The organism is Pseudonocardia terrae (assembly GCF_021343995.1).
GTDB lineage: Bacteria > Actinomycetota > Actinomycetes > Mycobacteriales > Pseudonocardiaceae > Pseudonocardia > Pseudonocardia terrae.
The window spans coordinates 1-54,179 of record NZ_JAJTTE010000024.1 but is presented as its reverse complement, the minus strand read 5'-3'; the positions used below and the strand labels follow the sequence as shown (position 1 = coordinate 54,179).

64 protein-coding genes and 2 pseudogenes (1 of these 66 running past the window's edge) are annotated in these 54,179 nt (G+C 75.0%); 36 read left to right on the top strand and 30 right to left on the bottom strand.

The genetic code is table 11. The annotated features are described in order from the left end of the window. Positions 1-83, top strand: the 3' portion of a protein-coding gene (locus LWC33_RS17665) for a hypothetical protein (protein WP_233305497.1). The gene continues 667 nt to the left of window position 1, outside the view; 83 of the gene's 750 nt are visible here — the last part of the coding sequence; its start codon lies off the left edge, out of view; its stop codon occupies positions 81-83. A gap of 107 nt (positions 84-190) precedes the next feature. On the opposite strand, the gene LWC33_RS17660 is transcribed toward LWC33_RS17665, so the two are convergent. Then, on the bottom strand, positions 191-733 hold the full coding sequence (locus LWC33_RS17660; RefSeq protein WP_233305496.1) for a nucleoside/nucleotide kinase family protein: 543 nt from the start codon (positions 731-733) through the stop codon (positions 191-193). 4 nt (positions 734-737) lie between these two features. Further along, positions 738-1,546: pseudogene (locus tag LWC33_RS17655) on the bottom strand (PepSY-associated TM helix domain-containing protein). 285 nt (positions 1,547-1,831) lie between these two features. Here LWC33_RS17655 and LWC33_RS17650 point away from each other — a divergent pair. The 10 genes from LWC33_RS17650 (at position 1,832) to LWC33_RS17605 (ending at position 8,923) form a co-directional block, all read left to right on the top strand. Further along, positions 1,832-2,344: a GNAT family N-acetyltransferase gene (locus LWC33_RS17650; RefSeq protein ID WP_233305495.1), complete on the top strand. Its 513-nt coding sequence runs from the start codon at positions 1,832-1,834 to the stop codon at positions 2,342-2,344. 107 nt (positions 2,345-2,451) lie between these two features. Next, a complete protein-coding gene (locus tag LWC33_RS17645; protein WP_233305494.1) occupies positions 2,452-3,444 on the top strand; it encodes an NADPH:quinone reductase in 993 nt (330 codons plus the stop codon). A 28-nt stretch (positions 3,445-3,472) separates the two neighbouring features. Further along, positions 3,473-3,964 (top strand): Na+/H+ antiporter subunit E, encoded by a 492-nt coding sequence (locus LWC33_RS17640; protein WP_233305493.1) that lies wholly within the window; start codon positions 3,473-3,475, stop codon positions 3,962-3,964. Then, positions 3,961-4,215, top strand: coding sequence for a monovalent cation/H+ antiporter complex subunit F (locus LWC33_RS17635; protein ID WP_233305492.1), 255 nt, complete (start codon positions 3,961-3,963; stop codon positions 4,213-4,215). The genes LWC33_RS17640 and LWC33_RS17635 overlap by 4 nt, the downstream gene beginning before the upstream one ends. Beyond that, positions 4,212-4,517 carry a monovalent cation/H(+) antiporter subunit G gene (locus tag LWC33_RS17630; RefSeq protein ID WP_233305491.1) on the top strand — a complete coding sequence of 102 codons (306 nt, stop codon included), beginning with the start codon at positions 4,212-4,214 and terminating at the stop codon, positions 4,515-4,517. The genes LWC33_RS17635 and LWC33_RS17630 overlap by 4 nt, the downstream gene beginning before the upstream one ends. Continuing rightward, complete coding sequence (locus LWC33_RS17625; protein WP_233305490.1) at positions 4,514-4,762, top strand: Na(+)/H(+) antiporter subunit B; 249 nt, start codon at positions 4,514-4,516, stop codon at positions 4,760-4,762. The genes LWC33_RS17630 and LWC33_RS17625 overlap by 4 nt, the downstream gene beginning before the upstream one ends. Further along, on the top strand, positions 4,759-5,493 hold the full coding sequence (locus LWC33_RS17620) for an MnhB domain-containing protein (protein WP_233305489.1): 735 nt from the start codon (positions 4,759-4,761) through the stop codon (positions 5,491-5,493). The genes LWC33_RS17625 and LWC33_RS17620 overlap by 4 nt, the downstream gene beginning before the upstream one ends. Further along, complete coding sequence (locus LWC33_RS17615) at positions 5,490-5,858, top strand: sodium:proton antiporter (RefSeq protein ID WP_233305488.1); 369 nt, start codon at positions 5,490-5,492, stop codon at positions 5,856-5,858. Before LWC33_RS17620 ends, LWC33_RS17615 begins: the two co-directional genes overlap by 4 nt. Positions 5,859-5,860: 2 nt before the next feature. Continuing rightward, positions 5,861-7,708: a complex I subunit 5 family protein gene (locus tag LWC33_RS17610; protein ID WP_233305487.1), complete on the top strand. Its 1,848-nt coding sequence runs from the start codon at positions 5,861-5,863 to the stop codon at positions 7,706-7,708. A 54-nt stretch (positions 7,709-7,762) separates the two neighbouring features. Next, positions 7,763-8,923, top strand: coding sequence for a hypothetical protein (locus LWC33_RS17605; protein ID WP_233305486.1), 1,161 nt, complete (start codon positions 7,763-7,765; stop codon positions 8,921-8,923). 70 nt (positions 8,924-8,993) lie between these two features. Here the strand turns inward: LWC33_RS17605 and LWC33_RS17600 are convergent, their stop codons facing one another. The 5 genes from LWC33_RS17600 to LWC33_RS17580 all read right to left on the bottom strand — a co-directional run bounded on the left by LWC33_RS17600 (position 8,994) and on the right by LWC33_RS17580 (position 13,006). Then, complete coding sequence (locus LWC33_RS17600) at positions 8,994-9,752, bottom strand: FAD:protein FMN transferase (RefSeq protein WP_233305485.1); 759 nt, start codon at positions 9,750-9,752, stop codon at positions 8,994-8,996. A 29-nt stretch (positions 9,753-9,781) separates the two neighbouring features. After that, on the bottom strand, positions 9,782-10,282 hold the full coding sequence (locus tag LWC33_RS17595; protein ID WP_233305484.1) for an FMN-binding protein: 501 nt from the start codon (positions 10,280-10,282) through the stop codon (positions 9,782-9,784). A gap of 4 nt (positions 10,283-10,286) precedes the next feature. After that, entirely contained in the window at positions 10,287-11,690 is a 1,404-nt protein-coding gene (locus tag LWC33_RS17590; protein WP_233305483.1) for a ferredoxin reductase family protein, read from the bottom strand. After that, positions 11,687-12,079, bottom strand: a complete 393-nt coding sequence (locus LWC33_RS36095) for a hypothetical protein (protein ID WP_233305482.1) — start codon at positions 12,077-12,079, stop codon at positions 11,687-11,689. Before LWC33_RS36095 ends, LWC33_RS17590 begins: the two co-directional genes overlap by 4 nt. Before the next feature lie 171 nt (positions 12,080-12,250). Next, entirely contained in the window at positions 12,251-13,006 is a 756-nt protein-coding gene (locus LWC33_RS17580; protein WP_233305481.1) for a sigma-70 family RNA polymerase sigma factor, read from the bottom strand. Positions 13,007-13,272: 266 nt separating this feature from the next. Between LWC33_RS17580 and LWC33_RS17575 the strand changes: the two genes are divergently transcribed. Beyond that, entirely contained in the window at positions 13,273-13,674 is a 402-nt protein-coding gene (locus tag LWC33_RS17575) for an ATP-binding protein (protein ID WP_233305480.1), read from the top strand. 69 nt (positions 13,675-13,743) lie between these two features. Here LWC33_RS17575 and LWC33_RS17570 read toward each other — a convergent pair whose 3' ends face one another. Next, the gene (locus LWC33_RS17570) at positions 13,744-13,989 is read right to left on the bottom strand and encodes a hypothetical protein (protein ID WP_233305545.1); all 246 of its coding nucleotides are present in this window, start codon (positions 13,987-13,989) and stop codon (positions 13,744-13,746) included. A gap of 144 nt (positions 13,990-14,133) precedes the next feature. Here LWC33_RS17570 and LWC33_RS36090 point away from each other — a divergent pair, with 144 nt between their 5' ends. Further along, positions 14,134-14,529, top strand: a complete 396-nt coding sequence (locus LWC33_RS36090) for an IclR family transcriptional regulator domain-containing protein (RefSeq protein ID WP_233305540.1) — start codon at positions 14,134-14,136, stop codon at positions 14,527-14,529. Between the two features lie 7 nt (positions 14,530-14,536). Here LWC33_RS36090 and LWC33_RS17560 read toward each other — a convergent pair whose 3' ends face one another. The 3 genes from LWC33_RS17560 to LWC33_RS17555 form a co-directional block, all read right to left on the bottom strand. After that, positions 14,537-15,085, bottom strand: coding sequence for a DUF1707 SHOCT-like domain-containing protein (locus LWC33_RS17560; protein WP_233305479.1), 549 nt, complete (start codon positions 15,083-15,085; stop codon positions 14,537-14,539). A 113-nt stretch (positions 15,086-15,198) separates the two neighbouring features. Beyond that, on the bottom strand, positions 15,199-15,321 hold the full coding sequence (locus LWC33_RS35210) for a hypothetical protein (RefSeq protein WP_255692125.1): 123 nt from the start codon (positions 15,319-15,321) through the stop codon (positions 15,199-15,201). A gap of 86 nt (positions 15,322-15,407) precedes the next feature. After that, entirely contained in the window at positions 15,408-15,725 is a 318-nt protein-coding gene (locus tag LWC33_RS17555) for a hypothetical protein (protein WP_233305478.1), read from the bottom strand. A gap of 96 nt (positions 15,726-15,821) precedes the next feature. On the opposite strand from LWC33_RS17555, the gene LWC33_RS17550 reads away from it, so the two are divergent. After that, entirely contained in the window at positions 15,822-16,079 is a 258-nt protein-coding gene (locus tag LWC33_RS17550; protein WP_233305477.1) for a hypothetical protein, read from the top strand. 4 nt (positions 16,080-16,083) lie between these two features. Here LWC33_RS17550 and LWC33_RS17545 read toward each other — a convergent pair whose 3' ends face one another. Then, entirely contained in the window at positions 16,084-17,211 is a 1,128-nt protein-coding gene (locus tag LWC33_RS17545) for an NAD(P)/FAD-dependent oxidoreductase (protein ID WP_233305476.1), read from the bottom strand. 93 nt (positions 17,212-17,304) lie between these two features. After that, the gene (locus LWC33_RS17540; protein ID WP_233305475.1) at positions 17,305-17,892 is read right to left on the bottom strand and encodes a hypothetical protein; all 588 of its coding nucleotides are present in this window, start codon (positions 17,890-17,892) and stop codon (positions 17,305-17,307) included. Between the two features lie 110 nt (positions 17,893-18,002). Here LWC33_RS17540 and LWC33_RS17535 point away from each other — a divergent pair, with 110 nt between their 5' ends. Beyond that, positions 18,003-19,733 (top strand): SulP family inorganic anion transporter, encoded by a 1,731-nt coding sequence (locus tag LWC33_RS17535; protein ID WP_233305474.1) that lies wholly within the window; start codon positions 18,003-18,005, stop codon positions 19,731-19,733. A gap of 3 nt (positions 19,734-19,736) precedes the next feature. Here the strand turns inward: LWC33_RS17535 and LWC33_RS17530 are convergent, their stop codons facing one another. Then, positions 19,737-20,009 carry a DUF3040 domain-containing protein gene (locus LWC33_RS17530; RefSeq protein ID WP_233305473.1) on the bottom strand — a complete coding sequence of 91 codons (273 nt, stop codon included), beginning with the start codon at positions 20,007-20,009 and terminating at the stop codon, positions 19,737-19,739. A gap of 245 nt (positions 20,010-20,254) precedes the next feature. Between LWC33_RS17530 and LWC33_RS17525 the strand changes: the two genes are divergently transcribed. From LWC33_RS17525 to LWC33_RS17515, 3 genes are all read left to right on the top strand, one after another. Further along, positions 20,255-20,797: an NUDIX hydrolase gene (locus LWC33_RS17525; RefSeq protein ID WP_233305472.1), complete on the top strand. Its 543-nt coding sequence runs from the start codon at positions 20,255-20,257 to the stop codon at positions 20,795-20,797. Between the two features lie 89 nt (positions 20,798-20,886). Further along, entirely contained in the window at positions 20,887-21,276 is a 390-nt protein-coding gene (locus LWC33_RS17520) for an STAS domain-containing protein (protein ID WP_233305471.1), read from the top strand. A 67-nt stretch (positions 21,277-21,343) separates the two neighbouring features. Next, on the top strand, positions 21,344-21,856 hold the full coding sequence (locus LWC33_RS17515) for an ATP-binding protein (protein WP_233305470.1): 513 nt from the start codon (positions 21,344-21,346) through the stop codon (positions 21,854-21,856). 73 nt (positions 21,857-21,929) lie between these two features. On the opposite strand, the pseudogene LWC33_RS36570 reads toward LWC33_RS17515, so the two are convergent. Together LWC33_RS36570 and LWC33_RS17510 are read right to left on the bottom strand one after the other, a co-directional pair. After that, a pseudogene (locus tag LWC33_RS36570) lies at positions 21,930-22,085 on the bottom strand (methyltransferase); the annotation flags it as partial. Next, positions 22,085-22,525, bottom strand: coding sequence for a methyltransferase (locus tag LWC33_RS17510; protein WP_233305469.1), 441 nt, complete (start codon positions 22,523-22,525; stop codon positions 22,085-22,087). The pseudogene LWC33_RS36570 and the gene LWC33_RS17510, both read right to left, overlap by 1 nt. Before the next feature lie 209 nt (positions 22,526-22,734). On the opposite strand from LWC33_RS17510, the gene LWC33_RS17505 reads away from it, so the two are divergent. Then, positions 22,735-23,178, top strand: a complete 444-nt coding sequence (locus LWC33_RS17505; protein ID WP_233305468.1) for a DUF6197 family protein — start codon at positions 22,735-22,737, stop codon at positions 23,176-23,178. Positions 23,179-23,202: 24 nt separating this feature from the next. Here the strand turns inward: LWC33_RS17505 and LWC33_RS17500 are convergent, their stop codons facing one another. After that, on the bottom strand, positions 23,203-24,108 hold the full coding sequence (locus LWC33_RS17500; RefSeq protein WP_233305467.1) for an alpha/beta hydrolase: 906 nt from the start codon (positions 24,106-24,108) through the stop codon (positions 23,203-23,205). Between the two features lie 139 nt (positions 24,109-24,247). Between LWC33_RS17500 and LWC33_RS17495 the strand changes: the two genes are divergently transcribed. From LWC33_RS17495 to LWC33_RS17485, 3 genes are all read left to right on the top strand, one after another. Further along, positions 24,248-24,811: a DUF6790 family protein gene (locus LWC33_RS17495; protein ID WP_233305466.1), complete on the top strand. Its 564-nt coding sequence runs from the start codon at positions 24,248-24,250 to the stop codon at positions 24,809-24,811. Positions 24,812-24,894: 83 nt separating this feature from the next. Next, positions 24,895-25,212, top strand: coding sequence for a hypothetical protein (locus LWC33_RS17490; RefSeq protein ID WP_233305465.1), 318 nt, complete (start codon positions 24,895-24,897; stop codon positions 25,210-25,212). A gap of 48 nt (positions 25,213-25,260) precedes the next feature. Continuing rightward, positions 25,261-25,590, top strand: a complete 330-nt coding sequence (locus LWC33_RS17485) for a hypothetical protein (protein WP_233305464.1) — start codon at positions 25,261-25,263, stop codon at positions 25,588-25,590. Between the two features lie 43 nt (positions 25,591-25,633). Here the strand turns inward: LWC33_RS17485 and LWC33_RS17480 are convergent, their stop codons facing one another. Together LWC33_RS17480 and LWC33_RS17475 are read right to left on the bottom strand one after the other, a co-directional pair. Further along, positions 25,634-25,996, bottom strand: a complete 363-nt coding sequence (locus tag LWC33_RS17480; RefSeq protein ID WP_233305463.1) for a response regulator transcription factor — start codon at positions 25,994-25,996, stop codon at positions 25,634-25,636. Then, positions 25,993-26,376 (bottom strand): response regulator transcription factor, encoded by a 384-nt coding sequence (locus LWC33_RS17475; RefSeq protein WP_233305462.1) that lies wholly within the window; start codon positions 26,374-26,376, stop codon positions 25,993-25,995. Before LWC33_RS17475 ends, LWC33_RS17480 begins: the two co-directional genes overlap by 4 nt. Positions 26,377-26,658: 282 nt before the next feature. Between LWC33_RS17475 and LWC33_RS17470 the strand changes: the two genes are divergently transcribed. The 4 genes from LWC33_RS17470 (at position 26,659) to LWC33_RS17455 (ending at position 30,088) form a co-directional block, all read left to right on the top strand. Further along, a complete protein-coding gene (locus LWC33_RS17470) occupies positions 26,659-27,828 on the top strand; it encodes an LLM class flavin-dependent oxidoreductase (protein ID WP_233305461.1) in 1,170 nt (389 codons plus the stop codon). Positions 27,829-27,952: 124 nt separating this feature from the next. Continuing rightward, positions 27,953-28,639, top strand: coding sequence for a GIN domain-containing protein (locus LWC33_RS17465; protein WP_233305460.1), 687 nt, complete (start codon positions 27,953-27,955; stop codon positions 28,637-28,639). Positions 28,640-28,721: 82 nt separating this feature from the next. Continuing rightward, positions 28,722-29,348 (top strand): DUF1326 domain-containing protein, encoded by a 627-nt coding sequence (locus tag LWC33_RS17460; RefSeq protein ID WP_233305459.1) that lies wholly within the window; start codon positions 28,722-28,724, stop codon positions 29,346-29,348. Then, a complete protein-coding gene (locus LWC33_RS17455; protein ID WP_233305458.1) occupies positions 29,348-30,088 on the top strand; it encodes a DUF2182 domain-containing protein in 741 nt (246 codons plus the stop codon). Before LWC33_RS17460 ends, LWC33_RS17455 begins: the two co-directional genes overlap by 1 nt. A 10-nt stretch (positions 30,089-30,098) precedes the next feature. Here the strand turns inward: LWC33_RS17455 and LWC33_RS17450 are convergent, their stop codons facing one another. After that, positions 30,099-30,926, bottom strand: a complete 828-nt coding sequence (locus LWC33_RS17450; RefSeq protein WP_233305457.1) for a CBS domain-containing protein — start codon at positions 30,924-30,926, stop codon at positions 30,099-30,101. A 235-nt stretch (positions 30,927-31,161) separates the two neighbouring features. Between LWC33_RS17450 and LWC33_RS17445 the strand changes: the two genes are divergently transcribed. Beyond that, positions 31,162-31,896 carry an SDR family NAD(P)-dependent oxidoreductase gene (locus LWC33_RS17445; RefSeq protein WP_233305456.1) on the top strand — a complete coding sequence of 245 codons (735 nt, stop codon included), beginning with the start codon at positions 31,162-31,164 and terminating at the stop codon, positions 31,894-31,896. Positions 31,897-31,967: 71 nt separating this feature from the next. On the opposite strand, the gene LWC33_RS17440 is transcribed toward LWC33_RS17445, so the two are convergent. Both LWC33_RS17440 and LWC33_RS17435 read right to left on the bottom strand, forming a co-directional pair. Continuing rightward, positions 31,968-32,273: a Rieske (2Fe-2S) protein gene (locus LWC33_RS17440; protein ID WP_233305455.1), complete on the bottom strand. Its 306-nt coding sequence runs from the start codon at positions 32,271-32,273 to the stop codon at positions 31,968-31,970. Positions 32,274-32,282: 9 nt separating this feature from the next. Continuing rightward, complete coding sequence (locus LWC33_RS17435; protein ID WP_233305454.1) at positions 32,283-33,797, bottom strand: flavin-containing monooxygenase; 1,515 nt, start codon at positions 33,795-33,797, stop codon at positions 32,283-32,285. Positions 33,798-33,961: 164 nt separating this feature from the next. Here LWC33_RS17435 and LWC33_RS17430 point away from each other — a divergent pair, with 164 nt between their 5' ends. Further along, a complete protein-coding gene (locus LWC33_RS17430) occupies positions 33,962-35,413 on the top strand; it encodes a glutamate synthase subunit beta (protein WP_233305453.1) in 1,452 nt (483 codons plus the stop codon). Here LWC33_RS17430 and LWC33_RS17425 read toward each other — a convergent pair. Further along, on the bottom strand, positions 35,355-36,491 hold the full coding sequence (locus tag LWC33_RS17425; RefSeq protein WP_233305452.1) for a hypothetical protein: 1,137 nt from the start codon (positions 36,489-36,491) through the stop codon (positions 35,355-35,357). The two genes, LWC33_RS17430 and LWC33_RS17425, sit on opposite strands and share 59 nt — an antisense overlap. A 63-nt stretch (positions 36,492-36,554) precedes the next feature. Beyond that, a complete protein-coding gene (locus LWC33_RS17420; RefSeq protein WP_233305451.1) occupies positions 36,555-38,024 on the bottom strand; it encodes an APC family permease in 1,470 nt (489 codons plus the stop codon). 161 nt (positions 38,025-38,185) lie between these two features. Between LWC33_RS17420 and LWC33_RS17415 the strand changes: the two genes are divergently transcribed. Further along, complete coding sequence (locus LWC33_RS17415) at positions 38,186-39,220, top strand: VIT1/CCC1 transporter family protein (protein WP_233305450.1); 1,035 nt, start codon at positions 38,186-38,188, stop codon at positions 39,218-39,220. Between the two features lie 48 nt (positions 39,221-39,268). Here the strand turns inward: LWC33_RS17415 and LWC33_RS17410 are convergent, their stop codons facing one another. Both LWC33_RS17410 and LWC33_RS17405 read right to left on the bottom strand, forming a co-directional pair. After that, positions 39,269-39,877 (bottom strand): hypothetical protein, encoded by a 609-nt coding sequence (locus LWC33_RS17410; protein ID WP_233305449.1) that lies wholly within the window; start codon positions 39,875-39,877, stop codon positions 39,269-39,271. Positions 39,878-40,128: 251 nt separating this feature from the next. Further along, complete coding sequence (locus LWC33_RS17405) at positions 40,129-40,491, bottom strand: ArsR/SmtB family transcription factor (RefSeq protein WP_233305448.1); 363 nt, start codon at positions 40,489-40,491, stop codon at positions 40,129-40,131. A gap of 38 nt (positions 40,492-40,529) precedes the next feature. Between LWC33_RS17405 and LWC33_RS17400 the strand changes: the two genes are divergently transcribed. The 4 genes from LWC33_RS17400 to LWC33_RS17385 all read left to right on the top strand — a co-directional run bounded on the left by LWC33_RS17400 (position 40,530) and on the right by LWC33_RS17385 (position 43,195). After that, a complete protein-coding gene (locus LWC33_RS17400) occupies positions 40,530-41,612 on the top strand; it encodes a cation diffusion facilitator family transporter (protein WP_233305447.1) in 1,083 nt (360 codons plus the stop codon). 90 nt (positions 41,613-41,702) lie between these two features. After that, on the top strand, positions 41,703-42,047 hold the full coding sequence (locus LWC33_RS17395; RefSeq protein WP_233305446.1) for an ArsR/SmtB family transcription factor: 345 nt from the start codon (positions 41,703-41,705) through the stop codon (positions 42,045-42,047). Positions 42,048-42,072: 25 nt separating this feature from the next. Beyond that, a complete protein-coding gene (locus tag LWC33_RS17390) occupies positions 42,073-42,555 on the top strand; it encodes an SRPBCC family protein (protein ID WP_233305445.1) in 483 nt (160 codons plus the stop codon). A 7-nt stretch (positions 42,556-42,562) separates the two neighbouring features. Next, positions 42,563-43,195, top strand: a complete 633-nt coding sequence (locus LWC33_RS17385; protein ID WP_233305444.1) for a maleylpyruvate isomerase family mycothiol-dependent enzyme — start codon at positions 42,563-42,565, stop codon at positions 43,193-43,195. 53 nt (positions 43,196-43,248) lie between these two features. Here LWC33_RS17385 and LWC33_RS17380 read toward each other — a convergent pair whose 3' ends face one another. After that, positions 43,249-44,157 carry a MerR family transcriptional regulator gene (locus tag LWC33_RS17380; RefSeq protein ID WP_233305443.1) on the bottom strand — a complete coding sequence of 303 codons (909 nt, stop codon included), beginning with the start codon at positions 44,155-44,157 and terminating at the stop codon, positions 43,249-43,251. A 427-nt stretch (positions 44,158-44,584) separates the two neighbouring features. Between LWC33_RS17380 and ppdK the strand changes: the two genes are divergently transcribed. Continuing rightward, positions 44,585-47,305, top strand: a complete 2,721-nt coding sequence (ppdK, locus tag LWC33_RS17375) for a pyruvate, phosphate dikinase (protein WP_233305442.1) — start codon at positions 44,585-44,587, stop codon at positions 47,303-47,305. A gap of 30 nt (positions 47,306-47,335) precedes the next feature. Here the strand turns inward: ppdK and LWC33_RS17370 are convergent, their stop codons facing one another. From LWC33_RS17370 to LWC33_RS17360, 3 genes are read right to left on the bottom strand one after another with little or no spacing between them, the layout of a single operon-like run. Continuing rightward, positions 47,336-48,139 (bottom strand): alpha/beta fold hydrolase, encoded by an 804-nt coding sequence (locus LWC33_RS17370; RefSeq protein ID WP_233305441.1) that lies wholly within the window; start codon positions 48,137-48,139, stop codon positions 47,336-47,338. Positions 48,140-48,170: 31 nt separating this feature from the next. Further along, positions 48,171-50,300 carry a glycogen debranching protein GlgX gene (gene glgX / locus LWC33_RS17365; protein WP_233305440.1) on the bottom strand — a complete coding sequence of 710 codons (2,130 nt, stop codon included), beginning with the start codon at positions 50,298-50,300 and terminating at the stop codon, positions 48,171-48,173. Then, on the bottom strand, positions 50,297-52,990 hold the full coding sequence (locus tag LWC33_RS17360; RefSeq protein WP_233305439.1) for an MGH1-like glycoside hydrolase domain-containing protein: 2,694 nt from the start codon (positions 52,988-52,990) through the stop codon (positions 50,297-50,299). Before LWC33_RS17360 ends, glgX begins: the two co-directional genes overlap by 4 nt. Before the next feature lie 147 nt (positions 52,991-53,137). Between LWC33_RS17360 and LWC33_RS17355 the strand changes: the two genes are divergently transcribed. Both LWC33_RS17355 and LWC33_RS17350 read left to right on the top strand, forming a co-directional pair. Then, entirely contained in the window at positions 53,138-53,572 is a 435-nt protein-coding gene (locus LWC33_RS17355) for a DUF7144 family membrane protein (protein ID WP_233305438.1), read from the top strand. Positions 53,573-53,648: 76 nt separating this feature from the next. Next, positions 53,649-54,080, top strand: coding sequence for an SHOCT domain-containing protein (locus tag LWC33_RS17350; protein ID WP_233305437.1), 432 nt, complete (start codon positions 53,649-53,651; stop codon positions 54,078-54,080). Positions 54,081-54,179: the final 99 nt, after the last annotated feature.

Genomic DNA, 54,179 nt, shown 5'->3' with positions numbered 1-54,179 from the left:
TGCTGTTCGCCGGTTACCCGGCGATGCTCGCGGCCTTCGCGGCCGGGGTCGCCTACCTGTTCCTGCGTCGCGCCACGGTGTAGCGCACGCGGCGGCGGTGGGGGACCGCCGAGGGGGGAGCGGGAGGTCGTCGTCCCGGATCGGCGGGTCCGGGGCGGCGGCCCCCGCGTTCTCGGGGCTGCGTCCGTTCTCAGGTCCGGACGACCACGTCGGGGTCCGGGGCGTCGGCGAAGTACCGGCGTTCCTGCGCGAGGAACCGTGCGCGGTGCGGGGCGTAGCCCGGCCAGTCGGCGCGGGCGCGCAACCGGTGCTCCCGCTGCGCGGGCGGGCAGTCCACCCGGATCGCGGTGCTGGTGAAGGGGAGCAGCGCGGCCGCGCCCGAGCCGCAACCCTCCAGCACGACGACGGGCCCGCAGGGCTGGGTCCGCGGGTCGGCCGAGCGGACGTCGCGTTCCCAGACCCACGGCCACCAGCGCGCGGGCCGGCCGTGGAAGAGCGGCTCGGCGACCCACGCGCGGGCCAGCGGGATCGCGGCGGCGAGGCCGTCCCAGCCGGGGTAGAGCTCCTCGATCGACAGGACCGGGGCGTCGAGGGCCCGGCCGAGCCCCTCCGCGAGCACGCTCTTGCCCGAGCCGGACCAGCCGTCGACGGTGACGAGCCGGCACCCGCCCGGCCCGGGAGGACGCTCCCGGACGAGCCCGGGCAGGGCGCCGGCCGTCGTCACGACTGTCACGCGGTCAGCCTGCCGCGGACCCCCGCCGCGCGGCGCGGTGCCCCTGCCAGGCGTCGACCAGCAGGAAGGCGAGCAGGCTGAGGCCGAACAGCGGGGCGAGCCAGCCGAGCTGCGCTTCACCTCGGTGACGGTCCACGCCGAGGGCGCCGTGTCGGCCGAGCAGCCGGCGCCGGCCCCGCACCCCGCGCTCCGGCAGTACCAGGTCGGCGGCCCGCCGGACCCGCCGGGCGCGCCAACGGGCGACCCACAGCACCAGCCCGCCGAGCGCGACCACCCACAGCCACGACGCCGCGAGCTCGGAGTAGAGCCGGCCCGGCTCGCCCAGCAGCAGGTTGCGGTGCAGCTGGTCGAGGGTCATCCGCAGCGGGAGGACGCCGCTGGTGCCGTAGGTGAACAGCCTGCCGCGGACCTCCGCGGTGCCGGGATCGACGAACACAGTCCAGCGCTCGGACTCGCCCAGGCCCTCCTGGGTGAAGAGCACCCGGGTGGTGTCGCCGGCTCCGGGGCGGGACGGACGGCGTCGAGCGTGCCGGCCGGGTTCGTGGCCAGGGCCGCCGCGGCCTGGTCGGCGAGCGGGAGCGCGCGGGAGGTGGCGGGGACGTGCAGCTGCTCGTCGTAGAGCCACGACTCCAGCTGCGGGGCGAGCGCGTAGAGCACCCCGGTCACCGCCGCGACCAGGATGAACGGGTCCACGAGGAGCCCGGCGTAGAAGTGCAGCCGCAGGGCGAGGCCCTTCCAGGCCGGGCGTCGGACGGGGAGAGCGGCCGGTGGGGAGGCGGTCCCCTCGGGGGTGGGTTCGGACACGAGCGACATGAGGGTCTCCGGAGAGGACGGCGCGCAGGCGCGCAGCACCGCCGTGTCCCGGGGACGACGGCGGGAAGGGCGGGGGATCCGCTGCGAGCCCACGAGGGCGCACGTGGGCCGGCCGCACGCCACGAAGGCACGCGACGACGAGCGGAGCCGCGAGGAGGAGCGGCCGGCGCATCGGGTGCGCGGGGCCGGATCGGTCCGACATCCGCTGCGGTCACGCGCCCCGGCGCGAGGCGTTCACCGCGAATTCGTTCGACCTCGGCGCTCCCGGCCCGCAGACTCGCGACCGTGACCGTCACGCTGCGCGCCCTCGACGAGCCGACGCTCGTCGCCCTGCTCGACGCCGCCGTCGCGGGAGCCGAGCCGGCCGAGGTCATGCCGCCGGTCTCCGGCGCCGCGGGCTGGTCGGACGCCGCCCGCGCCGCCTTCCTCACCTTCCACCGCCGCCGGTCGGTGGGCGCGGTCGCGCCGGTGGAGCGCACGTGGGCGATCCTCGAGAGCGACGGGCGCGGCGAGACGGTCGTCGGCGCGGGCCGGCTCGAGCCGGTCGCCGACGGCCTCGAGGTCGGGATCTGGCTCGCCCGCGGGGCCCGCGGGCGCGGGGTCGGGCGCGCCGCCGTCCGGGAGCTGGTGGCGCTGGCCGGTGGCCGGCCCGTGGTCGCCGCGACGACGGACGACAACGCCGCCGCGGTCGCGGTGCTCCGCGGGCTCGGTGCGGTGCTGGTCGAGAGCGAGGGCGCGGTGCACGCGGTCCTGCCCGGCGGGCGGGTGCCCGAGGGTGCCGCCCCGACGCGAGGCTGACGATCCTCAGCGGAGGATCTCCACCGACGATCTCCGGCCCGGGGCGTCGATCGAGGAAACGCCGTCTGCCGTGGTGCGCACGCCGCCCGCGGGGTAGGCCTGTCGGTATGAGGGCTGCCTTCTACGACCGCACCGGACCCGCGCGCGAGGTCCTGACCGTCGGCGAGGTCGACACCCCCGAGCCCGGACCGGGGCAGGTCCGCGTCCGGGTCCGGGTGTCGGCGGTCAACCCTACCGACGTCAAGACCCGCGACGGCACGACCGCCCGGCCCTTCCAGGGTGTCCGCGTCCCGCACCAGGACGGCGTCGGCGAGATCGACGCCGTCGGCGAGGGCGTCGACGCCGTGCGGGTCGGCCAGCGGGTGTGGCTCTGGCTGGCCTCGCCCGGGGGAACGGATCCGGCCCCGGTCGCCGAATGGGGCACGGCGGCGGAGTACTGCGTGGTCCCGCAGGAGCAGGCGGTCCCGCTGCCGGAGTCGGCGTCGGACGAGCTCGGCGCCTGCCTCGGCGTCCCGGCCATGACGGCGTACCACTGCCTCTACACCGGCGGCTCGCCCGCCAAGTCGAACGTCCTGGTCGCGGGCGGTGCCGGCGCGGTCGGCCATTTCGCGGTGGAGCTCGCGAGCTGGGCCGGGGCGACCGTCGTCACCACCGTGTCGAGCCCCGAGAAGGCCGAGCTGGCGACGCGCGCCGGCGCCGACCTCGTCGTGAACTACCGGGAGCCCGACGTCGAGCAGCGGATCCGGGCCCTGGTCCCCCAGGTCGACCGGGTCGTGGAGGTGGCGCTGGGCGCGAACCTCGATCTCGACCTGGCGCTGCTGGCCCCCGGAGGCACGATCGTGACCTACGCCGCCACGCCGCAGGACCCCACGATCCCGGTGCGGACGCTCATGACCGCCAACGCGGCGCTGCGGTTCGTGCTGCTCTACGGCGTGCCGCGGGAGGACCTCGCCGCCGCCGCGCGCGAGATCACGGTCGCGGTCTCGGAGGGGGCGCTGAGCCCGCTGCCGGTGCACCGCTTCGCGCTCGCGGACGTCGCCGCCGCCCACGAGGCCGTCGAGTCCGGGACGACGGGGAAGGTTCTGGTCGACATCGGATAGTCGGCACGCCCGCGACCGGGAACTCGACGTGTCGAGGCGCCGCGGTCGGGTACTGCTCGGCATGGTCCGGATCGCCGAGGTCGGAGTCTGGTGGGTCGTGCTCACGGGCGTGTGGGCGGTGACCGTGTCCCCGATGACCGTGCCCGACATGGTCGTCGGCGCGGCCTGCGCGGTGCCCTGCGCGCTCGTCGCGGTGCCCGCCCGGCGGGCGCTCCGCTCGCGGTGGCGGGTGGACCCGGCCGCGCTGCGCTGGCTGCCCGCGGTGGCGCTCGGCGCGGTGACCGACACCGTCCGCGTGCTCCTGGGCCGCCCCGCCCCGCCCCGGGTGCGGGAGGTCGTGCTCGCCGAGGTCGGGGGCGGCCGGGACCCGGCCGCCCAGGACACCTACCGCGCGCTCGCGACGATCGCGATCGCCGCCACGCCCGGCAGTGTGGTGCTCGGCGAACGGGGCCGGCGCGGGCTCGTCCTGCACGAGCTCGGCCGCAGCCGCCCGGAGGTGTCGGAGGTGGTGCGGTCGTGATCGTCTGGTATGTCGCGGGGCTGGCGCTGCTGGCCGGCGGGCTGCTCCCCGCGGCCTGGCTCGGCGCGCGGGGCGGGCCCGTGGAGCGCCTGGTCGGGCTCGAGCTGGCCGCCGCGGTGACGGCGTTGCTGCTGCTCGTGCTCGCCCAGGCGGGCGGGCAGTCCTCGCTGCTGATCGTGCCGCTGGTGCTGGTGGTGCTCTCCTTCGCCGGCACGCTGGTCTTCACCCGGCTGCTGAGGCAGGACCCGTGACCGCGGCGCAGGTGGTCTCGGCGGTGGCGACCGGGGCCGGGGTGCTGGTCGTCGTGCTCGCCGCACTGCGGGCGCTCGTCACACGGGACGTGCTGGTCCGATTGCACCTGATCACGCCGGTGACGTCCGTCGGCGGGCCGCTCATCGGCCTGGGCCTGGCGATCCCGAACGGCTGGACCGCGCCGACCGCCCAGATCCTGGTCACGGTGTTCCTGCTCGCCCTCACCGGGCCGGTGCTGGGCAGCGCCACCGGCCGCCTGGTCGCGCGGGCGGACGGGGCGGCCGCGGAGGGGGACCGGTGAGCGGGGTGGCGCTGGCGACCATGCTGGTCGCCCTGACGCTGGTCGCGGTGCTCGGCACCGCCGTGGTGCTGACCGCGGACCCCGCCCGCCAGGCGGTGACCCTGTCGGTGTTCGGGCTCGCGCTCACGGTGCTGTTCTTCTCGTTCCAGGCCCCCGACGTGGCGCTCGCGCAGCTCGCCATCGGCGCGGCCGTCGTGCCCCTGATGGTGATGCTGGCCCTGCGCCGGGTGCGGCGGCAGCGATGACCCGCCGCGTCCGCCTGATCGTCTTCGCCGCCGCGGCGGCGGCCGTCGGCGTGCTCCTGGTGGTCACCGTCGTCGGCATGCCGCCCTTCGGCAACGCCTTCCACCCCTACCGGGACGTGGCCGTGGCCGCCGCGATCGCCCACCAGACCGCCAACGTCGTGTCCGGCGTCAACTACGACCTGCGCGCCTTCGACACCCTCGGGGAGGAGACGATCCTGCTCGGGTCGGTCGTCGGCGCGGCGGTCCTGCTGCGGCCCGGCCGCGAGGAGCGCGAACGCACGGAGGTGCCCGAGGACGAGCCGCCGCTGCAGGCGGTCCGGCTGGTCGGGTACCTGCTGCTGCCGGTCACGCTGGTGCTCGGGCTCGACGTCGTCGCCCACGGGCACCTCACCCCCGGCGGCGGGTTCCAGGGCGGCGTGGTGCTCGGCACCGGGCTCCACCTGCTCTACCTGGCCGGCGGGTTCCGGGCGCTGGAGCGGCTGCGGGCCGTCCCGCCCTTCGAGGTGGGGGAGGCGGTCGGGACCGCCGCCTTCGTCGCCGTCGGCATCGCCGGGCTCGCGGTCACCGGCTCCTTCCTGGCGAACGTGCTGCCCCTCGGCACGTTCGGGTCGATGCCGTCCAGCGGCATCGTGCCGCTGCTCAACGTCGCCGTCGGCATGGAGGTGGCCTCCGGGGTGATCCTGTTGCTCGCCCATTTCCTCGACCAGGCCCTGCGGGTGGAGCGCCGGTGAGCATCCTGCACGTCTACGCGTACCTGGTCGCGGGCTGGCTGCTGCTCGGCGGCGCCTTCGGCATCGCGCGCAGCCGGAACCTGATCCACGCCGTGGTGTGCCTGTCGATCGCCCAGTCCGGCACGTACGTCCTGCTGATCGCGATCGGCTACCAGTCGGGCGCGTCCCCGCCGGTGTTCGGCGGCAGCACACCGCCGGACGTCGCGGCGCACAGCGCGGTCGTCGACCCGGTGGTGCAGGCCATGACGCTGACCGACGTCGTCGTCGCGGCCACGGTGACCGCGCTGCTGCTCGCACTGGCCGTCCAGGTGGCGAAGCGGCACGGCACCCTGGACCCCGACGAGCTGACCTCACTGCGGGGCTGACCGTGGCGCTGTCCGTCCCCGTGGCCGTGCTGGCCCCGCTCGCGATCGGCGCGCCGATCCTCGGGGCGTGCCTGCTCCTGACGGTCGGCCGCCGGGTGCCCCGGCGCCTGGTCGACGGGACCGCGGTCGCGGTCGCCGCGCTGGTCCTGGCCCTCGACGTCCTGCTCCTCGTGCGCAGCGCGGGGGACCCGGCGGGACACCTCGCCACCTGGATCGGGGGGTGGGGCCCCGGTTCCCCCGCGCTCGGCATCGCCCTGGTGGCCGACCCGTTCGCGGCCGGGGCCGCCGTGATCGCGGCGGCGCTCACGGTCGCCGCCCTGGTCTACACCTGGCACTACCTCGACTCGGCCGAGGCGCACTTCCACGCCCTGTTGCTGCTCTTCCTCGCCGGCATGACCGGGTTCGTGCTCAGCGGCGACCTGTTCGACATGTTCGTGTTCTTCGAGCTCATGGGGGCGGTCGCGTACGCGCTGACCGGCTTCCGGGTCGAGGAGCCGACCTCGGTGCAGGGGGCGCTCGCCTTCGGCGTCGTGAACTCCTTCGGCGCCTACGTGACCCTCACCGGCATCGGCGTGCTGTACGCGCAGACCGGGCAGCTCGGCCTGGCGCCGCTCGCCGTCGCCCTGCAGGGCCGACCCCCCGGGGCGGTGGTCGTCGGCGGGTTCGTGCTGGTGGTCACCGGGTTCTGCGTGAAGGCCGCGCTCGTCCCGTTCCACTTCTGGCTCGACGACGCCCACGCCGTCGCGCCCACCCCGGTGTGCGTCCTCTTCTCGGGGATCATGGTCGAGCTCGGGCTCTACGGGGTGTTCCGGGTGACGACCGTGGTGTTCGGTCCGGTGCTCCCGCACGCCGACCTGCAGCGGACCTTCCTGGTGCTCGGCACCCTCACCGCGCTGCTGGGCGCCGTGCTCTGCTTCCTGCAGCGCCACCTCAAACGGCTGCTCGCCTACTCCACCATCGCGCACGTGGGGCTGTTCACCATCGCCTTCGGCACGCTCGACCCGGCCGGGACGGCCGGCGCCGCCCTCTACGTCGCCGGGCACGCCGCGACCAAGTCCGCCCTGTTCCTCGTCGCCGGCTCGATCCTCGACCGCTACGGCAGCGTCGACGAGATCGACCTGCACGGGGCGGGCCGGCGCGCCCGCGTGCTGCCCTGGCTCATGCTGCTCGGCGGGTTCGCCCTCGCGGGGCTGCCGCCGTTCGGCTCCGGGCTGGGGAAGGCGGTCTCCGAGGAGGCCGTCGCCGAGGCCGGGGCCCCCTGGGCGCCGGCCCTGTTCGTGCTGGTCTCGGCCGTGACGGGAGCCGCGGTGCTGCGGGCGGCCTGCCGGATCTACTTCGGTCTCGGGAGCAGGCCGGACAAGGACACCGCCCCGCTGGACACGAAGGGGAGCGAGGAGGCGGAGGTCAAGGGCCTGCTGAAGCGGGTCCCCGCGACGATGCTGGGGCCGCTCGTGGTGCTGCTGGCGGGCGGACTCGTGCTCGGCGTCCTGCCGGGCGTGCCGCAGGCCTTCGCCGAGGCCGCCGACCACTTCCTCGACCGCGCGGGCTACCTGGCTTCGGCATTCGGCACGGCCGCCGCTCCGGCCGCGCCGTCGCCCGCATCGGGCTGGACGACCTCGGGCGTGGTCCTCGGCCTGGTCTCCTCGGCGCTCGCCGCGCTCCTCGCGCTCGCCGCGCTGTACCGGGACCGCCTTCCCGGCCCGTCGGCCGTCGGCCGCCGGATCGGCGACGCGGTGGTCGCGCGGCTGCGGGGCCTGCACTCCGGGCACATCGGGGACTACATCACCTGGCTGCTGGTCGGGGTCGCCCTGCTGGGTGCGCTGGTCGGGCTGCCGTTGCTGGCCGGGTGAGGTCCGGCCCACCCGGCCGGGTGGAACGAGGGGTGCGGCGGGTAGTCCCGGGGCATGCCGGACGAGCCCCACCTCGAGCCCGTCGGCCCCGCCGACAGCGGCGCGGCGACCGACACCGCGACCGACACCGCGACCGACACCGCGACCGAGACCCTCACGGTCGTCGGCCTGCTGGCCGACCCGAACCTGCCCGGTGAGCTGGCCGAACAGCTCGTCGAGGGCCTGCCGCAGGTCCTCGCCGCCCGGCTGGACGCGCCGCGGACCTGGGAGGTCGAGACCGTCGTCGAGCCCTTCGAGGCCAACGACCGCGGTGAGCGCGCCCTGGACCGTGCGCGCGAGCGGGTCCGCCGCACCCGCTGGGACGTCGCCGTGTGCCTCACCGACGTCCCGGCGAAGGCGAGCGGTGTCCCGGTGGTCGCGCAGGTGAGCGAGCGGGACCGGGTGGCCGTGGTGTCCGTGCCCGCCCTCGGCGGGGTGCGGCTGCTCCCGCGGGTCCGCGACGCCGTCGTCGACCTGGTGGGGCGGCTGCTCGGGATCGACGCGGCGGCGGCGGCCCGCCGGCCCACCCGGCGGGCCGCGCTGCTGCACGAGCCGGGCATGGCCGCCGAGGACGCCGACGAGACCGTCCTGGCCCGGGGCGGCTCGCTGCGGCTGCTGGCGGGGATGGTGCGCACCAACCGGCCGTGGCGGCTGACCGTCGGGTTGGGCACGGCTCTTGCGGGGGCCGCCGCGGGCTCGGCCTTCGGGCTCCTCTACTCGAACATCTGGCAGCTCGCCAACGCCCTCACGGCCTGGCGGCTCGCCCTCGCGTTCGTCGGTTCCCTCGCGATCTTCGTGGTCTGGCTGATCGTGGGGCACCGGCTCTGGGAGCGCGGTTCGCCCGAGGTCGGGATCGACCGGCTGCTCAACCTCGGTACGGTCCTCACGCTCGCGACCGGGACGGGCCTGTTCTCGGTGGCCCTGCTGGTGCTCAACGCGATCGTGGCGTCGGTGATCATCCCGGCCGGGTACCTGAGCCGCGTGCTCGGCCATCCCGCCGGGCTCGGGGACTACGTGCCGATCGTGGTCCTCGCGACGATCATGGGCGTGGTCGCCGGGGCGGTCGGCTCCGGGCTGGAGGACGACGCCACGGTCAGGCTGGTCGCCTACGGCCACCGGCAGCGGGAACGCCGCGACCTCGCCGCCCGGCTCGAGGCCGCGGCCCGGGAGGAGTGACCCGACGTCCCGCCGGTCCGCCCCGCGGTGACGGTGGTGCCGCCGGCCCCGCGGCGTGCGCGCCGAGGCCTCAGCCGACCACCGTCGTGACCCCGTCCGCGGCGACGACCAGGCCGGTCCGGCCGCGTGCGGCGAGCCAGCCCGCGGCGTCGGGGCCCAGGGCGTAGGCGGCCGTGGCGTCGACGTCCGCGACCGTGAGCGAGGGGGCGATCACCGTGACCGAGCCGAGCCCGGACGGCGGGAGCCCGGTCCGCGCGTCGACGACGTGGGCCGCGCGGTGGGCCGCGCCTGAGGTGGCGACGGCGCCGGTGCGGATCGGGATCACCGCGACGAGCCGCCCCGGGTCGCGCGGGTCCTCGACACCGATCCGCCACGGGGCGTCGTCGGGGTGCAGGGTGCGGCAGGTGAGGTCGCCGCCCGCGGACAGGCAGAAGTCGGTGTCGGGCACCGTGACCAGGGCCGCCGCGGCCCGCTCCACGGCCCAGCCCTTGACGACGCCGGACGGGTCGAGGCGGCCGGCGCGCCGGACGTCGAACGCGCCGTCGGAGTCCCGGCGGGCGGCCTCCCCGACCGCCAGGACCTCGCGCACCTCGGGCGGGCAGTCGCGCTCGTCGAGCTCGCCGCGGCCCAGCCGGGAGATCACCGAGTCGGGGCGGTAGGTGCTGAAGACCCGGTCGGCCTCGCGGAGGACGGCCAGGGCGTCGGCCCAGGCGGCGCGGGCCCGTTCGTCGCTGGTGTGCCGGCCGCGCAGCGCGAGGCTGATCGGCATCCCCATGACGTGCTCGACGTAGCGGGCCGGGCGGGGAGCGGCGGCAGGGGCGGTGGGCACAGGGGACACGGTGGACACGGCGGGTGCGGTCATGCGAGGCCGGCCTGGTCGAGGGCGCTCTGCAGGGACTGGACGTAGCCGTCGGAGGTCACGGTCGCGCCGCTGACCATGTCGATGGAGGCGCTCTGCGCGCTGATCGTCTCCTTCGTGAGGACGGGCAAGGCGGAGGCGTTGATCTGCTGGTCCCTGCCGTTCCCGTTGGGGTACTGGGGGACGGTGACGTTCGTGATCTTCCCGCCCGCCACGGTGATCGCGACCTGGACCGGACCCCAGCGGGTCTGGGCGACCGACCCGGTGTAGGTGGTGGTGCCGGTGCCGCCCGACGTGCCGCTGCTCGCGCTGCTGCCGGTGCTGCCCGAGGTGCCGGTGCTGCCCGAGCCGCTGCCGGCGCTCGCCCCGGAACCCGTGCCGGGCGCGGCGACGACCGTGTCGGAGGTGGGCGTGGCGGAGGCGCCCGTCGAGGTCTTGTAGCCGAAGAGCAGCGCGACCACGGCGACGGTGCTCAGGAACCAGGTCAGGATGCGGCGCACGCGGTCACCATCCGAAGGTCTCGACGTGGATGCGGCCCTCCGGCACCCGGGCCGCGGCCAGGGTCCGGTGGACCGAGGCGGACCAGGCCTCGGGGCCGCAGAGGTAGACATCGCGCTGCGCGACGTCGGGGATCAGGGCGAGGAGGACGGCGAGGTCGTCGGCGGGGCCGGCGCCCTCGCCGAGCCAGGAGTCCGGGGCGCGGCGCCGGCCGGGGAGCCAGTGCACCCGCAGGCCCCGCTCACGGGCGAGGACGTCGAACTCCGCGGCGAACAGCGGTGCGCCCGTGCCGCGCTGCAGCAGCACGGCATCGCCCGGGGCGTACGAGAGGCCCTCGGCGAGCGCCCGCAGCGGGGTGATCCCGACCCCGGCCCCGATCAGCGCGACCCGGTCGCGGGTGCGCGGGCGCGCGGTGAGCCGGCCGTAGGGGCCCTCCACGAGCACCCGGGTACCGAGGCGCAGGCTGCGGACGAGCCGGCTGCCGTCGCCCAGGTCCTTGACCGTGATCCGCAGGCTGCGGCCGTCCGGGGCGGCCGAGAGCGAGTACGGGTGGGCGCGGGTCCAGCCGGGCCCGCTGAGGAAACGCCAGGTCAGGAACTGCCCGGCGGCGACCGGGAGGCGGTCCATGGCGCGACCGGTCACGTACACCGACACGACGTCGTGCGCCTCGGGGACCACCGAGGTGACCCGCAGGTCGTGGCGCAGCGAGCGGAGCACCGGCAGGCCGACCCGCCAGACCAGCACCGCCGCGGCGGCCGCGGCCCAGAGCGTCCACCAGTAGACGGTCGCGGCCGTGGAGGACAGCAACTCCTGGCCGGTCCACAGCTGGTGCGGCAGCGCGAGCCCGACGCCGAGGTAGGCGTACAGGTGCAGGAGGTGCCAGGACTCGTGGCGCAGCCGGTTGCGGGCGGCTCGCACACTCGTCACGACGACGAGAACGAGGCAGGCGGTGCCGGCCAGGGCCAGCAGCATGCCGGGGTAGTCGACGGTGAGCGTCCAGAAGGTGCCGGGGAGCGCGCTGATCCGGCCGGCCGCGTAGCCCCACGTGATCAGCACCAGGTGCAGCAGCATCAGGGTGAACGAGGTGAACCCGACGAGCCGGTGGACCCGGGCCAGCCGGTCCTGCCCTACCGAGCGTTCCAGCGGCGGGATCCGGGCCATCAACAGCACCTGGACCAGCAGGAGGTCCGAGGCGAGCAGGCCCGTCCAGCGGCCCGTCGAGGTCAGGCCGTCGGCCCAGGAGCCGAGGTCCTCGATCCCGCCGCCCGCGAGCCAGAGGTAGGTGACGACGACCAGGCTCGCCGCCACGGCGACACCGGCCAGGTAGCGGATCACCGAATCGGTGCGGGCCGGCCGGGCGTCGACCCGGGTGCCGTGCCGGGCGGTGGGTGGGTCGAGCGTGGTGGTCACGTGGACTGCCCGGTGGTGCTGCTCGTGAGGCTGCCCGTGCCGCCGGTGCCCGCGCTGCCGCTTCCGGTACCAGTGCCGCTCCCGGTGCCGGTCCCGGCGGTGGCGTGTCCGATCGCGTACCTGCCCGCCCCGCCGGCGAGCACGAGGCCGACGGCCGCTGCGACCAGCACGACGGTCCGGCGCACACCCGGGCGCCCGGCACGCGGCTCGGCGACGGAGTGGGGGCCGGGGTGCACGGCGGTCGAGGCGATGTCGTAGACGGGGTGGGCGGCCCCGACCTCGGCGCGGTCCGGTGCGGTTCCGTCGAGGTGCTCGGGGTCGGTGAGGACGGGGCGCGGGGAGGAGAAGGGTTCCCAGCGGGACCCGCTGGGGTACAGGTCGTTGCTCACGGTGCTCCTTCGGCATCGGTCGAGGACCAGCCTCCGGCGGCATCGTGGGTGATCTCGGTGTGCCGGCTGTGAACCGGCTGTGGGCCGAGCCCCGGCTTCCCGGCCCGGCTGCCGGTCGACGGCGTCGGCAGGGGGCCGGGTGACGACCTGGTGTACGGGGGCGACGGACCGCTACGACATCATCCCGTGGCGCAGGGTGGCGAGCGCGCGGGCGAGCAGGCGGGAGACGTGCATCTGCGAGAGCCCGACCACCTCGCCGATCTCGGACTGGGTCTTGTTGCCGAAGAAGCGCAGCAACACGATCCGCCGCTCCCGCTCGGGGAGCGCGGCCAGCAGCGGCCACACGCTGCGCCGCAGCTCCACCCCGTCGAGCTCGGGGTCCGCGTCGCCGAGCCGCTCGGCGAGCGGGGGCTCCCCGGGCTCGACCGACACGTCGAGGCTGGCGCTGCGCCGCTCGGCCCGGACGGCCAGCGCGTCGATCACCTCGTCGACGTCGATCCCGAGGTGCTCGGCCAGTTCGCTCGGTCGCGGCGCCCGCCCCAGCCGCTGGGTGAGCGGCCCGACGGCCTTGTCGAGCGACACCACCAGCTCCTTGACCGGCCGCGACACCCGCACCGACCAGGTGCGGTCCCGCAGGTGCCGCAGGATCTCCCCGCGCACACAGGGGACGACGTACCCGAGCGCGTCGCCGCGGGCCGCGCCGGGATCCCAGTGGTCGATCGCGTGGATCAGCCCGATCACCCCCGCCTGGGTCAGGTCCTCCCGCACGGCGTCGTCGCCGTAGCGCCGGGCGATGTGCTGCACGACCGGCAGGAACGCGAGGATCAGCGTGGACCGCAGGCCCTCCCGGCGCGGGTCGTCGCCGGGCAGCCCGGCGTACTCGGTGAGCGTCGGCAGGTATCGGGCGTAGTCGCTGGGGGCGTCCACCGTGCACGCAGCCTCCTCCACGGAAAGGGGTGGATCCGGCGTGGCCGGAGGGAAGGGCGGGAGGCGCCGCCCGGACACCGCCGCCGCCTGCCGGGCGGCGGGCCCGCCGCGCGGGAGCGCCGGGAGTGCGGGGCGGATGCCCGGGCGGGGGCGGGCCAAACCGGCCACGCGCAGGATTCCGCGCGGCCCCTCCCGGTCGCGGGTTTGGCCGGTCCGGCCGGGGGCATGTGGGGCGGCGACCGGACGGTGGGAAGGACTGGTGCGGGATGCAGGGGTTGCGGCAGAAGCTGGGCGTTCGCGTGCCGCCCGCACTGGACACCGAGGTCTCGGGGGTGCTCGAGCTCGCCGACCTGCGGCACGACCTGGGACGGCTGGCCCGGGACCGCGGCTGGCCCGTCGACCGACAGGCGCGGCTGACGATCGCGGTGGACGAGGTCGTCGCTCACGCCCTGGACCTGGGCGCGGGATCCGTGCGGGTCCGGTGGTGCTCCCGCGCGGACGGCGTCCGGATCCGGGTCGACGTCGACGACGAGCTGTGCACCGAGCCGCCGGGGGACGGCCTGCGGGTGGCCACGCAGCTCGCGGAGGTCACCGTCCTGCAGTCGGCGCGGGGCACGACGGTCCGGCTGGCCTTCCCACTCGACATCCAGGGTGGCGGCGCGGCGTGAGTGCCGGCCGGCGTCGGCCGCTTGCGTTCAGGCAGGACCCGGGCACGCCGGCCGACACGGTACCGGTGATCAGCCGAGGGCGCCGTGCCGCGCGAGCCTCCCGATCACCAGCGCGCTGAGCAGGGGCACCGCGGCCAGCGCCACCCAGGCGACGGCGGGCGGGGCGACCGCCGGGTCGAGCAGGACGCCGGTCGCGGTGCTGCCCACCAGCACCGCGAGTCCACCCGCCGAGGACAGCACGCCGAAGTAGGCGCCGAGCCGGCGCTCGCCGGCCAGCCGGGGCACGAGGTCCTTCCGGGTCCGGCGGGCCGTCACCGCGTTCTCCCGGCCAGGACGGGGAGCAGCAGGTCGCCCGCGTCGAGCGCTCGGCGCCCAGCCGGCGGCCGGCGCGGGTGTACTCGACCAGCCCGGCTCGAGGGGTGCCGGGGACCCCGCTGGTCTCGACACCGCTCGGCGCGGATCCCGGCGACGTGCCCGTGGCGGCGCGGCGACGCGGCCGCGACCGCGCTCGGACACGCCGAGCGCCGCGGCCAGCTGCGGGCCTGGTGCTGCTGGCCCAGGGCCGACCCGGAGGCGCGGGCCGGGTTCCTCGAGGGCCTCGACCCCGCCACCGCGACGCGGCTGCGCCGTCGGCTCGCCGACGTCCGGCGGCGGGGCGTCGCGATCTTCGACCGGCCCCGCCCCGCCCCCGTCTCCTCGGTCGCGGCGCCCGTGTGGGACCGGACCGGCCGGACGATCGCGGCGGTGTCGGTCGTCGTGCCGGCGGGTGACGCGCGGCCGCAGGCCTACGAGCAGGTCGTCCGGGCGACGGGCCTGGCCATCTCCCGGGAGATGGGGCAGCGCCGGAGCCGGTGAGCCGTGGTCAGCCCGCGCTGCGCACCGTCAGGTCGCCCAGCAGCGACCACACCCGCAGCCGGACGACGGGGGCGCCGGGCACCCGGGGCACGGGCGCGAGGTCGACCTTCTGGTCGCCGAGCAGCGAGAACCCGCCGACCTCCACCTCGACGCCCTCCGGCACGGTGAGCTGCACGTCGCCGATCAGCGACCAGGTGTCGACGACGATCGGCTCCTCGGCGGCACCCTGCTCGACCACCGCGCCGCGCAGGTCCAGGTCGACGTCGCCGAGCAGCAGCAGCACCGTCGTGCGCCGGCGCAGTGACCACCGGCCCTTGCGCGTGAGGTCGCCGAGCACGCTCACCAGCACGCGCCCGGGCCTGGTCGCCCCGACCACCGGCGTGGGGAGGTCGGTGAGCACGCGCTCGATCGCCACGCCGTCGTCGGCCGCCCAGACCTTCCCCACCCGGTCGGTGAACTCGTCGAGGGTCAGCCGGCCCTCGCCGACCGCGCGTTCCAGCCGCTGCTGCGCGTCGCGGCGCCGGGGTTCGAGATCGTCGGGCGCGGCGGCGGTCACGGCCCGGACGTACCGATGATCGCGACGTCGTCCAGCGGATTTCGGGCGGAACATGATCCACGGCCCGGCAGGGGAACGTCCGGAGATCGAGCGTTCCCCTGCCCGGGCGGGGATCATGTCCCGGCCCGCACCCCTCGCCGCGTACCCACGAGCAACAGCAGCACGAGGACCGGGGCGGCGACGGTCGCGGCGAAGCCGAGCGCGCCGTAGCCGGCGTGCAGCGGTACCCACACCACGGCCCGACGCCCGTCGAGGAACCGGTGCTCGCGGCCCTTGCGGCCGGGTGAGGGCCGACCCTGCCGGTGGCCTGCCCCGAGGCGGGTCAGCCGGCGAGGCGCACCGCGGCGGTCGCGGTGCGCCACCGCTCGTCGAGCCGGGTGGAGCCGGCCGTGCCCGCGCGGTGGCAGTCCTCGATCGTGCCGATGAGCCGGTAGAGCGCCTCGGCGACGAAGCCGCCGGGCAGGGTCCCGACGGCGGTGCTCGCCTCGGAGATCGCCCGGGTGACCTGCGGCGACCGCGGCGCGTGCCGCAGCGCGGCGACCGCGAAGTACACCGCCCGGAGTGCGCGCTTCACCTCCCGGTCCGACGCCCCGCGTCGGTCGCGCTCCGCCCGGCCCTGCTGGTGGATCCGCCCGTCCATCTGCCCACACCTCCTGGGTCGCCTTCGCTCGTCAATGTCGAGTTGACGTTCGTCAACCTATCATTGACGACCGAGGCGTCAAGCTACCATTGACCTGTGTCGGCTGACAGTGGCCTCAAGCACGTGCAGAAGGCCCTTGACGCGCTCGGCGCGGCCGGGAGCCCGCTGGAGGCCCTCGCCGCGGCGAGGGACCTGCGGTGTGCCGCGGAGGAGGTCGAACGCCGCCGCGCCGCCGAGGCTCGCGAGGCCGGCGCGAGCTGGTCGAAGATCGGCGCGCTCTACGGCACCACGAAGCAGAACGTCCAGCAGCGCTTCGGCGCCGCGCGAAAGCAGGCGGCGGAGGAGCCGGCCTGACGTCTCACACCGCCGCGGCGAGGGCCTTGGCGAGGAGGTCGGGGTCGGGCTGGGCGGGGGCGGGGACCCCGGCGGGGTGTGCGGCCTGCACCTCCCGCACCCGGGCGACCACGGCGGGGTCGGTGTAGACCGCCTCGGGGCGCACGAGCATGCCCCGTACCGAGGCGGCGGTGCGGAAGAGGGCCGCGTCGAAGAAGGCCGCGGCGGAGAGCTCGTCGAACCCCACCCGGGCCGCCGACGGGGCCGGTCCCGCCGGGGCGGCCGGGGTCGCGGGGCGCCCGTCGAGCACACCCCGCGCGTGCAGCACCCCGCGGACCCGGGCGAGCCGCGCGGCGTCGGTGCGGGCCTGGTCGACGTAGTACGGCTCGACCCCCTCGGTGATCGCCGCGTCGTGTGCCAGGGCGCGCGCGAGCGGGTCGCGCGGATGCTCCGCGAGGACGTCGACGAGGTCGAGCACGGTCCGCAGCGCCACGCCCAGCCCGCGGGCCAGCGTCGGGTTGGTGGTGCAGACCCCGTCGCCGACGGCGTGCAGCCCGAGGACGAGCGGCCCGGCCGCGTCGACCAGGCGGTGCAGGGTGTTGTGCAGCCCACCCATCGGGAACATGTCGCCGACCGGATCCAGCACGTCGAGCCAACCCCGCAGACCGGGCACCGTGTCGAAGACCGCGGTGAACACCTCCGGGTCCCGCAGGACGCGGAACCGGTGGTCCTCGGCCAGCGGGCACAACCCCAGCAGGACCGTCCCGTTGTCGGCGCCCCACATCCCGGCGACGAACTCGTCGAGCGGGAGGATCGTGCGGTTGTCCGCCCGCCCGGGCAGTCCGTCCGTGGTCCGCAGCCGGTAGTGCCGGCTGTAGTAGGCGAGGCCGCAGTCCGCCGTGACGACGGGCCGCGGCCGCGCCCCGGCGTCGGCCAGCCAGTCGTCGACCCGGGACCGCCGCCCCGAGGCGTCGACGACGACGTCGGCGGCCAGCGCGCCGTCGTCGAGCCGGACGCCGGTGACCCGCGGGGGCGTTCCGCCCTCGGTGAGCAGGCCGCGGACGGTGGCGCCGCCGCGCAGCGTGACCCCGGGCTCGGTCCGCACCCGCGCGTCGAGCACGCGGTCCAGCGTGGACCGGCGGGTGAGCAGCATGGTGTACCGGTCGTCGCCGGGCTCGGGGTCATCGATCCCGCCGCACCCGCGCCGACGATCACGACCTCCATGCCGCCCCCTGCGTCGTCCTCCTCAGTGGAGCAGCATCTTCAGCCCGATGACCAGACCGCCGAGCGCCGCGCTGCACAGGCCCCAGCCGAACGCCGCGAACCGGGTGGCGCCGGCCCGCCGGGCGGCGGCGTGCCCGAAGCCGCCGAGCATGAGCGTGGCCAGGCCGAGCGCGACGAAGACCGCGAGGGCGAGACGGCCGGTGAGCAGCGCGAGGACGACCAGGACCACCAGCGGGCTCAGCCCCGCCTCGACGACCGGGAGCCCGCGGCGCAGCGCGCCCCGCACCCGTTCCCATCGGCCCTCGGCGTGTACCGCGGCGGCGAGCACGTCCGCGTAGCGCTCTGCGGCCCAGTAGACCGCGACGGTCACCACCACGGTGAGGACGATCTCGCGGAGGTCCCCATGCGCGCTGCCGACCGCGATCCCGGCGGCGCCGATCACGGTGCCGTAGATCGCCTGCGCGAGGTGCTCCTCGCTGCCCCAGTGGTGTCTGCTCAGGACCGTGCGGCGCACGAGTGCGCGGGCCCGGCCCGGGGGAGCGGCCGCCGCGCGGGCGCGCTCTGCCGTCGCGCCCGGTCCCGTGGCGTCCTGGTCGGCGGTGGGAGCCATCCGCCGACCCTGGACCCGGGGCCCGGCGGCGCCGTCACCCCGCGGGGGTGAAGGTCGGGCCACACCCCGGGGGTGAGGCCCGGTCGTTCCCGGCGCGCCATCCTGCGCGCGTGAGCGGAAACGGAACCGAGGGCACGTCCTCGCCGGTGCCGGGGCTGGCCCTGTTGCGGACCTACCGGCCGGCGTGGCTGCCCCGGGACGTGGTCGCCGGCCTGGTGCTGACCGCCCTGCTGGTGCCGCAGGGCATGGCCTACGCGGAACTGGCCGGGCTGCCCGCGATCACCGGCCTGTACACGTCGATCCTCTGCCTGCTCGCGTACGCGGTCTTCGGCCCGTCGCGGGTCCTCGTGCTCGGCCCGGACTCCTCGCTCGGCCCGATGATCGCGGCGACGGTCCTCCCGCTCGTCGCGGCCGGCGGCGACCCGCAGCGCGCGGTCGCGCTCGCCTCGGCCCTCGCGCTCATGACCGGCGCGATCATGGCGGTCGCCGGGCTCGGCCGCCTCGGGTTCGTCGCGGACCTCATCTCGAAGCCGACCATGATCGGCTACATGAACGGGCTGGCCGTGACGATCCTCGTCGGGCAGCTGCCGAAGCTCTGCGGGTTCTCGGTCGACGCCGAGGGCTTCGGCGGTGAGGTCGTCGGGTTCGTCCGGGGGGTGGTCGGCGGCGAGGTCGTGCCGGCCGCGCTGGCGGTCGGGCTCGGGGGTCTGGTCCTCATCGGGGTGCTGCAGCGGGTGTTCCCACGGGTCCCGGCGGTGCTGATCGTGGTGGTGCTGTCGATGGCCGCGGCGGCGCTGTTCGCGCTGGACCAGCGGGGCGTCGCGCTGGTCGGCGTCCTGCCGCAGGGCTTCCCGCCACCGACCCTGCCGAGGATCGCCGCCTCGGACGTCCTCCCGCTCCTGGCCGGCGCCGCCGGCATCGCGCTCGTCTCGCTGACCGACACGATCTCCACGGCCTCGTCCTTCGCGGCGCGCGAGGGCCGGACGATCGACGGCGACCGGGAGATGGTCGGGATCGGCGCGGCCAACCTCGCCGCCGGGTTCTTCCAGGGGTTCCCGGTCAGCACCAGCGGGTCGCGGACGGCCGTGGCCACACAGGTCGGGGCCCGCACCCAGGTCACCGGCGTGGTGGGGGCCGTCGCGATCACGCTGATCCTGCTCCTGGCCCCGGGCCTGCTGCGCACCCTGCCGCAGCCGACGCTCGCCGCGGTCGTGATCGCGGCGTCGGTGTCCCTCGCCGACATCGGCGGGACCGTGCGGCTCTTCCGCGTGCGCCGGACCGAGTTCGCGCTGTCGATCGCGGCGTTCGCCGGCGTCGTGCTGCTCGGCGTGCTGCCCGGGATCGCGGTGGCCGTCGCGCTGTCGGTCGGCAACGTGTTCCGCCGCGCGTGGTGGCCGTACCAGACCGTGCTCGGCCGCGTCCCCGGCGTGCCCGGCTTCCACGACGTCCGCAGCTACCCGGCGGCCGAGGTGCTGCCGGGCTGCGTCCTGCTCCGGTTCGACGCGCCGCTGTTCTTCGCCAACGCCCGGACCTTCCGCGAGCAGCTGGAGCGGCGGAGCCGGAGCGATCCGGCGCCCCGGTGGGTGGTCGTGGCCGCCGAGCCGATCACGGACGTCGACACGACGGCGGCGGACATGCTCCACGACCTGGACGTCGCGCTCAACGCGCGCGGCGTGCACCTCGTGTTCGCGGAGATGAAGGACCCGGTGCGGCACAAGATCGACCGCTACGAGCTGACCCGGACCCTCGATCCCGCGCACTTCTTCCCGACCGTCGACGCCGCCGTCGACGCGTTCCGGCGGGAGACCGGCGCGCAGTGGGTCGCTCCGCCGGCCGGATGACGATCAGGTCTTCGGCCCCCGGCGGCGACGGTGGACGACCACCCAGGCCACCCCGGCCAGCGCCAGGCCGCCGAGGAACACCCCCGCCTCCGCGGCCAGCAGCCCGACGAGGATGCAGAGCACGGCGAGGACGATCAGCACCGGGAGGACCCAGCGCCACCGTCGCCCGGCGGGCGGCCCGAGGCCGTGGCCGAGCCGTTTGTCCAGCTCCGGGTCCTCCGCGCGGAGCTGGCGCTCGATCGCCGTGAGCAGTCGCTCCTCGTCGCCGCTCAGCACGGCGCACGTCCCGTCCCGGGCCTCGTCCGTTCGTCCCCCGCAGGCACCGCGCCACCTCCCCCGCTCGCCGTGCGTCGGACGATGGGTCGCCCGCCGCGTCCGCGCCTCGCCCCGGCGGGGTGAAGGTCGGTCGGGAGTGGAGCGATCGGAGTAGCCGAGCGGCACCGGCTGTCAGGGCTTTCGGCCGTTTCCGCCGGTGGGCGGTCCTGGGACCGTGATCCAACGGTCCGGCGAGTGGAGAAGGGGTGGTCGGCGATGGCGAACGAGACCCGACCGGCGGCGCCCGGTGCGACCCTCCCGGCCCGGCGCTGACCGTGGCCCGCACCGAGTACTACCACCATCCCGACCCGCCGCGACCCACCCTGGTCGCGCCCAGCGTCTTCGCCGTGGTGCGCGACGACGCCGACCGCGTCCTGCTCGTCCGCCGCACGGACGACGGCTTCTGGGAGCTCCCCGGCGGCCGCGTCGAGATCGGCGAGTCCGCGGTGGACGCGGCCGAGCGGGAGGTGGCCGAGGAGAGCGGCGTCGCGATCAAGGTGCTGCGGGTGGCCGGGGTCTACAGCGACCCCGGGCACGTGATCGTCGACGTCACCGGCGAGGTCCGCCAGCAGTTCGCCGTCTGCGTGCACGCCCGGCCGGAGTCCGGCGACCCGCGGCCCGACGGCGACGAGACGAGCGAGGCGGACTGGGTGACCGTCGACCGGCTCGACGACCTGGCGATGCACCCGGCGATGCGCCACCGGCTGCGCAACGCCCTCGCCGAGCCCGACCACGCGCACGTGGGCTGAGGTGGGCCACGACCTGCGCCTCCGGGACGCGTCACAGGGGTTGCGGGGGGCCTGTCGGACGTGCCGTGCCGCGGGGAAGACTGGACGTCGTGACCGGTGACCAGGCCCCCGCGGCCGAGCAGCTGCTGCGCGTCGAGTTGCGTCGCATGGGGGTGGCGATGGTGCTGACGGTCGCCGGCGAGGTCGACATGTTCACCGCCCCGCGGCTGGAGGCGGCGGTGGGCAGGTCGCTGGCCGATGCCGCGGTCGACGTGACCGTGGTCGACCTCACCCGCGTCGACTTCCTCGACGACGCCGGGCTGAGCGCGCTCGTGACCGCGCACCGCGCGGCCGAGCGGCAGGACGAGCCGTTGCGGATCGTCGTCGACCACAACCGCCCGGTGGTCCGTCCGATCCAGATCACCGGGCTCGAGCGGGTGCTGGCCCTGTACTACGACGTCGCCGAGGCGCTCGGCGAGCCGCATGGCAGCGGCGGCTGACCGCGGCGGCACGCCGAGCGTGGCCCGGCTGGTCCTCCGGGGGCGAGGCGCGTCACACTCTCGGGTAGTGCCAGCGCATCGGGACCAGTCGGAGGACCGTGCGGGCCCGCCCTCGGGAGCGGGTCCGGCCGGTGCCGCGCCCGCGGCCTCCGCCGTCGCGCACACCTGGGAGATCCGCCTGCCGGCCGTCCTCGAGACGTTGGGCCTGGTCCGGACGGGGCTGCGTCGACGGCTCGGGCAGCTCGCGTGGCCCGACGACGCCGCCCTCGACGTCCTGCTCGCGGTCAACGAGGCGGTGAGCAATGCCGTCGAGCACGCCTTCCCGCCCGGGGCACCGGACGGGACGGTGGAGATCGCCGCCGAGGTCGAGCCGGTCGGCGGGCGGCGCCGCCTCCGGGTCCGGATCCGCGACACCGGCCGGTGGCTCCCGCGACCCGTCCCCGAGCCGGACGTCAACCGCCGCCGCGGGCTGCCGATGATGACCGCGCTGATGGCCGAGGTCCTGATCCACCGGGGCGGGCAGGCGCCGGACGACGGCACCACGGTGACCCTGCTGAGCCCGTCCGTCCCCACCCTGTGAGCGGTCGGTGGTGGAACCCGGCGCTCCCGAGAAGATCGCGCCACTCGGGCTCGGTGCGCTCCCGGCCGCCCGCGGACACGAGCATCATCAGGTCGAGGAACGCCGTCTGGGGGTCCTCGTTCGGCGGCCCGACGACCGCGTCGACCACGAGAAGACCCGTCGCTGCACGGACGCGCCGCAGGATCCGCACTGCCGGTTCGTCGTCCCAGTCGTGCAGGATCCGCAGCATCACATAGGCGTCGGCGCCCGCGGGCACCTCGTCGAAGAAGCGCACTCGACCAGGCGGACCCGGTCGGCCACGCCGGCGGCGTCGAGGTGCGCCGGGGCGCGGGACAGGATGTCGGGCTGCTCGGCGAGGATTCCGTGCAGGCCCGGGTGGGCGACGAGGATCGCCGCCAGCATGGCGCCCGTCCCGCCGCCGACGTCGGCCACCACGGAGTAGACCCCGAAGTCGTGGGCCGCGAGGACGCCGGGCGCGTAGGACGTGGCCATGGTGCGCATCGCCGCGTCGAACAGCTCGCCCTGCGCCGGATCGCGCCGCCGGTGTTCCCACACGTCCGTCCCCAGGGTGTGGACGAGGGCGTTGCCGCCGGTCCGGACGCTGTACCCCAGCTCGCCGGCCGCCACCGCCAGGGCCTGCGAGCGCTGATAGCCCCGCGCCACTGCCATCAACGTGGCGTGATGCCGGGCCGATGTGCCGTCCATGGCCACCTCGGGGTCGGGAGGAAGAGCTCCCGTCCAAGCTCGCGGGAGGGGCCCCCGGCGTGTCGGCGGCCGTAGGCGCCGGTCGTGTCCACGGGCCCTACCGCCGCGGCGGCTCCCGGCCCACACTGCGAGATGGGGCAGAGGTGGGGCAGCGAGCGGGAGGAGCAGCGGAGATGGCCGTGTGTCTGGCGGAGCCCGGGGTCCGGCCCCTGGTCCGGCCCCAGCGGAGCGTGCTCGCGGTGGCGCGCGGGATCGTGCAGCACGGATGGTTGCAGCACGGCTGGTGCACCGACAACCGCCCCTCGAGGCTGGCGCGGCTCCTCTCCGGGCCGCCGCGGCCCGACGAGGTGGAGCAGGCCTGCCTGGTGGCGGCGCTGACCGTCGCCGCGCACCGCGGCGGGCGGCTGGTGAACGTCGAGCGGGACGCGATGCCGTGGATCGCGCACGTCTGGCGCTGCCTGCCGGGCACGGGTGAACGGTCCGCGCCGGCACTGCGCGGACCGGGCGGCGCGACACTGATCCGCGAGCTCACGTCGTGGAACGACGCGCCGCACCGCACCCGGGACGAGGTCGTCGCCCTGCTGGAGCGCGCGGAGCGCCGCGTCCCCGTTGGCTGACGGGCGGCGGCCGCGCCGCCGGATTCACCCCGTGAGTACCCGGCCGAAGGACCCGAGGGCCCGGACGGTCGTGGCGTCGGCGCCGTCGACCACCCCGAGGAAGGCCGCGTAACCGTGGATGAGCCCCGGCCCGGGCACGTGCTCGACGGGCACGCCCGCTGCCGCGAGGTGTTCGGCGTAGGCGGCGCCCTCGTCGCGGAGCGGGTCGAACTCCGCCGTCGCGACGACGGCGGGCGCGACCCCGGCCACGTCGGCCGCGAGCAGGTCCACCTCGGGGACGCCGGTGCCGCCACCGGGCAGGTACTGCGCGAGGAACCAGGCCATGTCGGCGTGGGTGAGGAAGTAGCCCTCGCCGTTGTCGCGCACCGACTGCGAGGTCATCGCGGGGTCGGTGGCCGGGTAGAACAGCAGCTGCCCGGCCAGCGGGAGCCCGGCGTCGCGGGCCCGCAGCGCGAGGCCGGCGGCGAGCGAGGCACCCGCGCTGTCCCCGGCGGCGCCGACGGGCCGGTCCGGGTGGCGGGCGAGCGTCCAGCGGAGCACGGTGCCGGCGTCGTCGAGCCCGGCGGGGAAGGGGTGCTCGGGCGCGAGCCGGTAGTCCACGGACACCACGACCGCGCCGAGCGCGTTGGCGACCCGGCGGCACAGCGGGTCGTGCGTGTCCAGGTCGCCGACCACCCAGCCGCCGCCGTGCAGGTAGACCACCGCGATGCCGCGGTCCTCCGCCGGCGTGTAGACCCGCACCGGGACGTCGTCGGCCGTCGTGTCCTCCACACCGGCGACCGGCTCGGGCACGAACCCCGGCCCGCGCCGGGACAGCGCGAGGGTCCGGTACCGCTCCCGCACGGTGGGGGCGTCGCCGCCGGTGAGGCCGGCGAACCCGGCGGTGGCGAGGGTGTCGAGGACGGTGCGGAACTGCGGATCGAGCGGCACGGGCGGGCTCCGGGGGTGATCGCGGTCGCGGGGACTCCCGTCAGTGGATCACGCCGGAGCGGGACGCGTCACGCGGCCGCTAACGCCGTCCGCCTCCGCAGCGAACCGGCCGTCAGCCACCGACGACCGGGAGGACCACGTGCCGGGACCCGACACCGAGCGCACCACCGACCCGCCGCCCACCGCCGAGCTGCCGGTCGTGCCCGTCGAGGACCCGGGGCCGCCGCCGGTCGTCCTGCGGCTGCTCGGCATGACGACCTACCTCGGTATCGCCGGGTTCGTCGTGGCCGAGATCGTGCAGGTCGCGACGTCGGGCTGGGCCGGGTTCACCGCCGCGAGCCTGCTCAACGCCCTGGTCTGGCTCGCCGGCGTCAACTCGCTGGTCGTCGGGTGCGGGCACCTGATGCTCCCCGACCCCATCGCGCGGTCGATCGGCTGGCCGACGGGCAACCCGTTCCAGGGGGAGGTCGGGCTGGCCGGCGTGCTGATCGGCGTGCTGGGGATCCTCGCGGGCAGTGGCTTCGACCGGCAGTTCCAGCTGGCCGCCCTGCTCGCCTTCGCGATCTTCTACCTCGGCGCGGCGGTCGGGCACGTCGTCCAGATCGTGCGGCGGGGCAACCGCGCGGCGGGCAACGCCGGGTTCATCCTCTGGTACGACGTCCTCGCCCCGCTGCTCGTGATCGCCCTGTACGCGGCCTCCTGACGCGTCAGGGGCCCTCCGGCTCTATCCGCGGCCGGCGCCCCCCGGGAGCGTCGCCCGGTCCGATCGAGGCACCGGGAGGGGTCATGGGCCAGATCTACCTGCAGAAGTTCGTCTACCGGGACGGCGCGGCCAAGGCCGACATCGACGCCGCCTGGGCCGAAGCTTTCCGGGCGATGGCCAGGACCGGCAACTACGGCAACGCGGACAAGGGTGTCGCGCACCAGAGGAGCCTCGGCTCGGCGTGGGGCGGCTACGTCCTCATCGAGGTCGACGACCCGGACTCCTTCGCCGCCTACCAGGTCTTCCATATGCAGAACTACGGCCACATCGCCCACATCACCTGGGAGCCGGTCTACGACACGGACCGTGTGTTCGCCGAGGCCGTTGCGGCCGCGCTCTGAGTGGGCGGCCTCGGGGAACCAGACAAACCCGGCGCTAGGATCTCGGCTGTGCGCGCACTCCCGAGGCCCCGCCGGCTCCTGACCGGCCTCGCCGCGGCCGTCCTCATGCTCGGCCTGGCCGGGTGCGGGGGCGGGTCGTCGAGCACCCGTTGCGGGCTCGACGGCTGCACCGTCACGTTCCCGCGCAGCGGGAACGCGTCCGTCTCCGTCCTCGGGGTCGAGGCGCGGCTGGTCGGCGTGGCGGACGACGTCGCCGAGATCCAGGTCGCGGGCCAGCAGGTCCGAGTGCCGGTCGGCGGGCAGACCGAGGCGGGCGGGTTCACCGTCGGGGTCGATCGGGTGACCGACTCCGAAGTCGTCGTCCGCGTGCGTCCCTAGGCTGCTGCACCACTGGCGTGCCCGAGCTCCGGGCGCGACCGGCTCAGGGCAGTGCACCCGCCTCGCGGGCCCGCGCGACCGCCTCGTGCCGGGAGTGGGCGTCGAGCTTCGTCATGGCGCTGCGCAGGTAGCTCTTGACGGTCTCCGGTGACACCCCGAGAAGCGCGGCCGTCTCGCCGTTGCGCAGCCCGAGCGCGGTGTGGGCGAGGACGTCGATCTCGCGGCCGGACAAGGTCGCCGCGGCGGCCGTCGGCGGGCCGGGAGCGACGATCTCGAGGAGCCGGGCCTGCAGCCGGACCAGCCGCGCGCGCAGCTCGGGTTCCCCTCCGGCGGCCCGCCGCAGCCGTCCGAACATCCGGCGGACCTCCTCGCGGTCGGCCGGCGAGAGCGCCGCGGCCGGGCTCACCGCAGGTGGCCGCGGGCCCGCGCGGCGCTGACGGCCGCGTGCCGGGTGCGGACCCCGAACCGCCGCATCGCCTTCCGCAGGTGCGACTTCACGGCATCGGTGGAGATGCCGAGCAGTCCCGCGATGTCGCGGTTGCGGCACCCGGCGGCCGCCAGGGCGAGGACGTCGAGCTCGCGCGGGGTGGGCCGGGCGGCGTGGACGTCCACCGGGTCGGCGCCGAACCGGTCGCACCCCTCGAGGATCTCGGCGCGGAGACACTCGTCGCCGATCCGGCCGGCGACCGCGCGCAGCTCGGCGACGAGCGCCGCGAGCGCCGGCGGCCCCGGTTCGCGGACCTGCAGGAACGTGTGCCGCGGCGGCACCGGTGCCGGAGAGCTCATGCCCCACCTCGTCGTGGTCCTGATCACGGTAGGTCGATCGCTGACGGAGTGTCAATCGACGGGACGGGCCGCTGTCGACGTGTCACTTTCGGGGGTGCCGCAGCGGAACCGATCGTTCGTACAGTGCGCGTCGGGGCGGCTCGGGCGGCAACCGGAAGAGGGCGCGATGACCACTGCGGTGCAGGTCCCGCACCGCGGCGCTGACCGCGGCGCTGCGCCGCGCCCTCGGCCGAGCCCGACCAGCACCGGATCGTCCACCAGCACCGATCAGGAGGCACAGCTGTGCGTCTCGGCATGACGATGTTCTTCCAGAACTATGCGGACTGGGACCGCTACGAGGCGAAGGAGCGCGGCGAGGACGTCCCCGCCCTCGACCCCGCCACCGACAGCCGCCGCTACCAGGAGGAGCTGGACGCGGCGCTCGCGGCCGAGGACCAGGGCTGGGACTCGCTGTGGACGGTCGAGCACCACATCAGCCCCTACACGATGATCCCCAACCCGGTGCAGCTGCTGTCCTACATCGCGGGCGCGACCTCGCGGATCGACGTGGGGACGATGGTCGTCGTCCTGCCGTGGCACCACCCGCTGCGGGTCGCCGAGGACCTCACGGTCCTGCAGTACCTGCTGGGTGCGCACCGCACGCCGTACATCGGGTTCGGGCGCGGCGCGGCCCGGCGCGAGTTCGCCCAGCTGGGGCTGCAGATGGGGGAGTCGCGCGGGCGCTTCGACGAGGCGATCCAGGTCGTCAAGCTGGCGCTGACCGAGGAGACCTTCAGCTTCCACGGCGAGCACTACTCGTTCGACGACGTCACCATGCGGCCCCGTCCGCGCGACCCGCAGCAGCTGATCGACAACTTCCACTTCTCGTGGGGGAGTCCCTCGTCGGCCCCGATCGGCGCGCGGTTCGGGCTCAAGCCGTTGATCATCCCGCAGCGCCCGTGGGACGACTACCACGCCGAGCTGGCCGAGTTCGGGCGTGCCCGCGCCGCGGCCGGCTATGCACCCGCCCGCCCGCGCATCCACATGAACGTCTTCTGCGGGGAGACCGAGCAGGAGGCCGAGGAGCACGCCCGCCGCTTCATCCCGGAGTACGCCGACAGCGCCCGGCGCAACTACGAGCTCGACAGCAACCACTTCGCCACGACCAAGGGCTACGAGCACTACGCCGCCCAGTCCGCCGCGCTCGAGCAGGTCGGCGACGCCGCCAAGGCCATGGGCGACGCCTACCTCGCCAACCACGTCTGGGGCACCCCGGACCAGTGCGTCGAGAAGATGCGCAGGATCGCGGCGGCGTTCCGGCCCGAGGAGTTCATGCTGGTCATGCGCTACGGCGACATGCCCCGCGAGGTGGGGGAGAAGAACGTCGCCCTGTTCTCCCGCGAGGTGTTGCCGGCGGTACAGGCCATCCCGCTCGAGGAGCCGATCGCCTACGACGACGCCATGACCGCCTGACGACGCGGGTCGGCGGGTGGTGACCGGCCGCGCCGGGCAGCACGACGCGACGTGAACCCCGTGGCCCGCAGGGCCTTCGTCTGGGACCGTACGAGGGGGCGGTCTGGCGAACGGACGGTGGACCATGGGGCACCACACCTCGGGGAAGAGCCGTGCGCGGCTGCTCGTCGCGATCGCCGTGACGGGCGTGCTCGCCGTCGTCGCGGCCTGCGGCACGTCGACCACCGTCGTGACCGGGTCCGGGAACGTGCGGACCGAGAACCGGCCGGTGTCGGGCTTCGACTCCGTCGAGTTCGCCTCCGCCGGGACGGTCACGATCGAGCAGACCGGCACCGACTCGCTCGAGATCCGGGCGGACGACGGCATCCTCCCGTCGCTCACCAGCGAGGTGCAGGGCACCACCCTCAAGCTCGGCGTCAAGAACGGCACGATCCCCCTCGACGCGAAGGAGATCAGCTACCGGGTCACCGTCGGCCGGCTCACCGGACTGACGGTGTCGGGAGCCGGTCAGGTCACCGTGAACAAGCTCGACGGCTCCGACCTCACCGTCACGCACGGCGGTGCGGCACGCGTCGTCCTGTCCGGGCGGGTGAGCCGCCAGGTGGTTGACCTGACCGGCATCGGCGAGTACGACGCCGCGAACCTGTCCTCCGAGGAGGCCGACGTGACGGTCGGCGGGGCCGGCTCGGCCGTGGTCGACGTGAGCCGGACCCTGCAGGCCCGGGTCACGGGTGTCGGCAGCATCCGGTACGAGGGCTCGCCGCAGGTCACGAAGGAGATCTCGGGGGTCGGACAGGTGAGTCCCCGGTAGCGACCGCTCACGGAACGACCCCTGGCCCTTCGCTGTGGTCTCCGTCACACTCGCCGCCTGGCGGTGGAGAGGAGGCACGGCGATGACCGCGACCGACACCGAGAGCACCTATCTCGTCGAGGGACGTCTCCTGGAGGTCTGCACCTGCAAGGCGGTCTGCCCCTGCTGGGTGGGCCTGGACCCCGACGGCGGCGTCTGCGACGGCTCCGTCATCTGGTACATCGACAGCGGGACCGTGCAGGGCGTCGACGTCTCGGACCGCGGCCTCGCCGTGCTCGCCTACATCCCCGGCAACGTGCTGGCGGGGAACTGGACCGCGATGGTCTACGTCGACGACCGGTGCTCCGAGGAGCAGGAGAAGGCGCTGCTCAACGTCTTCACCGGGCAGCTGGGCGGGCCGATCGCGGACCTCGCCGCGCTGATCGGGGAGGTCGTGGGCGTGGAACGGGCGCCCTTCGCCGTGACCGTGCAGCAGGGCAAGGGCACGCTCAAGATCGGCGACGTGGTGGAGGCCGAGTTCCAGCAGCTGGTGGGCGCGACCGGGAAGCCGACCACCCTGTCCGACTCGGTGTTCTCCACGATCCCGGGATCGCCGGCCTATCCGGGGACGGCGTCGGTGTACCGGCGCAGCGGCCGGAAGCTCGGCCGACCGGACGTCGACATCTCCGGCTACAACTCGGTCCAGGGCCACTTCCGGTTCACCGGCTGATGTCCGCGGTCGCGGTCCGGACCCGGCTCCGCGACCCGGCGACCGGGCTGTGGGCGGCCGCGGGCGCGTGCTGGCTGCTCAGCGGCTGGCTCGTGCTCGCGGGCGGCCACCACCACGGTGCCGCGGTGCCCACGCCGGGCCCGTTCCTGCTGGCGTGGCTGGTGATGGTCGGGGCGATGATGCTGCCGACCGTCGTGCCGCTGGTACGGCTGTTCGCGCACGTCCGGGCGCGGGCGCCGCAGCCGGGCGGGGCGCTGCCGGCGCTGCTGGGCGGCTACCTCGCGGTGTGGACGGTCGTCGCGGGGCTCGCCTTCGTCGTCGCGCTCGGCGTGGCGGCGGCGACCGGCGCGGCCCCGTGGGTCGCCGCCCGGACGGAGGTCCCGCTCGGCCTGGCGATCGTGCTCGCGGGCGCCTTCCAGTTCAGCCGGCTCAAGGAGGCGTGCCTGCGCGCCTGCCGCAGCCCGGCGACCGTGCTGCGCCGCGAGTACCGGCGGGGTCCGGCGGGTGCCGCGCGCCTCGGCGTGCGGCACGGCGTGTCCTGCGTGGGCTGCTGCTGGGCGTTGATGCTGGTCATGGTGGTGACCGGGGCGGCCGGACTGCTGTGGATGCTCGGCCTCACCGCCGTGATGGTGCTGGAGAAGACGAGCCGGTACGGGCCGCGGCTGGTCCCGGTGGTCGGCACGGGCCTGCTCGTCCTGGGCGGGGCCCTGCTGATCGCCGGGGTGGCGCGGCCGGCCTGAGGAGCGGTCGTCAGACGAGGTCGCTGCGGCTGAGCACCCCGACGAGCCGGCGGCCCTCGCACACCGGCAGCACCCGGAAGCCGCGGTCGATCACCAGGTGCCGGGCGTCGGCCAGCGGCGTGTCCGGCCGGACGACGGTGGGGGAGCGGGTCATCGCGGCCCCGACCGTGCGCGGGGGACCGGCGCGGCTGCCGTCGAGCGGGTCGCGCAGGAGGTCGGCCTCGCTCACCACGCCGACCAGCCGGCCGTCCTCCTCGACCACCGGGAGCAGGCTGAACCGGCGGGTCAGGAGCAGCTCGACGGCCTCCGAGCAGGGCGAGGTGGGCCGGACGACGACGAGGTCGGTGCCGGTCATCGCCTCCCCGACCGTCCGGGCGTCGGGCCTGCGCTCCCGCGGCATCCGGGGCGGGACCGGATCGGGCAGCGTGGTCCGGCCGAACAGCCGGGTCAGCACGCCCGGGCGTTCCCGCGGACCGCGCAGCAGGTCGCTGCGCGTCACCACCCCGACCAGGAGCCCGCGCTCCACGATCGGCATGACCCGCAGCTCGCCGTAGGTCCGCAGGCGGTGCGCGACGACGGCCGCGCTCGTGGCCGGCGACATCGTCAACACGTCCGTGGTCATGATCGAACCCACGGTCGCACCGGCGTCGGCGCCGTCCTCGCGATGGCGCAGGACGTCGACCAGGCTGACGATCCCGACCAGCCGGTCGACGCCCCGCACCACGGGCAGGGCGCTGAACCCCGCCCGGAGCATCCGCTCGGCCGCCACGTCCACGGCGTCGTCCGCCTGCACCGTGACGAGCCGGCGGGTCATGACATCGCGCGCGCGGACGGGCATTCGACCGACCCTAGTGGACCCGGAGACGCCCAAGATCCACGTCGCGACGGGAGGTCAACCGTGCCCGCGCTCCAGCACGTCCGCGACGCGGCGGGCTCTCGCCCCTCGCCGACCGTCCAGGCTCCCGTCCCGCGATCAGCACCGGTGCTGTCGACGGCGCCTCCGACAGCGCTGGTGCTCATCTCACCCGCCCGACGGCCCCTGACCTGGCACCCATGTCGACCACCGTGGACGCATGACAAGCCCGTGGGGCGGGGGCCGGCCGTTCACGGCGGTGGTCACCGGCGCGGCGCGCGGGATCGGGCTCGCGCTGGCCGGGCAGCTCCGGGAGCGAGGTGCCGACCTGGTCCTCGCCGACCTCGACCGGGCCGCGGTGCAGGCCGCGGCGGAGCGGCTCGGCGGCATCGCGGTGGTCGCCGACGTCGCCGACCCGGAGGCCGTGGAGCAGCTCGCCGAGCACTCGTCGAGAGCCCGGTTCGTCTGCCTCAACGCCGGGATCGTCGGGCCGTCGGTCGGTGCGCCCTGGGAGGTCCCGGCCGCGGAGTGGGACCGCGTGTTCGCGGTGAACGTGTCGGGGGTGGTCCACGGCCTGCGGGCCTTCGTCCCCCGGCTGCTCGCGGCGGCGGAACCGGCCCACGTGCTGGTCGCCGCCTCCCTCGCGGGAATGACGGTGTTCCCCGGCGGCGGGGCGTACGGCCCGTCGAAGCACGCGGTGACGGCGGTCGTCGCGCACGCGGCGATGGCGCTCGAGGGCACGCCGGTCGGGATCAGCATGATCTGCCCGGCCCTGGTGGCCACCGGTATGTCTCCCGTCGGCGCGGACCCCGCGGACGTCGCCCGGGAGGCGCTCGCCGCGGTCGACGACGGCGTGTTCGCCGTGGTGCCGCCGGAGTGGCGGGCCGCCGTGGTCGACCAGGTCAGGACCGTCGCCGCGGGCGGGCGGCCGACCCCGCCCGTTCCGACGGGCTGACCCCGCTCCCGAGCGGCCGACCCCGCCCGCCCCGAGCGGCCGACCCCGCCCGCCCGACGGGCTGACCCCGCTCAGCCCGGATCCGGGGCCGGCTCACCCACCCTGATCTCCTCGCCGACCACCGCGACCGGGAGGCGGTGGAGGGGCTCCTCCGCCGGCCCGCCGGCGACGCTGCCGTCGGTGATGCGGAAGCGGCTGCCGTGGCAGAAGCAGTTGATCGTCCCGGCGGCCACGGCCCGCACCGTGCAGCCGCGGTGCGGGCAGGTCGACGAGAACGCGACGAACGTGCCCTCGACCGGCTGGGTCACCACCACCCCGTCGGGCAGGATCGTCCCGCCGCCGACGGGCACCCGGTTCCTGGGCAGGGTGGCGGACACGGGACGGGCTCAGCGGTAGACGAGGCCATCGTCGAGGTCGGCCTTCGGGAAGATCGCCTGTTCCTCCTCGTGCTCCAGCATGTGCGTCCAGGGCTCGCGGTCGCCCTGCTTGAAGAGCACGTGCTGCGAGCGCAGGACGTAGCCGGAGTTGAAGTTCTCCGGGTCCGACCACGGGCGCAGCGGCATGTCGGCGTCGCCCGGCCGCAGCGTGGGGACGACCACCGTGGCGCCCTTGTCGCGCATGTGCCGCCACATCCGGCACACCAGGTCGGCGACGAGGTCGACGCGCAGGGTCCAGCTGTGCCGGAAGTAGCCGAACATGTAGGCCATGTTCGGCACGTCGCTGATCATGATCCCGCGCCAGGTGACCTTGCGGGTGAAGTCGACCGGCTCGTCGTCGACGCGGAAGGCGACGTCGCCGAAGGCCGACAGGTTGAAGCCGGTGGCGGTGACCACCACGTCGGCCTCGATCTCGTCGCCCGAGCCGACGCGGATGCCCTTCTCGGTGAACTCCGTGATCGTGTCGGTGACGATCGACGCCTTGCCCGCGCGCAGGGCGGCGAAGAGGTCGCCGTCCGGCACGATGGCGATGCGCTGCTGCCACGGCCGGTACCGCGGGGTGAGGTGCTTCTCGACGTCGAAGCCCTCCGGCAGCAGCGGGCGCATCGACTCCATGAGGAACGTGTGGACCTCCTCGGGTGTCTCCAGCGACGCCCGGGCCAGCCAGTTGAACTGCGACATGTACTGGCGGCGCATGATCTCGTGGGTCCACTCCTCGGGGATGTCCAGCGCGCGCAGCTGCACCGCGAGCTCGTGCGTGACGGGCGGGGCGAAGTAGTAGGACGGCGAGCGCTGCAGCATCGTCACGTGGTCGGCCGTCTCGGCGATCGCGGGGATCAGCGTCGAAGCGGTCGAGCCGGAGCCGATGACGACCACGCGCTTCCCCGTGAGGTCGAGGTCCTCGGGCCAGTCCTGGGGGTGCACGATCGTGCCGCCGAAGCGGTCCATGCCCTCCCACCGCGGCTGGTACGGCTCGGCGTGGTTGTAGTAGCCCTGGCACATCCACAGGAAGTCGGTGGTGAAGCGCAGCCGCCGGCCCGTCTCCTCCTGGTCGACCTCGACGGCCCACCGGCGCTCCTCGGACGACCAGGCGGCCGCGACGACCCGGTGCCGGTAGCGGATGTGCCGCCGCAGGTCGTCCTCGTCGAGGACCTCGTCGAGGTACGCGAGGATCTCCTCCCCGGCGGCGATCGACGGGCCGCGCCACGGCTTGAACCGGTAGCCGTAGGTGAACAGGTCGCTGTCGGAGCGCACGCCCGGGTACCGGTGGGTCCACCAGGTCCCGCCGCGGTCCGGCTGGGCGTCGAGGAGGAGGAAGGTCCGGTCGGGGAAGCTCTCCTGCAGGTGGTGGGCGGCGCCGATGCCGGAGACGCCGGCGCCGACGATGAGGACGTCGACGTGGCCGGCCTCCTCGACGGCCCTGTCGGTGGTGTCCTGGGGAGCGCTCGCGGGTGCAGACGTCATCGGCTCGACCTCCGGTACACGGGGTGTGATCCACGTCATGGTAGTGCGGAGTGCATCGCGCAACGTCCGCCGAGCGGGTCCGGGCGAGATTGGGCCCGACGGGCCGTTGTCACGGGCCGCGCGGGGGTGCACCGTACGTGCACCACACCGACGGGAGGCCCGCCGTGGGTGACCCCTGGGGTTTTCTGCGCACCGCACGCCGGCCCACTCCCCGGCGCCCGGTGGACCTGCGGCTGCGCGACTGGCGCGAGGTGTACGAGCCGCTGCCGGAGCCGGCGCTGCGCGAGCAGGCCGGGCGCTGCATGGACTGCGGGGTGCCGTTCTGCCACGCGGAGTGCCCGCTGGGCAACCTCATCCCGGAGTGGAACGACCTGGTCCACCGCGAGCGCTGGCGGGAGGCGAGCGAGCGGCTGCACGCCACGAACAACTTCCCCGAGTTCACCGGAGTGCTCTGCCCCGCGCCCTGCGAGGCGTCGTGCGTGCTGGCGATCAACGCCGACCCGGTGTCGATCAAGCAGGTCGAGCTGCAGATCGTCGACCACGCCTGGGACGAGGGCTGGGTGCGGCCGCTCCCGCCGCCGCGGCGGACGGGACGATCGGTCGTGGTGATCGGGTCGGGGCCGGCGGGCCTGGCCGCGGCCCAGCAGCTCACCCGGGCGGGGCACGACGTCGTGGTGTGCGAACGGGCCGACCGGATCGGCGGCCTGCTCCGCTACGGCATCCCCGCGTTCAAGATGGAGAAGCGCCGGCTCGACCGGCGGCTGGCGCAGATGCTCGCCGAGGGCACGGCCTTCCGGGCGGGCGTGGAGGTCGGCGTCGACGTCAGCGCCGACCGGCTGCGCGACGAGTCCGACGCCGTCGTGCTGGCCTGCGGCGCCACCGCCCCGCGCGAGCTGCCCGTACCCGGCCGGCACCTGACCGGGGTGCACCTCGCGATGGACTACCTGACCTGGGCGGACCGGGTGCAGGAGGGCGACCTCGCCGAGTCGCCGATCAGTGCCGAGGGCAAGGACGTCGTCATCATCGGCGGGGGCGACACGGGTACGGACTGCCTGGGCACCGTGCACCGCCAGGCCGCCCGGTCGGTGGCGCACGTCGACATCCGGCCCCGCCCGCCGGAGCGGCGCACCGCCGACATGCCGTGGCCGACCTATCCGGCGGTGCTGCGGACCTCGCCCGCGCACGAGGAGGGCGGGGCGCGCCTGTTCTCGGTCGACACCGTCGAGTTCCACGGGGACGCCGACGGCGGGCTGCGGGCGGTCACGCTCGTGGAGGGTTACCGCGACGAGACCAAGCGCTTCCACCCCGCCGGGGCGACCACGGAGGTCCCCGCGCAGCTCGCGCTGATCGCCCTCGGGTTCACCGGCGCCGAGCGGGGCGACCTCCTCGCCCAGCTGAAGGTCGGGCTCGACGCGCGCGGCAACGTCGTCCGGGACGAGGACTTCATGTCCACCACGGACGGGGTCTTCGTCGCCGGGGACATGGGCCGCGGCCAGTCGCTGATCGTGTGGGCGATCGCCGAGGGCCGTTCCGCGGCCGCCGCGGTCGACGCCTACCTCACCGGCCGTGACCTGCTGCCCCGGCCGATCCGGCCCGACCGCGTTCCGATCGCCTGACCGGGCGCCGCAGCCAGAGGATCGCCCCGACCGCCACGGCGACGAGCCCCGCGAGGACGACGGCGGCCACGACGGGGTTCGCGCCGGCGCAGTCGTCCACGGGGTCGTCGTGGGTGAGCGCGCAGGCCATGCGCTCGCCGCGCTCGGTGCCGTAGCGCGCCACCAGCTCGGACCGGAAGTCCCGCCACTCGCGGCGGGTCTCGGTGACGGCGCCGGTCACGGCCTTGGCGAAGTTGGTGCCGACCATGCCGCGCGGCGTCGTCGGGTCGGTGGCCGCGCCGGTGACGGGGTCGATCTGCCCGCGGTCCTTGTTGAGCCCGGCGTGGGTGACGCGGAGCTGGCAGGCCCCGACGCCGGGGACCTCGTCGCGGGCCACGTAGCAGCCGGTGCTGAGCTCCGCGGGCGGGTCGGGCGCCGCGGCGCCGCGCAGGTCGAGCAGCGGGCTCGGCGCGGGCAGGTCGAGCCCCGGCGGGTTCTCGTCCCCGATCGGCCGCGCCGGGTCGGCCTGGTCGGCCCAGTTGCTGTGGGCGTAGAAGTCCTGCACGCCGTGCAGCGCCCGGCCGAACGCCTCGAGCGTCGCGCACTTGGCCCGCTCCTCCCGCTCGTCGTCGGACCGGCACTCCGGGTCGAGACCGACCTCGGCCGCGAGCACCTCGCCGTCCCGGCCGAGCAGTCCCTGCGCCTTGTCCACGCCCTCGCCGAACCGCAGGCGCATGTGGTTCAGGCAGTCGACGAGCGACGCCGTGGCCTGCATCCGGGTCCGCGGGTACGGGCCCGCGACGTAGTCCGCGCCGTCGCAGTGCGCGGCCGGATCGGACAGCTCGTCGCGGTCCGGAGAGCCGACGGCCCCGAACTCGTGGCCGTGCCCGGCGAGGTAGTCCATCGTCGTGGGCTCGAAGCAGTCGGGATCGGAGCGTGCGTCACCGGCGCAGCTGAGGGCCGCCCGGGTGAGCCGCTCGTGCTCACGGCTCTGGCCGCCGCTGTCGATCGTGCCGAAGCCCGCGGCCGAGCCGGGTGCCGCGGCGAGGCCCAGCACGACGAGCAGGCCGAGCAGGACCGTGAACCGCCGTCGTCGCACCGCGGAGCCTCCCCCTCGGACGGGTCGCCCGCGGATCGTGCCGCGCCGAAGATCGCGCGGGCCTCATCCCGGCGGGGTGATCGCGGGGCCGAGCCCGTCGTTCGCGGTCAGCCGGGTGCCGGCCACGCGGGCCGTCCCGGGCCGGGTGAGCACCCAGGCGACACCCAGCAGGATCCAGGCCGCGGAGATCGCGGGATAGGTCCCCGCGCCGCCCTCGGGGTAAGGAACGATGTTGCGGTACAGCGTGTACCCGAGCAGGACCAGCGCGAGCGCCGGGACCACCACCTCCCACGCCGCCACCTCCCGGCGCCCCGAGAAGAACAGCAGCCGGGCGGCGCCGATCGTGGCGAGCGCGTAGACCACCAGCAGGATCAGCGTGCCGATCGTCGCCGAGGCCTGGAACAGCGTGAACGGGGCGGCGTCGAGCACGAACCAGGCGAGCGCGACCTCGAGGTACATCGCCCCGACCACGACGGCCGTGGCCCGCACCGGCGTCCCGCGGCTCGGCGAGATCCCGGCCAGTGCGGTCGGCCCGACGCCGTCGCGGGCGAGGGCGAACAGGAGCCGGGAGCCGCCGACCGCGCACGCGAGCGCGCAGCCGAACGCGCTGACCGCGGCGCCGACCGTGATGAGGTTCCCGACCCAGCCGGCGACGTACTGCGCGCCGAGGTCGCCGAGCAGCGACGACGACGCGATGAACGCGGACACCCCCGCCGGGTCGGTGCCGAAGCCCATCACCTCCACGGTGGTGACGAACACGAAGTAGACGCCGCCGAAGACGGCGGTGCCGAGGATCGCCCGAGGGATGCTGCGACGCGGGTCGCGGGCCTCCTCGCCGAGCGTGGCCGCGGCCTCGAACCCGGCGAAGGACAGGAAGCCGAACACCACGCCGAGGAACAGCGCGGACACGCCGGTGCCCGGCGCCACGGTGAACACCGACGCGTCGAGGGTGTGGCCGCCCGGCGCCGTGCCGCCGGCCAGCCGGACGAGGACCACCACGCAGACCGCGAGGATCAACGCGACGGTCACGCCCTCGATGGTCAGCAGCACCCGCGTGCCGCCACGCACCCGGACGACGGCGAGCGCCAGCACACCGAGCAGGGCGATCGCGGCCAGGGCGAACCCCGCCCAACCCGGCTGGTCGGGCCAGATCCCGAGCACGCGCAGGGCGTCGGCCCCGAAGATGCCCGCCGCCGTCGACGTGACCACGCCGTAGAACACGTACGTCCCCAGCAGCGACCATCCGGCGACCACGCCGGCGCGCGGGCCGAGGGTGGCGCCGACGAACCCGTAGACGCTGCCGGCGTGGTGGAACCGCTGGCACAGCCGCACGAAGGTGTACGCGACGAGCAGGACGCCGAGGGTCGCGAGCGCGAAGGCCAGCGGGACCGCGCGCCCGACCGTGCTCGCCGTGCCCTGCGGGTTGATGTTGGCGGCCATCGACGGCGCCATGAGAGCCAGGGAGAGCCCGATCGCCTCCCACACACCGAGGCCGCGACGGAGCCGGGAACCGGGGGTCGAGCTCTGCACCATGGCGCTCACCTCTTCCGACCGGGGTGGGTCGGCCGGACGAGGTCGGGAGTTACGCGCGCGCGAGGGGCCGGGGGCGCAGACTGTCGCCCATGCACGACAGCTCGACGGGGAGTGACCCCTCCGCGCGGCCGTCCCGCGCGAACCGCCGCCGGTGGCGCCGAATGCTGGCCGACGAGCGGGAGGAGGCCAAGGTCTACCGCGACCTGGCCGCCCGGCGCAGCGGGGACGAGCGGGAGATCCTGCTCGGGCTCGCCGTCGCGGAGGAGCGGCACATCGCGCACTGGGCGCGCCTCCTGGGCGACGACGACGCGGCCTCGGCCGGCCGCGGCTCGCTGCGGATGCGGCTGCTCGCGTGGCTCGGACGGCGGTTCGGCTCGGTCTTCGTGCTGGCGCTCGCCCAGCGGGCGGAAACCCGCTCGACCTACCGCTGGGACGTCGACGCCACCCCCGCGATGGCGGCCGACGAGCGGATCCACGAGGAGGTCGTCCGGGGGCTGGCCGTGCGTGGCCGGGCCCGGGTGTCCGGGACCTTCCGGGCGGCCGTCTTCGGTGCGAACGACGGCCTGGTCAGCAACCTCTCCCTCGTGCTCGGCGTGATCGGCGGCGGGGCGGCCCGCGGCACGATCCTGCTCACCGGTCTGGCCGGGCTGCTGGCCGGCGCGTTGTCGATGGGGGCCGGCGAGTACGTGTCGGTGCGCTCGCAGCGCGAGCTGCTGGCGGCGTCGGCCCCCGACATCAGCGACGCCTCCCGGGTCCTGCCGCAGCTCGACGTCGACGCCAACGAGCTCGCCCTCGTCTACCGGGCCCGGGGGCTGCCCGCCGAGGACGCCCGCAAGCGGGCGGAGCACGTGCTGCGCAGCAGCGACCCCGCGCTCGCCGTGGCCGCGACGAACCCGGTCCCGGAGGGCCACGACGTGGTGGGCAGCAGCCTGGGCGCCGCCGTGTCGAGCTTCCTGTTCTTCGCATCGGGTGCCCTGATCCCGATCCTGCCGTTCCTCGCCGGCCTGTCGGGCGGCCTCGCCGTGACGGTCTCGGGCGTGCTCGTCGGGATCGCGCTGATGCTCACCGGCGCCGTCGTCGGCGTGCTCTCCGGTGGGCCACCGCTGCGCCGGGCCCTGCGCCAGCTCGCGATCGGCGGCGGCGCCGCGGCGGTCACCTACGGACTGGGGCTGCTGTTCGGCGCGACCGTCGGCTGAGCCCGCGGGAACGGCGGCCACCGGCGGAGCCGGCTGTCGGGAGCCGGATCACCCACCGCTCGAGCCGACGGGCGTGGGTGCGACCGGCGTACGTGGGGTGATGCCGCGCACCGCCGCCGTGGCCTCTCGCAGCAGCGCGCACAGCCGGGCATCGCGTTCCGCCCGCGTCCGTCCGTGCAGCCGGCTGATCACGAGCCGCATGGCGGAGGTGACCGCCATGCCGGGTGGCAGCACCAGCAGCCGGGCCCGGACCCGCATCCTGGTCACGGCGTCGTCCGGATCGGTGTGGCGCAGCCGGCGCCGGATCCGGTCCAGCCGGCGTGCCGACCGGCGTGGCAGCCGGCCGGCCGCGGCCAGGCAGCAGCCGACGACGGCATCGGTGCCCTGGAGCTCGTACCGGCCGGCGCCGATGAGGTCCGGCGCGAGCAGCGCGAGCTCGCTGCGCGCCGCGTCGCCCCGCACGGCGTCGTTGACCATCCGGGCCAGTGCGGCCAGAGCCGGATGCGTGCAGCGGGGGTGATCGCTGAACGGGGCTCCGGCCAGGACGGACACGTACTCCATCAGGCAGGCGCCCTCCTCGACGGCGCGGTGGGAGCCACGGCCGAGCACCGGCAGGTGCTGCGGGGTGGTCGGGGGGCCGGCCTCGTGTCGGTTCATCGACTCGCTCCCCGCCTTCTCGCGATCCCCGTTCCGGCCCGACGCGCAGTGGGGGCGCCCCCCTGCCTGTCCCGCATCATTCCTCGCCTCCCCGAAGGAGCCCGTGTCCCGGCCGGCGGTCTCCGGCCGCCCGGAGTCTCCCTCGCGGTGGCCCGGTGAAACCTCCACGCTCCGTGCCCCCGGAACTGGAAGCTGCCCGCAAGCCGTCGCCGGTTCGCCGCCTTCGACCGCGGTGTCGGCACGGTCGACGCTCACTCCGAGTCGTGGTGCGGGATGCGGTGGCCGACGTGCTCGGCGAACGCGTAGGTCTCCTCGACCAGCCTCCGCACGTGATCGCTGGTGAGCCGGTACACCATCCGCCGCCCCTCGCGGCGCGCGCCGACCAGTCCGGCGAGGCGCAGCCGGCCGAGGTGCTGCGACACCGACGACCGCGAGGCCGCGACCTGTGCCGTGAGGGTGCCCACGTCCTGCGGGCCTTCGGTGAGCAGGCCGAGCAGGTGGAAGCGGGTCGCGTCGGCCAACTGCCGCAGGACGTCCGCGGCGAGGACCACCACGTCGGCATCGAGTGGCTCCCGCACCGGACTGGCAGCTGCGATGTCCTTGTGCGCGCGCATGGTTGCATAATGCCTCTGAGCTGGGCATTCTGCCAACCATGGCAGGAGAGCGGGGCGCCGGCGGACAGCACCGGCACGGTCATGGGCATGGCCACGGCCACGGTCATGGGCACGGCCACGGGGACCACGGGTCCGGCGGGGTGCTGGGGTTCCTCGGCTCACTCGTCCGGCCGCACAGCCACGACGCCGCGGACTCCGTCGACCGGGCCCTCGAGGCGAGCGCCGACGGCATCCGTGCGCTCAAGATCAGCATGGTCGCGCTGCTCGTGACGGCCCTGGGGCAGGCCGCCGTGGTGGTGCTGACCGGCTCGGTGGCGCTGCTGGCCGACACGATCCACAACTTCTCCGACGCGCTCACGGCCGTACCGCTGTGGATCGCCTTCGTGCTGTCCCGCCGCCGCCCGACCCGGCGCTACACCTACGGCTACGGCCGGGCCGAGGACCTCGCCGGGGTGTTCATCGTGGCGATGATCGCGCTGTCGGCCGTGGTCGCCGGGTACGAGTCCGTCCGCCGCCTGCTCGACCCGCAGCCGATCGCCGATCTCGGCGTGCTCGTCGCCGCCGGTCTCGTCGGGTTCGTGGGCAACGAGCTCGTCGCCGTCTACCGGATCCGGGTGGGCCGGCGCATCGGGTCGGCCGCGCTGGTGGCCGACGGGCTGCACGCGCGCACCGACGGGTTCACCTCGCTCGCCGTGGTCCTGGGGGCACTCGGCGTGCTGGCGGGGTTCCCGCTGGCCGACCCGATCGTCGGCCTCCTGATCACGGTCGCGATCCTCGTCGTCCTGCGCGGCGCGGCGCGCGACATCTACCGCCGGCTGATGGACGCGGTGGACCCCGAGCTGGTCGACCGGGCGGATGCGGCCCTGCGCGCGGTGCCCGGGGTGCGCGGGATCGAGCAGCTGCGCCTGCGCTGGGTCGGGCACCGGGTGCGCGCCGAGGCCGGGCTGGAGGTCGACAGCGACCTGTCGGTGGTCGACGCGCACGCGATCGCGGCCGAGGCGAAGCACCGGCTGCTGCACGAGGTGCCCAAGCTCGTCGACGCGACCGTGCACGTGAGCCCGCACGGGCCGGAGGGCCACGCCCACCACGCGTCACTGGCCCACCACGACCTCGCGCGCTGACCGCCCACCGGCCTGCCCCGCGCGCCGGGCCGGGCGCCGACGGCGCCCGAGCCCTTGACGTCCGGCTCTGTGCGTCTAGCCTTACGGTTCGTGGCGGCTTACGGAGATGCCGGACTGGGGCTCCTCGGTGACCCCAGCCGGCGGGCCATCTTCGAGCTGCTCGCGCGCCGGCCCAGTTCCGTACGGGAGCTCGCCGACGCGTTGCCGATCAGCAGGCCCGCGGTGTCGCAGCATCTGCGGATGCTGCGCGAGGGCGGGCTGGTGGTCAGCCGGGCAGAGGGGACCCGGCGGATCTACCGGATCGACCCCGAAGGCGTCGGTGCCTTGCGGACGTGGCTCGAGGGCGTGTGGAGCGCCGCGCTGACCGACTTCCAGAAGACCGCCGAGGCGACCGCGCCCGGCTTCGACCCCCGGGACGACGCAGAACCCACCTGACCCAGAACCCACCTGAGGAGTACTCATGAGCGGCACGGCCCCGATCCCGCCCATCACGGGCACGGTCAGCCTCGCGGTCCCCGTCGAGCGGGCCTTCGAGGTGTTCACCGGTTCCGTCGACGCCTGGTGGCCGCACCAGTACCACATCGGGCAGGCCGAGGTCGCCGAGGTCGTGCTCGAGCCGCGGGTGGGCGGACGCTGGTTCGAGCGCGGCGTCGACGGCAGCGAGTGCGACTGGGGCCGGGTGCTGGTCTGGGAGCCGCCGCGCCGGCTGGTGTTCACCTGGCAGATCAACGGCTCCTGGCAGTTCGACCCCGACCCGGACAAGGCCAGCGAGATCGAGGCGCGGTTCACGGCGACGGGCCCGCGGGAGAGCCTGGTCGAGGTCGAGCACCGCCACTTCGAGCGGCTCGACGGCGGGCAGGCGATCAACGACGCGATCAACGGGGGCGGTGGCTGGGCACTGCTGCTCGACGGGTTCGCCAAGACCGTCGCCGAGCAGGGCTGAGTCGGCGATGGACCCGGTGAACACCGTGGACACGATGGCCATGGCCCGCGAGGAGCGCGGCGAGCTGGTCGACCTGCTCGTCACGCTCACCCCGGAGCAGTGGGAGGCCCCGACGCTCTGCAGCGAGTGGTGCGTCCGCGAGGTGGTGGCGCACATGTTCAGCTACGAGGAGCTCGGGCGCCTCCAGCTGGTGGGCCGGTTCCTGCGCCGTGGTCCGGGGCGGGCCAACGACCTCGGGGTCGCCGCCTACGCCGACCGCAGCCCGGACGAGCTGATCGCCCTGGCGAAGAACCACCTGCAGCCCACGGGGCTGACCGCCGCGTTCGGCGGCCGGATCGCCCTGACGGACGGGACGATCCACCACCAGGACATCCGGCGCCCGCTCGGCCTGCCCCGCCGGATCCCGCCCGAGCGGCTCCTCGTCGTCCTCGACTACGCCAGGACGGCCCCGCCGATCAGGGCGCGCACGCGCATCCGTGGACTGACCCTGCGGGCGACCGACCTCGACTGGACCACCGGGTCGGGACCGGAGGTCACGGGGCCGGCCGAGGCGCTGCTGATGGCGCTCGCCGGACGCCCCGGCATCACCGGTGAGCTGTCCGGGCCGGGGCTGCCCGAGCTCGCCGCGCGCATCGGCTAGCCGGCCGGCCATGGCGCCGCTGCTCCGTGGCGGCGGCGACCGACCGGGCGCCGTCAGGCCCGCTCGGCGACCGACCGGTCGACCAGGAGCTCGTCGAGCAGGCCTGCCGCGTCGCGGAAGCTCTCGCCCAGGTAGCGACCGGGCACCCGACGACGGGCCGGGCGGGTCAGGAAGGCGTTCCCGGCGTAGCAGGCCGGCGTGCCCGAGGCCGCCACCGCCGCGAGCGCGTCGACCGCCGACCGTCGACCCGCGGCCATGTGGGAGACCACCACGACCGCCGCCGGTTCCAGCGTCTCCACCGCGATCGTCAGGGTCGGGACGGGGGTGCGCGCACCGAGGACCCGGCAGGCGCGTCCGTTCGAGGCGAGGAGCATGCCGAACGCCTCGAGTCCCAGCGAGTGCAGGTCGCGCGGCCCGCAGGCGAGCAGGACGCCGCCGCCGGGGCGCGGCTCGGGCGCGAAGGCCACGAGCCGGGCGAGCCAGGTCCGGGCGGCCTCGGTGGCCAGGTGCTCGTGGCCGACGTCGCAGGTCCCGATCTCCCACCAGTGCCCGATCCGGCGCATGGCGGGCACGAGCACGAGATCGACGGTGGCGCCCAGGCCCAACCGCCGGGCGGCGTCGTCGAGACACGAGCGGATGCCGGACTGGTTCATCGTGTGGGCCGCGTCGAGGAAGCGGTCCACCAGGTCGCGGCCGGGCTCGGGGGAGTCGACCAGGAGGCGGGCGGTCGTCGCAGCCTCGCCGGCGCGCCGGCCGCGCGCGATCTCGTCCCGGATGATCCGCAGCTCGTCGATCGCCCGGGCCGGGTACCGGCGGTGCCCGCCCCGGGTACGGACGATGCCGGGCACCGAGTACCGGTACTCCCAGGTGCGCAGCGTGGAGATCGGCACCGCGAGCAGCGCGCTCACCTGCTGGATGGTCAACGGGCGATCCGGACGGTCGTGGGTGGTCGCGACGGGCACGGGATCAGCCTGCGCCTCCCGCGCCGCCGTGCCGCCCGGCGTCGAGGTTTCGGATGCGTAGGTTCGGCCGTTGCCCGGCGGGGACCGGCGCCGCACCCTGGAGACAGGCCGGCCCGGTGCGCCACCGGTTGCCACCCCCGCGGAGGCGGACCGGGCCGGCGCCCACACGGCCGGGTCCGACCCGGAGTGGTGCGCGACCCACCCCGGCCCACGATCCGGTCCGCTCCCACCGCGGCGCCCGTACGGGACGTCGCCGCGCGTGGCCCGCCTCCTTCCGTCGGGGAGGCGGGCCGCCTGCGCGCAGGACGCGTCGACGGGGTGATCCCGCGTTCGGCCCTGGCCCCCGTCCCCGCGGCGGGGCAGCATCGGATGCCCCGGTTCGACCGCGGGGCGAGGACCTCCTGCCCGACGACGTGTGAGGTGGCCGATGGAGAAGTACGTCTACGAGTTCACCGAGGGCGGCAAGGACGAGAAGGACCTGCTGGGCGGCAAGGGCGCCAACCTCGCCGAGATGACCCGGCTCGGGCTGCCGGTGCCGCCGGGGTTCACGGTGACCACCCAGGCGTGCCGGCGGTACCTGGCCGACGGCGTGGTGCCGGCCGAGCTGCGCGTCCAGGTGACCCGGGCGCTGCGCGCGCTCGAGGACCGGATCGGCCGCCAGCTCGGCGACCCCGAGGACCCGCTGCTGGTCTCGGTGCGCTCGGGAGCCAAGTTCTCGATGCCCGGGATGATGGAGACGGTCCTCAACATCGGGCTCAACGACGCGTCGGTCCGCGGGCTGGCCGCGGTGGCCGGGGACGAGCGCTTCGCCTGGGACTCCTACCGGCGGCTGATCGCCATGTTCGGCAGGACGGTGCTCGACATCGACGGCGGGCAGTTCGCCGACGCCATGGACGCGATGAAGCGCGAACGTGGTGTCGCGCAGGACGTCGACCTCTCCGCCGGCGACCTCGAGGAGCTGGTCGAGGCCTACAAGAAGGTGGTGCAGCAGGAGACGGGCCGCCCGTTCCCGCAGCACCCCCGCGAGCAGCTCGACCTCGCGATCAAGGCCGTGTTCGACTCGTGGAACACCGAGCGGGCCCGGCTCTACCGGCGCCGCGAGCGGATCCCGCACGACCTCGGCACGGCGGTCAACATCTGCACCATGGTGTTCGGCAACCTCGGCGCGGACTCCGGCACCGGGGTGTGCTTCACCCGCGACCCTGCCACCGGCAAGCAGGGCGTCTACGGCGACTACCTGCCGAACGCGCAGGGTGAGGACGTCGTCGCCGGCATCCGCAACACCCTCACCCTCGCCGACCTCGCCGAACGGGACCCCGCGTCGGCGAACCAGCTCTACGCGGTGATGCGGCGGCTCGAGACCCACTACCGCGATCTCTGCGACATCGAGTTCACGATCGAGCGCGGGAAGCTGTGGATGCTGCAGACCCGCGTCGGCAAGCGCACCGCCGCCGCGGCGTTCCGGATCGCCGCCCAGCTCGTCGACGAGCAGCTGATCACCCTGGACGAGGCGTTGCACCGGGTCACGGGCGAGCAGCTCGCACGGCTGATGTTCCCGCAGTTCGACCCGGCCGCCGACCGCACGCTGCTGGCGACGGGCCTGGCGGCGTCGCCGGGGGCCGCGGTCGGGGCGGTGGTGTTCGACTCGGCCGCCGCCGTCGCCCGGCAGGCGGCCGGCGAGCCCGTCGTCCTGGTCCGTCGCGAGACCAACCCCGACGACCTCGCGGGCATGATCGCCGCGGCCGGCGTCCTGACCAGCCGCGGCGGCAAGACCTCGCACGCCGCCGTCGTCGCACGGGGGATGGGCCGCACGTGCGTGTGCGGGGCCGAGGCGATCGACGTCGACGCGGCGGCCCGGACCGCCCGCGTCGGCGACATCGTGATGCACGAGGGGGACTGCATCGCGATCGACGGTTCGACCGGCGAGGTGTTCCTCGGCGACGTCCCGGTGATCCCCTCGCCCGTCGCCCGCTACCTCGAGGAGGGGCTCGACGCCGTCCTGGACCGGGCGGACGAGGAGACCGAGGAGCTGGTGCTCGCGGTGCACCGCATCCTGTCCCACGCCGACTCCACCCGGCGGCTGCGCGTGCGCGCCAACGCCGACACCGGCGAGGACGCGGCCCGCGCCCGCCGCCTCGGCGCTCAGGGCATCGGCCTGTGCCGCACCGAGCACATGTTCCTGGGCGAGCGGCGCGCCCTGATCGAGCGGCTCGTCCTGGCCGACACACCCGAGAGCCGCGCCGAGGCGCTCGACGCGCTGCGGCCGCTGCAGCGCGCCGACTTCGTCGAGCTGTTCGAGGCGATGGACGGCCTGCCGGTGACGGTGCGGCTGCTCGACCCGCCGCTGCACGAGTTCCTGCCCGACCGCACCGAGCTCGCGGTCCGGGTGGCCGTGGCCCGCGAACGCGGCGAGGACCCCGCCGCCGACGAGGCCCTGCTCGCCGCGGTGGAGCGGCTGCACGAGTCGAACCCGATGCTGGGGCTGCGGGGCGTGCGGCTGGGCCTGGTGGTGCCGGGGCTGTTCGCCATGCAGGTGCGGGCGGTCGCCGAGGCCGCCGCCGAGCGGATCGCGGCGGGCGGCAGGCCCGAGGTGGAGATCATGGTGCCGCTCGTCGGCTCGGTGATGGAGCTGCACCTGATCCGCGACGAGACCGACGGCATCCTCGCCGAGGTCGCCGAGCGTGAGGGCGTCACGCTCGACATCCCGGTCGGGACGATGATCGAGCTGCCGCGGGCCGCGCTGACCGCCGGGCGGATCGCCGAGGCCGCCGACTTCTTCTCGTTCGGCACCAACGACCTGACCCAGACGGCGTGGGGGTTCTCCCGCGACGACGTGGAGGCCGCATTCTTCGCCCTCTACCTGGACAAGGGCGTGTTCACCGTGTCGCCCTTCGAGACGCTCGACGAGATCGGCGTCGGCCGGCTGGTCCGCCTGGCCGTGGAGGAGGGCAGGCGTTCCCGGCCCGGGCTGAAGATGGGGGTGTGCGGGGAGCACGGCGGCGATCCCGACTCGGTGCACTTCTTCCACCACATCGGGCTGGACTACGTCTCCTGCAGCCCGTTCCGGGTCCCGGTCGCCCGGCTCGAGGCGGGCCGGGCCGCGGTCACGCTCGACGACACCGCCGCCGGGCTGGCCGGGCCGCGCTGAGTTCCCGGCCGGCGGACCCGGCCCGCGGGCTCAGCTCGGCGCGAGGTGGGCGAGCAGGGCCCCGGCGACGACCGACGGTGCCTCGTCGAGCGCGCCGTGGCCCTGCCCCGCCAGGTCGACGACCGCCGCGCGGGGGAGCGCGGCGGCGATCGCCGTCGTCGCCCGTCGCATGTGGTCGGGGCTGTGCTCACCGAGCAGCATCAGCACCGGCACGTCGACGGCGGCCAGGGCGTCGATCCCGGGCAGCCGGTCGACCTCCCGCATCTCGCGGGTCCAGGTGTGCACCAGGGCGACGCGCTCGGGCCAGGTGGGCAGGACGCGCATGCCGGCCACGGCTTCGGCCGGGACGCCGACGACCTCGGTGAGGGCTCGCGCGACCGCGCCGGCGCGGTCGCCGTCGGTGATCATCACGTCGAGGGCGTCGATCGTCGCCGGCGGCGTCAGCGGGCCGTCGACCGGCCACGGCGGCTCGTAGAGGAACAGCTCGGCGACAGGCAGGCCGCCCGCCGCCGCGGCACCGAGGACCACGGAGGCGCCGCTGGAGTTCGCGCCCACGCTCAGCGGTCCCAGGCTCGCCAGCCGCCCGGCCGCCGCCCGGACGTCCTCGAACTCGCGGGCGAACGCGTAGGGCAGGGTGTCGCCGGAGTCGCCCTTGCCGCGGCGGTCCATCAGCCAGCAGGCGTAGTGCCCGTCGAGCAGTGCCGCGGTGCGGGCCCAGCGGCCCCGGCCGGCGGGGCCGCCGGGGACCAACAGCAGGCGTCGGGGCCCGTCGGTCACCTGTTCGAGGGCGATCTCGGTGCCGTCGGCCGAACGGACGCGCTCGAGGACCGTCATGCGGCCGTGGTCGCATCCGATCTCCCGGAGGTTACGCAGGTCGGACCGGGATCGGACCGTCGGAGGAGGCCCGCAGGACGACGACCGAGCGCGGCCGCACCGTCACGACGTCGCCCGCCCCCGGTTTGCCGTGCGCCGCCGCCTCGCCTTGGGCGAAGGTGTCGATCTCGGGCTCCCAGACCTGACCCTCGCGGAGGGCGGGCACGGTGAACCGCACCGGCTCCCACCAGGCGTTGACCAGGACGAGGAAGTCGTCGTCGAGCAGCTCCCGGCCCTCGGCGTCGCGGTCGGGTGCGTCCCGGCCGTCGAGGTAGGTCGCGACGCTGCGGGCGCCCGGGTCGGCCCATTCGGCACCGGTGACGATCGTGCCGGAGGGGGTGTACCAGCGCAGGTTCCGCCAGTCGACGCCGGACAGGAACCGCCGGCGCCGGAACACCGGGTGCTGCCGCCGGAGCGCGATCAGCGTGCGGGTGAAGGCGAGCAGGTCCTCGTCGACGTCCGCCCAGTCGAACCAGGTCAGCTCGTCGTCCTGGCAGTAGGCGTTGTTGTTGCCGCGCTGGGTACGGCCCAGCTCGTCGCCGCCCAACAGCATCGGGATGCCGAAGGAGAGCAGCAGCGTGGTCAGCAGGGCCCGCTGCTGCCGCGCCCGCAGCGCCCGCACCTCGGGATCGTCCGTCGGCCCCTCGACGCCGCAGTTCCAGGACCGGTTGTCGTCGGTGCCGTCGCGGTCGTCGTCGCCGTTGGCCTCGTTGTGCTTGCGATCGTAGGTGACGAGGTCGGCGAGGGTGAACCCGTCGTGCGCGGTGACGAAGTTGACCGAGGCGGTGGGCCGCCGGCCGCGGCTGCCGTAGAGGTCGGCGGAGCCGGCGAACCGGGTCGCGAACTCGCCGAGCAGGCCGTCGTGGCTGCGCCAGAAGTCGCGGACCGTGTCGCGGTAGCGGCCGTTCCACTCCCGCCACAGCGGCGGGAAGCGGCCGATGTCGTAGCTGTCCGCCCGCCCGACGTCCCACGGCTCGGCGATCAGCTTCGCCCGCGACACCACCGGGTCCTGCGAGACGAGGTCGAAGAACGCGGCCAGACGGTCGAAGCCGCCGTCGTCACGGGCCAGGGTGGGCGCCAGGTCGAACCGGAACCCGTCGACGCCCATCACCGTCAGCCAGTACCGCAGCGAGTCCATGACCAGCTGCAGCGTGAACGGGTCCGCGGTGTTCAGGGAGTTGCCGCAGCCGGTGGTGTCGAGGTAGCGGCTCGGGTCGGCGGGGTCGAGCCGGTAGTAGCCGGCGTTGTCGAGGCCGCGGTGGCACAGGGTGGGGCCGTACGGGTCGCCCTCGCCGGTGTGGTTGAAGACGACGTCGAGCACGACCTCCAGGCCCGCCCGGTGCAGGGCGTCCACCATCGCCCGGAACTCCGCGACCTCCCCGCCCGGCCGCCCGCGCCGCACCTCGGCGGAGTAGCCGGGGTGCGGGGCGAGGTAGCCGATCGTGTTGTAGCCCCAGTAGTTCGTGAGGCCGCGCTCGGGGAGGAAGGCCTCGGACACGTGGTGGTGCACCGGGAGCAGCTCGACGGTGGTCACGCCCAGCCCGACGAGGTGGGCGACGGCGGCGTCGTGCCCCAGCCCGGCGTAGGTGCCGCGCAGCTCGGGCGGCACGCCGGGGTGCGCCGCGGTGAACCCCTTGACGTGGATCTCGTAGACCACGGTGTCGGCGTAGGACCAGCGCGGCGCCGGTTCGGACAGTGTCGGCGGCGGGCCGACGACCAGGCTGCGCGGCACGTGCGCCGCCGAGTCCAGCGTGCTCGGCCGGCCGGGGTCGTCCGGGTCGTGCCCGAGCACCTCGGGGCCGAAGCGGACCTCACCCGCCACCGCCCGCGCGTACGGGTCGAGCAGGAGCTTGGCCGGGTTGTAGAGCAGGCCGCGGGCGGGCTCGTAGGGCCCGTGGGCGCGGTAGCCGTAGGCCCGGCCGGGGCCGGCGCCCGGCACGAAACCGTGCCAGATCCCGGCGTCGTACTCCGGCAGCTCGAGCCGGACCTCGTCCGGCCCGTCGAAGAGGCAGAGCTCGACCGCGTCCGCCCGCGAGGCCACGGCGAAGTTCGTGCCGCCCTCGCGCACGGTCGCCCCGAGCGGGGCGAGGGTGCCGGGCAGCACCCGCACCGGCGCGCTCACCGCTCCGGTCCCTGCTCGCGCAGCCTGCGCAGCACGTCCCCGACGGGGTCGACCACGCCGTGCCGGCGGCGGATCACGTCGGCGACCAGGCCCGTCCAGCCGGTCTGGTGCGACGCCCCCAGCCCCGCTCCGTCGTCGCCGTGGAAGTACTCGTTGAACAGGAGGTTGTCCTTCCACCTCGGATCGCGCTGCAGCCGCTCGACCCCGCCGAAGCAGGGCCTGCGGCCGTGGTCGCCGACCAGGAACAACGACACCAGCCGCTCCCACAGGTCGGCCACGACCTCGTCGAGCCGCAGCCGCTTCCCGGACCCGGTCGGGTACTCGACGGTGTGGTCGTCGCCGAAGAAGCGGTGGTAGCGCTCGAGCGAGGTGACGACGAGGTGGTTGACCGGGAACCAGACGGGTCCGCGCCAGTTGGAGTTGCCGCCGAACATCGCGACGGTCGACTCGGCCGGCTCGTAGTCGATCTCGGCGTGCAGGCCGGGCGCGTCGAGCACGTACGGGTGCTCGCGGTGGTACGCGGACACCGAGCGCAGGCCGTGCGGGGAGAGGAACTCCGCAGGGTCGAACAGCTGGGCGAGGAGGCGGTCGAGCTTGTCGACGCCGACCACGCCGAGCAGCAGCTGCCGGTCCCCGGGACCCCCGCGCAGCAGCCCGCGCGCCGCGAGCTCCTTCTCGTCGTCCAGGCCCCGACGGTCGAGCAGCAGGGAGAAGTCCTTGCCGGCGGCCGCTGCGCGCCGCAGGGTCGTCTCGTCGGCGACCCCGGCGGCGAGCATCGGGAGCACGCCCACCATGGACCGCACCGCCACCGGCACGGCAGTGCCGTCCGGGGCGACGAGGCGGTCGGCGAAGAGCCCGGTCTCGATGTCCCACAGGCCCTCCGACTCCACCGCGTTGCGGATCGCGGCGATGTGCTCGAGGAACTTGCGGACCAGGTCGTTCGCGGGCCGGCCGGAGTTGCGCAGCACGGCGGCGATGGCGCCCATGGCCAGCGCGTACGAGGCCATCCAGCCGGTCGCGTCGGACTGCTCGAGCAGGTAGCCCGGCGGCAGGTGGGAGCGGTCGATCGGGCCGATGTTGTCCAGGCCGAGGAAGCCGCCCTCGAAGACGTTGGAGCCGTCGGAGTCCTCCAGGTTGACCCACCAGGTGAAGTTGAGCAGGAGCTTGTCGAAGACCCGGGAGAGGAAGTCGACGTCGGTGGCGCCGTCGAGGGCGAACACCTCGAGCGCGGCCCACGCCTGCACCGGCGGGTTGACGTCGCCGAAGTCCCACTCGTAGGCGGGCAGGGCGCCGTTCGGGTGCTGGAACCACTCGCGGCACACCAGCAGCAGCTGGTACTTGGCGAAGGCCGGGTCGACGTGCGCGAGTGCGACGCAGTGGAAGGCCAGGTCCCAGGAGGCGAACCAGGGGTACTCCCACTTGTCCGGCATCGACATGATGTCGAAGGAGTTGAACGTGCGCCACCGGGCGTTGCGCCCCTGCTTCCGCGAGTCCGGCGGCGGTGGCTGGCCCGGGTCGCCGTCGAGCCAGCGCGCGACGTCGTAGTAGTAGAACTGCTTGCTCCACAACAGCCCGGCGAAGGCCTGGCGCATCACGTTCGCCTCGTCGGCGGAGGCCGCCGGGGGCGTCAGCTCCGCGTAGAACTCGTCCGCCTCCACACGCCGCAGGTCGCGCACCCGCGTGAAGTCCTCGCCGAGGTCGCCGGGCCGGTCCGCGGGCCGCAGCCGCAGCCGCAGCTCGGCGGTCGCGCCGGGGTCGACCGCCACCCGGTAGCGGGCGGCGCACTTCGTGCCGGTGCCGTCCGGGTTGACCGTGTCCGCGCCGGCCACGACGTGGTCGTTGATCCCGTCCTTCGGGTACCGCGGTCCCGGTTCGCCGTACAGGCGTTGCAGGTTGGTCTCGTTGTCGCAGAACAACAACTCGGGCGCGGCGTCGTCGGGCCCCGGCGCCGCGACCAGCTCGAGGTCGCCGAGGAAGGGGTGCGGCACCGCGACCGTCGCGGGGCCGGTCGCGCGCATCACCGGCGCCGTGGCGTCCGGGTCCCAGGACCAGGTGTTGCGGAACCAGAGCGTCGGCAGCACGTGCAGCTCGGCGCGCTCGGGACCGGCGTTGGTGACCTCGACCGTGACCAGCAGGTCGTCCGGATCGGCCTTGGCGTAGTGCACCTCGACCACCCAGTAGCGGTCGTCGTCGAAGGCACCCGTGTCGAGCAGCTCGTACTCCGGGTCGTTGCGGCCGCGGGAACCGTTGGTCGCCACCAGGTCCTCGTACGGGAACGCGCGCTGCGGGTAGTGGTACCGCCAGCGGTTCCAGGCGTGCGACGGGACGGCGTCGAGGTACCACCAGTACTCCTTGGCGTCCTCGCCGTGGTTCCCCTGCGGCCCGGTGAGCCCGAAGATCCGTTCCTTGAGGATCGGGTCCTGCCCGTTCCACAGCGCCAGGCCGAGACAGAGCCGCTGCTCGACGTCGGAGAAGCCGGCCAGCCCGTCCTCGCCCCACCGGTAGGCCTGGGAGCGGGCCCGGTCGTGCGGCAGATAGGACCACGCCTCGCCGTCGGGGCTGTAGTCCTCGCGGACCGTGCCCCACTGTCGCTCACTGAGATACGGACCCCAGCGGTACCACGGATCGCCCGTCCGCAGCCCGTCGTCGAGGCTGTCGAATCCCCGCACCCGCTCGCTCTCCGCGCCCACCGCGCGCCTCCCCGTCGTCGTCGTCCACCCGGGGCGGAGTCTCCGGGCCCCGGACCGAGGGGGATTCACCCGTCACGGATGGGGCCGCGAGGGGTGACGAGGGGTCAGCCTGTCGCCGGAGATCGGGACCGCCGAAGGGAGTCCACGATGAGTACGGACGCCACACGCCCGGCCGCTTCCGGTGGAGCGGCGACGCCCGGGGGCAAGGCGGAGTTCACCCGGACCTTCGCCAAGGGCGCCGCCGTCCTGATGCTGGTCGCAGCGGTGTGCGGCGTCCTGACCGGGATCACGTCGATCGCGCAGAACGAGCTCGTGGTGCGCACGCCGCAGTACACCTACTCGTTCGACGTCGGCACGTGGGGCTGGATCCACCTGGTCCTGGCCGTGCTGCTCGGTGTGGCGGGGTTCGGGGTGCTGCGGGGCGCGAGCTGGGCGCGTGCCCTGGGCATCACGGCGGCCGCGCTGAACATCGTGGCGCACTTCGCGTTCCTGCCGCACTTCCCGATCTGGGGCCTGCTGCTCATCGCGCTCAACCTGATCGTGATCTGGGCGCTGGTCCCGTACCGGGCCGAGAAGGCCTGAGGGCCCGGACCGGCTCCGGCCCCGCACACGGCCCGCCCGGACGGGCGGACCGGCACACCCGAGAAAGGGGTTGGACATGGTGCTCGCACAGACCGGCTATCCGTTGCTGGACCTGTTCTGGACGATGCTGGTGTTCTTCGGCTTCGTCGTGTGGTTCTGGTTGCTGTTCGTGATCTTCGGTGACATCTTCCGGCGCGACGACATCGGCGGTTGGGGCAAGGCCGGCTGGACGCTGGTGATCATCGTCCTGCCGATCCTGGGCTCGTTGGTGTACCTGATCGTCGAGGGCCGGAGGATGGGCGAACGCAGGCAGGCGGACGCAGCGGCGGTCCGCAAGGCGTACGAGCACGACGTGCGCCGGATCGCCGCCGCGAACGGCGACAGCGGTGGGCCCACCGCACAGATCTCCGAGGCGAAGCGGCTGCTCGACCAGGGCGCGATCACTCCGGAGGAGTACGAGTCGCTGAAGTCGAAGGCACTCGGCCGTTCGGTCGGCGAGCCCGCCTGACCTGCCGGAGCCGTGACGGGTGAGTACCGACGGGGCCGCCGCGGAGGCGCCGACCGGGAGCCGGGTGCTCGGGCTCCTGCTCGCGATGGCGATGTTCGT

Coding starts and splice junctions, on each gene's coding strand:
- LWC33_RS17415 (WP_233305450.1), top strand. CDS start 38,186: ATGCTGGCCGACGAGCGGGAGGAGGCCAAGGTCTACCGCGACCTGGCC.
- LWC33_RS17605 (WP_233305486.1), top strand. CDS start 7,763: ATGCCGGACGAGCCCCACCTCGAGCCCGTCGGCCCCGCCGACAGCGGC.
- LWC33_RS17390 (WP_233305445.1), top strand. CDS start 42,073: ATGAGCGGCACGGCCCCGATCCCGCCCATCACGGGCACGGTCAGCCTC.
- LWC33_RS17350 (WP_233305437.1), top strand. CDS start 53,649: ATGGTGCTCGCACAGACCGGCTATCCGTTGCTGGACCTGTTCTGGACG.
- LWC33_RS17575 (WP_233305480.1), top strand. CDS start 13,273: ATGCAGGGGTTGCGGCAGAAGCTGGGCGTTCGCGTGCCGCCCGCACTG.
- LWC33_RS17460 (WP_233305459.1), top strand. CDS start 28,722: ATGACCGCGACCGACACCGAGAGCACCTATCTCGTCGAGGGACGTCTC.
- LWC33_RS17555 (WP_233305478.1), bottom strand. CDS start 15,725: ATGGACGGGCGGATCCACCAGCAGGGCCGGGCGGAGCGCGACCGACGC.
- LWC33_RS17475 (WP_233305462.1), bottom strand. CDS start 26,376: ATGAGCTCTCCGGCACCGGTGCCGCCGCGGCACACGTTCCTGCAGGTC.
- LWC33_RS17355 (WP_233305438.1), top strand. CDS start 53,138: ATGAGTACGGACGCCACACGCCCGGCCGCTTCCGGTGGAGCGGCGACG.
- LWC33_RS17435 (WP_233305454.1), bottom strand. CDS start 33,797: ATGACGTCTGCACCCGCGAGCGCTCCCCAGGACACCACCGACAGGGCC.
- LWC33_RS17410 (WP_233305449.1), bottom strand. CDS start 39,877: ATGAACCGACACGAGGCCGGCCCCCCGACCACCCCGCAGCACCTGCCG.
- LWC33_RS17545 (WP_233305476.1), bottom strand. CDS start 17,211: ATGCTGCTCACCCGCCGGTCCACGCTGGACCGCGTGCTCGACGCGCGG.
- LWC33_RS17445 (WP_233305456.1), top strand. CDS start 31,162: ATGACAAGCCCGTGGGGCGGGGGCCGGCCGTTCACGGCGGTGGTCACC.
- LWC33_RS17420 (WP_233305451.1), bottom strand. CDS start 38,024: ATGGTGCAGAGCTCGACCCCCGGTTCCCGGCTCCGTCGCGGCCTCGGT.
- LWC33_RS17620 (WP_233305489.1), top strand. CDS start 4,759: ATGACCCGCCGCGTCCGCCTGATCGTCTTCGCCGCCGCGGCGGCGGCC.
- LWC33_RS17385 (WP_233305444.1), top strand. CDS start 42,563: ATGGACCCGGTGAACACCGTGGACACGATGGCCATGGCCCGCGAGGAG.
- LWC33_RS17370 (WP_233305441.1), bottom strand. CDS start 48,139: ATGACGGTCCTCGAGCGCGTCCGTTCGGCCGACGGCACCGAGATCGCC.
- LWC33_RS17645 (WP_233305494.1), top strand. CDS start 2,452: ATGAGGGCTGCCTTCTACGACCGCACCGGACCCGCGCGCGAGGTCCTG.
- LWC33_RS17510 (WP_233305469.1), bottom strand. CDS start 22,525: ATGGCAGTGGCGCGGGGCTATCAGCGCTCGCAGGCCCTGGCGGTGGCG.
- LWC33_RS17465 (WP_233305460.1), top strand. CDS start 27,953: ATGGGGCACCACACCTCGGGGAAGAGCCGTGCGCGGCTGCTCGTCGCG.
- LWC33_RS17455 (WP_233305458.1), top strand. CDS start 29,348: ATGTCCGCGGTCGCGGTCCGGACCCGGCTCCGCGACCCGGCGACCGGG.
- LWC33_RS17405 (WP_233305448.1), bottom strand. CDS start 40,491: ATGCGCGCGCACAAGGACATCGCAGCTGCCAGTCCGGTGCGGGAGCCA.
- LWC33_RS17505 (WP_233305468.1), top strand. CDS start 22,735: ATGGCCGTGTGTCTGGCGGAGCCCGGGGTCCGGCCCCTGGTCCGGCCC.
- LWC33_RS17540 (WP_233305475.1), bottom strand. CDS start 17,892: ATGGCTCCCACCGCCGACCAGGACGCCACGGGACCGGGCGCGACGGCA.
- ppdK (WP_233305442.1), top strand. CDS start 44,585: ATGGAGAAGTACGTCTACGAGTTCACCGAGGGCGGCAAGGACGAGAAG.
- LWC33_RS17450 (WP_233305457.1), bottom strand. CDS start 30,926: ATGCCCGTCCGCGCGCGCGATGTCATGACCCGCCGGCTCGTCACGGTG.
- LWC33_RS17490 (WP_233305465.1), top strand. CDS start 24,895: ATGGGCCAGATCTACCTGCAGAAGTTCGTCTACCGGGACGGCGCGGCC.
- LWC33_RS17400 (WP_233305447.1), top strand. CDS start 40,530: ATGGCAGGAGAGCGGGGCGCCGGCGGACAGCACCGGCACGGTCATGGG.